Raw genomic sequence first — 57,017 nt, forward strand, 5'->3', positions numbered from 1 at the left:
CGGACGGGCCACGTCGGTGAGCGCGGCAACGCCGGACGCACGTGCGCGACGCCGTCGAGTGGCACGGCGCACGGGCTCCCCTCCGCAGCCACGTGGCCGGACGGGCCACGTCGGTGAGCGCGGCAACGCCGGACGCACGTGCGCGACGCCGTCGAGTGGCACGGCGCACGGGCTCCCCTCCGCAGCCACGTGGCCGCCACGTCGGTGAGCGCGGCAACGCCGGACGCACGTGCGCGACGCCGTCGAGTGGCACGGCGCGTCAGCTTCCCTCCGCAGCCACGTGGTCGGGCGGCACGGCGTGCGCGCGGCCCCCGCGGCCACCGGCCGGACGGGCGACGCCGGACGCACCCGCACGAGGTGACGCCGGGTCCGAAGGGCGCCGCTGCCCGGCGCCGAGGACCCCGGCAGCCCCGTTCCGCCCTCCGCGGCGGCCCCGTACCTTTGCAGGGGTGAGCACCCTCGAGCGCACCCGGTGCAGACTCCGAGCCCACCCCCTCGCCCTGGACGCGGCCCTGGCCACCGGCGTCCTGAGCTGCATGGTGGCGGGCTCCTTCGTCGACCCGCACGGCGCGCACGGCGCGACCTGGGGGGCCCGCTCCCCGGGCGCCCTCAGCCTCACGCTGATGGTGCTCGGCGCGGCCGCCCTGGTCTTCCGCCGCCGCGCCCCGATGACCGTCCTGGCCGCGACGGTCGCCGTCACCCTGGTGGAACTGGTCACCGGAGACCCCCGGGCGCCCGTGGCGATGTCCGCCGTGGTCGCGCTCTTCACCGTGGCGTCGGCGACCGACCGCCCCACCACCTGGCGCGTCGGGCTGCTCACCATGACCGTGCTCACCGCTGCGGCGATGCTCGCGGGCCCGCTGCCCTGGTACGCCCAGGAGAACCTCGGCGTCTTCGCCTGGACCGGGATGGCCGCCGCCGCGGGCGACGCCGTACGCAGCAGGCGGGCCTTCGTGCACGCCATCAGGGAGCGCGCCGAGCGTGCGGAGCGCACCCGTGAGGAGGAGGCGCGGCGGCGCGTCGCCGAGGAGCGGTTGCGCATCGCCCGCGACCTGCACGACGTCGTCGCGCACCACATCGCCCTCGTCAACGTGCAGGCGGGCGTCGCCGCGCACGTCATGGACAAGCGGCCCGACCAGGCCAAGGAGGCGCTCGCCCACGTCCGGGAGGCCAGCCGGTCGGCGCTCAACGAGCTGCGGGCCACCGTCGGGCTGCTGCGGCAGAGCGGTGACCCCGAGGCCCCCACCGAACCGGCTCCCGGCCTGAACCGGCTCGACGAGCTCGCCGACACCTTCCGCAACGCCGGACTGCCGGTGGAGGTCGCGCGCGCCGACCACGGCACCAGCCTGCCCGCCGCCGTCGACCTGGCGGCGTACCGGGTCGTCCAGGAAGCGCTGACCAATGTGCAGAAGCACGCGGGCACCTCGGCGAAGGCCGAGGTCAGCGTCGTACGCGTGGGACCGAACGTCGAGGTCACGGTGCTCGACGACGGGCCCGGGCAGGACGGACCGGCGGACGGCGGCGGCCACGGCCTCCTCGGCATGCGCGAGCGGGTCACCGCGCTGGGCGGCACCTGCACCGCCGGTCCCCGCTACGGCGGCGGATTCCGGGTGCATGCGATCCTTCCGGTCAAGAACCGCACGTCCGTCACGGGGGACCCCGCATGACCATCCGCGTCCTGCTCGCCGACGACCAGGCCCTGCTGCGCAGCGCCTTCCGTGTCCTGGTCGACTCCGAGCCCGACATGGAGGTGGTGGGAGAGGCGTCCGACGGCGCCGAGGCGGTGCGGCTGGCCCGCGAGGAGCGCGCCGACGTGGTGCTCATGGACATCCGCATGCCGGGCACCGACGGACTGGCCGCCACCCGGCTGATCAGCGCCGACCCGGGTCTCGCCCACGTCCGCGTGGTGATGCTGACGACGTTCGAGGTCGACGAGTACGTGGTGCAGTCGCTGCGGGCGGGCGCGTCCGGGTTCCTCGGCAAGGGCTCCGAGCCCGAGGAACTGCTCAACGCCATCCGGATCGCCGCGGGCGGGGAGGCGCTGCTCTCTCCGACCGCGACCAAGGGGCTGATCGCCCAGTTCCTCGCGCAGGGCGACCCGTCGGACGACGGACGCGACCCGGCCCGCTCCGAGCGGCTCGGCACGCTCACCGGGCGCGAGCGCGAGGTCCTGGTCCAGGTGGCCGGCGGGCACTCCAACGACGAGATCGCCGAGCGGCTGACGGTGAGCCCGCTCACCGTGAAGACGCACGTCAACCGCGCCATGGCGAAACTGGGCGCCCGCGACCGGGCACAGCTCGTCGTGATCGCGTACGAGTCCGGGCTGGTACGTCCGAGGGTGGACTGAGCCGCGCCGCGGTGTACTGCGCCCGCAGTAGGCGCGGGATAAGGAAATGGACCTGGGGGCTACGGATCGGTCTCCCGCGATGGCTCAGGGTGTGAGGTGGAGCGCTCACACGTGCCCCTCCTGCCGCTCACACCACAGAAGAGAGACCTGCCACCCATGTCCTGGCTGTCCAGATTCAGCCTCGCGCAACGGGCCCTGATCGGGCTGATGTCGATCATCGCGATCGTCTTCGGAGCGATCGCGATCCCGCAGCTCAAGCAGCAGCTGCTGCCCACCATCGAACTGCCCATGGTGTCCGTCCTGGCGCCGTACCAGGGCGCGTCCCCGGACGTGGTCGAGAAGCAGGTCGTCGAACCCATCGAGGACAACCTCGAAGCCGTCGACGGGATAACGGGCGTCACCTCCACGGCGAGCGAGGGCAACGCCGTGATCATGGCGTCCTTCGACTACGGCAACGACACCAAGCAGCTCGTCGCCGACGTGCAGCAGGCCGTCAACCGCGCCCGCGTCCGGCTTCCTGACGAGGTCGACCCGCAGGTCGTCGCCGGTTCGACCGACGACATGCCGACCGTGGTCCTCGCCGTCACCTCCGGCCGGGACCAGCAGGCGCTCGCCGACCAGCTCGACCGGACCGTCGTACCGGCGCTGAAGGACATCGACGGCGTCGGCCAGGTCACCGTGGACGGCGTCCGCGACGTCCAGGTCACGGTCACACCCGACGACCGGAAGCTCGCGAAGGCCGGGCTCACCCCGGCCGCGCTCGGCCAGGCGCTGCGGGCGGGCGGCGCGACCGTCCCCGCGGGCTCCTTCGACGAGGGCGGCGCCAACCGCACCGTCCAGGTCGGCGGAGGCTACACGTCGCTGCAGCAGATCAAGGACCTGAGGGTGACCGGCGAGGGCGTCCGGAAGCCGGTCCGTCTCGCCGACGTCGCCACCGTCGGGCAGGAGCAGGCGAAGGCCGACTCCATCACACGGACGGACGGCCGGCCCAGCCTCGCGGTGATGGTCACCATGGACCACGACGGCAGCGCCGTCGCCATCTCCGACGCGGTCCGGGACAAGCTGCCGGACCTCCGCGCCGACCTGGGCTCGGGCGCGACGGTCACCGTCGTCAGCGACCAGGGCCCGGCGGTCTCCAAGTCCATCAAGGGCCTGACCACCGAGGGTGCGCTGGGTCTGCTCTTCGCGGTCCTCGTCATCCTGGTCTTCCTGGCCTCGGTCCGCTCGACGCTGGTCACCGCGGTCTCCATCCCGCTGTCGGTGGTCCTGGCGCTGATCGTCCTGTGGACCCGCGACCTGTCGCTGAACATGCTCACGCTGGGCGCGCTCACGATCGCCATCGGCCGGGTCGTCGACGACTCGATCGTGGTCCTGGAGAACATCAAGCGCCATCTCGGCTACGGCGAGGAGCGCGAGGCGGCGATCCTCGCGGCGGTGCGCGAGGTCGCGGGCGCGGTCACGTCGTCCACCCTCACCACGGTCGCCGTCTTCCTGCCCATCGGTCTGACCGGCGGCATGGTGGGCGAGCTGTTCGGGTCCTTCAGCCTGACGGTCACGGCGGCCCTGCTCGCGTCGCTGCTCGTCTCCCTGACGGTGGTCCCGGTCCTGTCGTACTGGTTCCTGCGGGCACCCAAGGGCACCCCGGCGGACGCCGAGGAGGCGCGGCGCGCGGCGGAGGAGAAGGAGGCGCGCAGCCGTCTCCAGCGTTTCTACGTCCCCGTCCTGCGCTTCGCGACCCGTCGCCGGCTGACGAGCGTGGCGATCGCGGTCGTCGTCCTCGTCGGCACGTTCGGCATGGCCCCGCTGCTGAAGACGAACTTCTTCGACCAGGGCGAGCAGGAAGTCCTCACGATCAAGCAGGAGTTGAAGCCGGGCGCCAGCCTGGCGGCGACCGACGCCGCGGCGCGGAAGGTCGAGAAGATGCTCGACGGCGTCGAGGGCGTCAAGGACTACCAGGTCACCATCGGCTCCTCCGGGTTCATGGCGGCCTTCGGCGGCGGCACGGACACCAACCAGGCCTCCTACCAGGTCATGCTGAAGGACTCGGCGTCGTACGAGGACGTCCAGGACCGCATCGAGAAGGGGCTCGGCGAGCTCTCCGGGACCGGTACGACCACCGTCGCGGCCGGTGACGGCTTCGGCAACCAGGACCTCAGCGTGGTCGTGAAGGCGGCCGACGGCGACGTCCTGCGCAAGGCGGCCGAGCAGGTCCGCGCCGAGGTGGCGGAGCTGGACCATGTCACGGACGTCACCAGCGACCTGTCGCAGAGCGTGCCGCGGATCTCGGTGAAGGCCAACTCCAAGGCGGCCGCGGCCGGATTCGACGACAGCACCCTCGGTGCCGCCGTCGCCCAGGCGGTCCGGGGCACCACCAGCGGCAAGGCGATCCTGGACGACACCGAGCGGGACGTCGTCATCAGGTCGGCGAAGCCCGCCGACACACTCGACGAGCTGAAGGACCTGCGGCTCGGTGCCGTGAAGCTCGGCGACATCGCGACCGTGAAGCTGGTCGACGGGCCGGTCTCGATGACCCGGATCGACGGTCGGCGGGCGGCCACCATCACGGCGAAGCCGACCGGTGACAACACGGGTGCGGTCAGCGCGGACCTGACGGCGAAGCTCGACAAGCTGAAGCTGCCGGCCGGCGCGACGGCGGAGATCGGCGGGGTCTCCCAGGACCAGGACGACGCGTTCGCCTCCCTGGGGCTCGCCATGCTGGCGGCGATCGCGATCGTCTTCATGCTGCTGGTGGCGACGTTCCGCTCACTGGTCCAGCCGCTGATCCTGCTCGTCTCCATCCCGTTCGCGGCGACCGGTGCGATCGGTCTGCTGGTCGCCACCGGTACCCCGATGGGCGTTCCGGCGATGATCGGCATGCTGATGCTCATCGGCATCGTGGTGACCAACGCGATCGTGCTGATCGACCTGATCAACCAGTACCGCAGGCAGGGGCACGGCGTCGTCGAGGCCGTGGTGGAAGGCGGCCGGCACCGCCTCCGTCCCATCCTGATGACGGCCCTGGCGACGATCTTCGCCCTGCTCCCGATGGCGCTCGGCGTCACCGGCGAGGGCGGCTTCATCGCCCAGCCGCTGGCCGTGGTCGTCATCGGCGGCCTGATCACGTCGACCCTGCTGACCCTCCTCCTCGTCCCGACGCTCTACGCGATGATCGAACTCCGCAAGGAGCGCCGGGCCGCGAAGAAGGCGGCGAAGCGCGAGAGGAAGGGCGGCGTCCCGCCGCAGTCCGGGGCGCCGGCCGGCGCCGAGGAACCGGAACCCGCGCAGGTCTGACCGCCGCCGGGCACGCGACCGGCCACCGCACGGGAACGGGGTGCCCCTCCAGCAGGGGGGGCACCCCGTCGGCGTAGGTGCTGCGGGCGCTACGGCAGAGCCAGCATCCGCTCCAGCGCCAGCTTCGCGAAGGCCTCCGTCTCCTTGTCCACCTCGATGCGGTTGACCAGGTTGCCCTCGGCCAGCGACTCCAGGGCCCAGACCAGGTGGGGGAGGTCGATGCGGTTCATGGTCGAGCAGAAGCAGACCGTCTTGTCGAGGAAGACGATCTCCTTGCCCTCGGGGGCGAACCGGTTGGCGAGCCGGCGGACCAGGTTCAGCTCGGTGCCGATGGCCCACTTCGAGCCGGCCGGGGCCGCCTCCAGCGCCTTGATGATGTACTCCGTGGAGCCCACGTAGTCCGCGGCGGCCACCACCTCGTGCCGGCACTCCGGGTGCACCAGGACGTTCACGCCGGGGATCCGGGCCCGTACGTCCTCCACCGACTCCAGCGAGAAGCGGCCGTGCACGGAGCAGTGCCCGCGCCACAGGATCATCTTCGCGTCGCGCAGCTGCTCGGGGGTCAGCCCGCCGTTCGGCTTGTGCGGGTTGTAGAGGACGCAGTCGTCGAGGGACATCCCCATGTCGCGGACGGCCGTGTTGCGGCCCAGGTGCTGGTCCGGCAGGAACAGCACCTTCTCGCCCTGCTCGAACGCCCAGTCCAGCGCCTTCTTGGCGTTCGACGACGTGCAGATCGTGCCGCCGTGCTTGCCGGTGAACGCCTTGATGTCGGCCGAGGAGTTCATGTACGAGACGGGCACGACCTGCTCGGCTATGCCGGCCTCGGTCAGCACGTCCCAGCACTCGGCGACCTGTTCGGCGGTCGCCATGTCGGCCATGGAGCAGCCGGCGGCGAGATCGGGCAGGACCACCTTCTGGTCGTCGGAGGTGAGGATGTCCGCGGACTCGGCCATGAAGTGCACACCGCAGAAGACGATGTACTCGGCCTCGGGGCGCGCGGCCGCGTCCCGGGCCAGCTTGAAGGAGTCGCCCGTGACATCCGCGAACTGGATGACCTCGTCGCGCTGGTAGTGGTGGCCGAGCACGAAGACCTTGTCCCCGAGCTTCTCCTTGGCCGCGCGGGCGCGCTCCACCAGGTCCGGGTCGGACGGGGAGGGCAGGTCGCCGGGGCACTCGACGCCGCGCTCGCTGCGCGGGTCGGCCTCGCGGCCGAGCAGCAGCAGGGCGAGAGGCGTCGGCTGTACGTCGAGCTCCTGGGGCTGGGCGGTGGTCACCACACGCACCCTTTCTGTTCTGCGGCTCGCCGGACCGTGCGTAGCGTCCCGGCGGGACATGTGGGACAAGCCTTCTCGTCGAAATGACGCTATCTATGATAACCGCTTCACGTCATATTGACGATGCCCATAGCGTCGATGTGACGTGAATCCCGGCGGGGGTTGTCCACAGCCGCTGTCCGTGCCCTGGCGCATGTGCGAGCATGAAGAGGAGAGAAGCGAAAAGACACGCATCGGCCCGGAATGAATCCGCGGCCCCGCCGGTTGCAACCGTCGGCAAGCAGTCTCCGTACAACCCGGGAGAGAAGCAGATGTCCGTATCGGACGAGACCACCACCGTGAGCGACGGCATCATCCTGTCCGACGCCGCCGCGGCCAAGGTCAAGGCCCTGCTCGACCAGGAAGGCCGTGAGGACCTGGCGCTGCGCGTCGCCGTTCAGCCCGGCGGCTGCTCCGGCCTGCGCTACCAGCTCTTCTTCGACGAGCGCTCCCTCGACGGCGACGTCGTCAAGGACTTCGACGGCGTCAAGGTCGTCACCGACCGCATGAGCGCGCCGTACCTGGGCGGTGCCTCGATCGACTTCGTGGACACCATCGAGAAGCAGGGCTTCACGATCGACAACCCGAACGCGACGGGCTCCTGCGCCTGCGGCGACTCCTTCAGCTGAACGGCCCTCCGGCCGGGCACAGCCGGCGGTGCGGCTCGTTCGTACGCCAGGACACATGACGAAGGCGGCGTCCCCCTCGGGGAGGGACGCCGCCTTCGTGTGTCCGCGGCATGCTCCCGCGGCCCGCGGGCGTCAGCGGGGAGCGGCGGCGCAGCCGGGCGTCACCGGGGTTCCGCGCTGCCCTCGGGGGTGGTCACCCTGCCCTGGTGGATCGCCTTGCCGTCGGTCCCCACGACCTTCCGGCCGTCGAGGGGTTCGTCCAGGTGCACCGTCTGCCGGAAGACCTTCGCGATCAGGATGCAGGCCTTGCCCGGGTGCGGCTTCTCGGTCACGGTGACGGTCACCTTCCCCGACGTCTCCTTCGCGTCGGCCGAGTAGTCGGCGCACACCCCGCCCGTGAAGCTCACGGTCAGGTCCTTGCCGTCGGCGGTGTAGCCCTGGACGTGGACATCACGCGGGGCCGGCGTCGAGGTCGGCTCGTCGCTCGGGGCGCTCGGCCGCGGACTCGGCTGCTCGGTCGGGCTTCCCGCGGGGTCCGGCGAGGTCAGGAAGCGCGGGTCGACGGCCGGATGCGTCACGGTGAACCCGTCCTCGGCCCCCTTGGTCCGCACCTCGAACAGCCAGGACGGCACCAGCGTCTGACGTCCGTCCACGAAGTGCGAGGCGAGCCCGAAGACGGCCTTCTCGACGGCCACGGACTGCCGCCGCGGCGTCGCGGTCGCGCCCTCGCACGGCGCCTCGTCCCGGTCCTTCAGCGGTACGGGGCTCGCGCAGCCGCCGATGCCCTTGCGGCCGGCGCCCTGCGTCGACCCGTTCATCAGCTCCAATGTCCGCTCGGCCCCGATCACGGGATACGTGTCGCCCTTCACCGGCGCTTTCAGCTGGCCGCTGCCGCCCACCACCTGGCTGTCCCGGCCCACCTGGATGCCGGTGGTCCAGCCATAGGTCGGCAGGTCACCGACCCGCGGATCCGCGTTCACCACCCGGACGGCGCCCATGAGCTGACGCGCGTCCAGCTTCGCGTCGTCCTGGCCGACGGCCTTCAGGACCGGCGCGGCGGCCTTCCGGGCGGCGGTCTCGCTCACGGCGTCCCCGTCGGAGGCGCCGGAGCCGCTCCCGCACACCGTGGCGCTCTTGCAGTCGTCGGTGCCGGGTGCGTACCGGCTGAACGTCCAGGTCCCCGGGGCCCGCTTGTTCACCTGCAGACTCGGCCCCGAGCCGTCCTTGCCGGACCCCGCCTTCCACGTCTCGCCCGTGAGCCGCGGAGTGTCCCGCAGACCGAGGGCCTTTGCCAGCCGCGCCACCTCGCCCTCGGTGACCTCGCCCGTCGCCCGGTAGACGGGGGCGGAGTCGGGGCCGTCGGGAAGCTCGCCGTCCGCCCGGTAGGTCACGCCGTAGGGGTCGGGCTCACCGGGCGCGATGCCGTTCGTGTCCCCGCCGTCACCCGAGCCGCCCTCGGTGTAGCCGTCGAGAGCCAGTGGCGGGGGAGCGCCGTCGCCTCCGGGGGTGGCGGAACCGGTGCGGTCGGTCCCGCCGTCGGAGGCGGTCGTGGCGACGTACGCCCCGCCGCCCCCGACCAGCAGCACGGCGGCCGCGACCGAGACGACGGCCACCGGGGAGTGCCGGCGGCGCGGTCCGGCCGTTCCGGCGGCGCCCTCGGTGGGTTCGGTCGCGTCGTTGTCGGGTCGCTCGGTGCTCACCGCATCGCTCCTTCGGCTCCGCTGCTGTCCCTGATGACCCGGCCCTGTCAAAATCCGGGTGCTCAGGGGTCGTATACCCCGTCCCCTCCACGGGGGACGGCGATGAGACGCAGCGGGGGAGCGCGCGGTTCCCCTGTGGGCGCCGGGGCCGCGCTCCGGCCCGGAACCGGCCGGTCCCGTCAGTCGCCGTAGTCGGACATCGCGTCCAGGAGCCGGGCGGAGGCGGAGGGGACGGTCACGCCGTGGATGAGGGACGGGGAGACGGGGAGGGGGGTGGCGTGGTCGGGCGCCGCCCAGTGCCGGACCATGCGGGCGCAGTCGCCGCGCAGCGACGCGAGGTCGCCTTCGAGGTCGAGCGGAGCGGAACCGTGGACCTTGAGGTTCGTCATACCGGCACCGTATGCACCGGGAGGTCACGAAGAAAGATCTACTATCGGGTAGTTTTGCCCGCTTCAGGGTCGCCGGTCCACCGGGTAGCGTGAACCGTCATCCCCTCCCTCCCGCAGGAGCGTGTCCTCGCCGTGCGTATCGCAGTCACCGGCTCCATCGCCACCGACCACCTCATGACCTTCCCCGGCCGTTTCGCCGACCAACTCGTCGCGGACCAGCTGCACACGGTCTCCCTCTCCTTCCTGGTCGACAACCTCGACGTGCGCCGGGGCGGAGTGGGCGCGAACATCGCCTTCGGCATGGGTCAGCTCGGTACCGGGCCGATCCTGGTCGGCGCCGCCGGCTCCGACTTCCACGAGTACCGCGCCTGGCTGGACCGCCACGGCGTCGACACCGGTTCCGTCCGTATCTCCGAAGTGCTGCACACCGCGCGCTTCGTCTGCACCACCGACGCCGACCACAACCAGATCGGCTCCTTCTACACCGGCGCGATGAGCGAAGCCCGCCTCATCGAACTCAAGGCCGTGGCGGACCGGGTCGGCGGCCTCGACCTCGTCCTGATCGGCGCGGACGACCCCGAGGGGATGCTGCGCCACACCGAGGAGTGCCGTTCCCGCGGCATCCCCTTCGCCGCCGACTTCTCGCAGCAGATCGCCCGGATGAACGGGGACGAGATCCGGATACTGCTGGACGGCGCCACCTACCTGTTCTCGAACGAGTACGAGAAGGGGCTCATCGAGTCCAAGACCGGCTGGACGGACGAGGAGATCCTCGGCAGGGTCGGCCACCGGGTGACGACCCTCGGCTCGCGCGGCGTGCGCGTCGAGCGGACCGGCGAGGACCCGATCGAGGTCGGCTGCCCCGAGGAGGAGCGCAAGGCCGACCCCACGGGCGTCGGCGACGCGTTCCGGGCGGGCTTCCTCTCCGGTCTCGCCTGGGGCGTCTCGCTGGAGCGCGCCGCGCAGGTCGGCTGCATGCTCGCCACGCTGGTCATCGAGACCGTCGGCACGCAGGAGTACCAGCTCCGCCGCGGCCACTTCATGGAGCGCTTCACCAAGGCGTACGGCGACGAAGCGGCCGCCGACGTCCAGGTGCACCTCGTCTAGTACGGGCGGACGCGGCCCCGCCGGGTGACGGCGGAGCCGCGCCGGACGCCCCGGTCCCGGCCCGCGCCTCCGGCGGCCGGGCGGGGTCGCCCACGCGTCACGTCAGCCGGCGGACCACGTAGGCCGAGCCCACGTCCGCCGGCTCCTCGCCGACGAACTCCTGGCCCCGCATCTCGCACCACGCCGGGATGTCGAGCCGCGCCGCCTCGTCGTCCGCCAGGACCCGGACCGTGCCCCCGACGGGGACGTCGCCGATGACCTTGGCCAGTTCGATGACGGGCACCGGGCAGCGCCGGCCCAGCGCGTCCACGACGACCGCGTCGGACGCCGACGGCGTCTTCGTCGGCTCCGCGGGCGCCCCCAGCTTCTCCCGGACCGCGGAGACGGTGCCCGGCAGCACGGACAGGAAGCGCTCGACCTCCTCGGACGAGGTGCCCGGCGGCAGCGACACCCGGACGTTGCCCTCGCTGAGGACGCCCATCGCCTTCAGCACATGGCTCGGGGTCAGCGTGCTGCTGGTGCACGAGGAACCCGACGAGACGGAGAAGTCGGCCCGGTCCAGTTCGTGCAGCAGCGTCTCTCCGTCGACATAGAGACAGGAGAAGGTGACGATGCCGGGCAGCCGGCGCACCGGGTCGCCGACCACCTCCACGTCCGGGACCAGAGCGGGCACCCGGACCCGGATCCGTTCCGTCAGCTCCCGCAGCCGGACCGCCTCGGCGGCGGCCTCGGCGCGCACGGCGCGCAGCGCGGCCGCCGCGGCCACGATCCCGGGGATGTTCTCGAACCCCGCCGCCCGGCCCGACTCGCGCTCGTCGGCGGGGCCTTGGGGCGCGAACCTGACCCCTTTGCGCACGGCGAGCAGGCCGACCCCCGAGGGACCGCCCCACTTGTGGGCACTGGCGGCCAGCAGGGACCAGGGGCCCTCCACCGGTCCCCAGCCCAGCGACTGCGCCGCGTCCACCAGCAGCGGCACACCCGCCTCCCGGCACGCCTGTGCGACCGCGGCCACCGGCTGCTCCGTGCCCACCTCGTGGTTGGCGGACTGCAGACACGCGAGCGCCGTGTCGGGACGCAGCCCGGCCGCGTACTCCTCGGCGAGGACGGCCCCGGTGCGCCGGACCGCGACCCGGGTCACCGTCCCCCCGTCCGACTCGTGGAGCTCCGCCGAATGGAGTACCGAAGAATGTTCGACCGCTGACACGATCAGGTGGCGTCCGACGCGCCGCCGCCCCGCGAGGGACCCCGCGATCCCGGAGTGCACGGCGCGGGTCCCGGACGAGGTGAAGACCAGTTCGTCCGGACGGCAGCCCACCGCGTCGGCGGTCGCCTCGCGGGCCGCGTCGAGCAGCAACCGGGCGCGCCGCCCCTCGCGGTAGAGCCGGGCGGGGTCGGCCCACCCCTCGTCGAGGGAGGCCTGCAGGGCCTGCCGGGCGACGGGATGCAAGGGTGCGGACGACGCGGCGTCGAAGTAGGACACGCTCACACGCTAACCCCTCCGGCCCGGCCCCGGAGAGGGCGTCAGAAACGGCCGGAGCGGGGCATTCCGGAGGTCCGCGGGGCGCTCTCCACGGCCGACGGCACCCCTTCGGGGTGCCCGACGGCGCGTTGGGCACCCTCCCCGCGCGACCCCAAATAGCGTCCAGTAGGGTTTGGTCCGCATAAACATCCAAACCCCTGCCCGACGCAGGGCGGCGACCGACCAGCGAGAAGGCCGCAGCCGACCGCGCGGGCGAGACTCTCGGGAAGGCGCTACGTGAGTCCCAACGGCTCCGACCGCTCGCCGCGGCGCCCGATGCGGCGGAAGCTGCTGCAGGCACTGACTGCGGGCCTGGTCCTGGCGACCGCCACCGGTTGCACATACAAGGACTTCCCCCGCCTTGGTATGCCCACCCCGACCACGGAAGAGGCTCCGCGGATCCTCTCCCTGTGGCAGGGGTCGTGGGCGGCCGCGCTCGCCGTTGGCGTGCTGGTGTGGGGCCTGATCCTGTGGAGCGCCATGTTCCACCGGCGCAGCCGCACCAAGGTCGAAGTTCCCCCGCAGACCCGGTACAACATGCCCATCGAGGCGCTGTACACGGTGGTCCCGCTCATCATCGTCTCGGTGCTGTTCTACTTCACAGCCCGCGACGAGTCGAAGCTCCTCAGCCTCGACAAGAAGCCCGACGTGACGGTCAATGTCGTCGGCTTCCAGTGGAGCTGGGGCTTCAACTACATCGAGGACGTCGACGGTTCCACCGGTGACGCGAAGACCAACAAGAACCTGGCCGCCATTCCGGACCGGTTCAAGGAGGACTTCCCGGCGAACGCCGGCGGTGTCTACGACGTCGGCACCCCCGGTTCGAAGAACCCGCAGACCCACAACCCCGGCCCGACCCTCTGGCTCCCCAAGGGCAAGACGGTTCGGTTCGTCCTCACTTCGCGTGACGTCATCCACTCCTTCTGGGTGGTGCCGTTCCTCATGAAGCAGGACGTCATCCCGGGCCACACCAACGCCTTCCAGGTGACTCCCAACAAGGAGGGCACCTTCATGGGCAAGTGCGCCGAACTCTGCGGCGTCGACCACTCCCGGATGCTCTTCAACGTGAAGGTCGTCTCTCCCGAGCGCTACGAGGCCCACCTCAAGGAGCTCGCCAAGAAGGGGCAGACCGGTTACGTCCCGGCCGGCATTGAGCAGACGGGCCACGAGAAGAACCGGGAGACGAACAACCTGTGAGCATCCTCAACGAACCCCAGGGTGCCGCCGAGGCAGGCGACTCGTATCAGAACGAGCTGCCGGTACGGCGCAAGCAGCCGGGCAACGTCGTGGTGAAGTGGCTGACGACCACCGACCACAAGACGATCGGCTCGCTGTATCTGATCACGTCGTTCGCGTTCTTCTGCATCGGTGGCGTCATGGCGCTGCTGATGCGCGCCGAGCTGGCGCGCCCGGGTCTGCAGATCATGTCGAACGAGCAGTTCAACCAGGCGTTCACGATGCACGGCACGATCATGCTGCTGATGTTCGCGACGCCGCTGTTCGCCGGTTTCACGAACTGGATCATGCCGCTGCAGATCGGTGCGCCCGACGTGGCGTTCCCGCGGCTGAACATGTTCGCCTACTGGCTGTACCTGTTCGGCTCGCTCATCGCGGTCGGTGGCTTCCTCACCCCGCAGGGCGCGGCGGACTTCGGCTGGTTCGCCTACAGCCCGCTCTCGGACGCGGTCCGCTCGCCGGGCATCGGCGCCGACATGTGGATCATGGGCCTGGCGTTCTCCGGCTTCGGCACCATCCTGGGCGCGGTCAACTTCATCACCACGATCATCTGCATGCGCGCGCCCGGCATGACGATGTTCCGCATGCCGATCTTCGTGTGGAACGTGCTGCTCACCGCGGTGCTGGTGCTGCTGGCCTTCCCCGTCCTGGCGGCGGCGCTGTTCGCCCTGGAGGCGGACCGTAAATTCGGTGCGCACGTCTTCGACGCGGCGAACGGCGGAGCCCTGCTCTGGCAACACCTCTTCTGGTTCTTCGGCCATCCAGAGGTGTACATCATCGCCCTGCCGTTCTTCGGGATCATCTCCGAAGTCATCCCGGTGTTCTCCCGCAAGCCGATGTTCGGCTACATGGGCCTGATCGGCGCGACCATCGCGATTGCCGGCCTGTCCGTGACCGTGTGGGCGCACCACATGTACGTCACCGGCGGTGTGCTCCTGCCGTTCTTCTCCTTCATGACGTTCCTCATCGCCGTACCGACCGGTGTGAAGTTCTTCAACTGGATCGGCACGATGTGGAAGGGCTCGCTGTCCTTCGAGACACCGATGCTGTGGGCGGTCGGCTTCCTGATCACCTTCACCTTCGGTGGTCTGACCGGCGTCATCCTGGCCTCGCCGCCGATGGACTTCCACGTGTCCGACTCCTACTTCGTGGTGGCGCACTTCCACTACGTGGTGTTCGGCACCGTGGTGTTCGCGATGTTCTCCGGCTTCCACTTCTGGTGGCCGAAGATGACCGGCAAGATGCTCGACGAGCGCCTCGGCAAGATCACCTTCTGGACGCTGTTCATCGGCTTCCACGGCACCTTCCTGGTCCAGCACTGGCTGGGCGCCGAGGGCATGCCCCGCCGGTACGCGGACTACCTCGCGGCCGACGGGTTCACCGCCCTGAACACGATCTCGACGATCAGCTCGTTCCTGCTGGGCCTGTCGATCCTGCCGTTCTTCTACAACGTCTGGAAGACGGCCAAGTACGGCAAGAAGATCGAGGTCGACGACCCGTGGGGCTACGGCCGTTCGCTCGAGTGGGCGACCTCCTGCCCGCCCCCGCGGCACAACTTCCTCACCCTGCCGCGGATCCGCTCCGAATCCCCGGCGTTCGACCTGCACCACCCGGAGATCGCCGCGCTGGAGCAGCTCGGTCACGGCGGCCACGGTGCCAGCGCCCTCGCGGGTAGCAAGGAGGCCGGCAAGTGAAGATCCAGGGCAAGATGTTCATCTGGCTCGCCGTCTTCATCCTCGTCATGGCGATCGTCTATGGCGTGTGGTCGAAGGAGCCGGCCGGTACCACGGCACTGTTCCTCGGCTTCGGCCTGAGCATCATGATCGGCTACTACCTGGCCTTCACGGCCCGGCGTGTCGACCAGCTCGCGCAGGACAACAAGGAGGCCGACGTCGCGGACGAGGCCGGCGAGGTGGGCTTCTTCAGCCCGCACAGCTGGCAGCCCCTCGCCCTCGGCATCGGTGGCGCCTTCGCCTTCCTCGGCGTCGTCTTCGGCTGGTGGCTGCTCTACTTCTCGGCCCCGATCATCTTCATCGGTCTGTGGGGCTGGGTCTTCGAGTACTACCGCGGTGAGAACCGCACCCAGTAGCACGCGCCAAGCGCCCGGGAGCCCGGACACTCCGTCAGGAGGGTCCGGGCTCCCTCGTTTGCCGTACGCGATGTCCCCCGCACGGCTCACTCGCCGCGCCGGAGCGGACGGCGGTTCATAGCGTGAGGCCATGAACCACACAGTGTTCTTCCGAGGCGCAAGAGCCGGTGTCGAGAGGCCGACCGTGCTCGATCCTGCGGGTCCGCGCGCCCTCGGCCTCTCCACACCGCCACGCCGGCGCGTCCGCACGGTCGTGAGCTGCACCCTGCTGGTGGCCACCCTCTGCGCGGGCGCCGTCGCGTGCAGCGCCGACGACCGGTCGCTCACCGCCGAGCCCTACGACGCGGCCGGCCAGATAGCCTTCAACGGCCCCGCCGGGGGCAGCAGGAAGGCCGACCCGGACAAGCCCCTGGAGATCACCACCAGGGACTCCGACGGGCGCATCACGGACGTCACGGCCGTGGACGCGACCGGCAGGTACGTGGCCGGTGAACTGGCCGCCGACGGCCGCCGCTGGCACAGCACCTCGCCCCTCGCCGCGGACGCCCACTACACGGTCCGGGTGAGCACCGAGGACGAGGACGGCGCGCCCGGCCGCAAGGTGCTCGCCTTCGACACCAGCAAGCCCACCGCGAAGAAGCGCCTGGACGTCACCTTCGGGCCGAAGGCGGGCGAGTACGGCGTCGGTCAGCCCGTCACCGCGGAACTGAGCGCGCCCATCAAGGACAAGGCCTCCCGGGCCGTCGTCGAACGCGCGCTGAAGGTCGACTCGACGCCCGCCGTCGAGGGCGCCTGGCACTGGGTCGACGACAAGGAACTGCACTACCGGCCCAAGGAGTACTGGCCCACGCACACCGTCATACAGGCTCATGCCAACCTGTCCGGCATCAAGATCGGGGACCGGCTCTGGGGCGGGAAGGCCAAGCCCCTCAGCCTCACCACGGGCGACCGGGTGGTGGCCGTGACCGACGCCGCCGCGCACTCGATGCGGGTCTACCGCAACGACGAGGAGATCAACGAGATCCCCGTCACCACCGGCAAGCCCGGCTTCGAGACCCGCAACGGCGTCAAGGTGGTGCTGGGCAAGGAGTACTTCGTACGTATGCGCGGTACCAGCATCGGCATCTCCGAGGGCAGCGCCGACTCGTACGACCTGCCCGTCTACTACGCCACGCGGGTGACCTGGAGCGGCGAGTACGTGCACGCGGCCCCCTGGTCCACCGGCTCCCAGGGATCCGCGAACGTCAGCCACGGCTGCACCGGCATGAGCACCGCCAACGCCGCCTGGTTCTTCAAGACATTCCGCCCCGGCGACATCGTCAAGGTCGAGAACTCCAACGGCGACACGATGGCCCCGTTCGGCAACGGGTTCGGCGACTGGAACCTCGACTGGGACAAGTGGCGGACCGGAAGCGCGCTGCTCGGCGGCACACCCGACGGACCCCGGCCCGCGGACCGGGCGCGGCTGCGTCCGGAGAGTGCCTGAGGCCGCGCCCCGCCCGGGGCGCGGTGCCGTGCCCGGCACGGCACCGCCGCGCGGACACACCCGGCCGAGGACGGCGCGCAGCCGCCGACACGCCCGGCCGGGCGAGGGATCAGGTGCCCTGCAGGGCCTTGCGGCGCAGCAGCGAGGCCAGCGTGGCCGCGAACTCCACCGGGTCGACCGGATGGGTCACCGCGGCCTCCGCGCGGCTCCAGGTGGCCAGCCAGGCGTCCTGGGGACGGCCGATGAGCACCAGCACCGGCGGGCAGTTGAAGATCTCGTCCTTGATCTGGCGGCACACGCCCATGCCGCCCATCGGCACCGCCTCGCCGTCCAGCACGCAGACGTCGATCCCGCCCTTGTCCAGCTCCATCAGGACGGCGGCGGGGGTGGCGCACTCGACGAACTCGACCTGGGGGACGTCGGAGGCCGGCCGGCGGCCGGTCGCGAGCCGTACCTGTTCGCGGGTGTTGGAGTCGTCGCTGTAGACCAGCACCGTGGCGGTCGGCTGCATTGTTCCTCCGTGACTTCGGCGACGTCGGCGTCGTACGGGTGTGAACCGATGCGCGGATGCTACTCCCTCGCGCACCCCGTCAACACCGGTTCGGACAGGGCTTCGATGGGCCATACGGGCTGGACACACCCCCCGGACACTCCGAACGGCACCCCCCGGGGTGAGGGCGGGATAAGCGACCGACATAATGTCGGTCGTGGCGACAGCAACGACAGTAGAAACCGGGCACGCGCACCCGTCGGTCAATCGGCCGAACCTCACCAGCGTCGGAACCATCATCTGGCTGAGTTCCGAGCTGATGTTCTTCGCGGCCCTCTTCGCGATGTACTTCACCCTGCGATCGGTGACCGGGCCGGAGCACTGGAAGGAAATGGCGTCGAGCCTGAACTTCCCGTTCTCGGCGACGAACACCACGATCCTGGTGCTCTCCTCCCTGACCTGCCAGCTCGGCGTCTTCGCCGCCGAGCGCGGGGACGTGAAGAAGCTCCGGATGTGGTTCATCGTCACCTTCATCATGGGTGCGATCTTCATCGGCGGTCAGGTCTTCGAGTACACGGAGCTGGTCAAGAAGGACGGGCTCTCGCTCTCCTCCGACCCGTACGGCTCGGTGTTCTACCTGACCACCGGCTTCCACGGCCTGCACGTGACAGGCGGTCTCATCGCCTTCCTGCTGGTCCTCGGCCGCACGTACGCGGCCAGAAGGTTCACTCACGAGCAGGCAACCGCCGCCATTGTCGTGTCCTACTACTGGCACTTCGTCGATGTCGTCTGGATCGGCCTCTTCGCCACGATCTACATGATCAAGTAGTCGGCGCGCCGCACAGGCGGTCCGATCCATTCCCGAAGCATCGACGCAGAAGATCCTGACACCGGGGTAATCCGTGAAAAAGCTCTCCGCACGACGACGCCATCCGCTGGCGGCGGTCGTCGTCCTACTCCTCGCGCTGGCGGCCACCGGGGGGCTGTACGCCGCGTTCGCACCCGCGAGCAAGGCGCAGGCCGACGAAACCGCCCAGTCCCTCGCCATCGACGAGGGCAAGAAGCTCTACGCCGTCGGCTGCGCCAGCTGCCACGGCGCCGGCGGTGAGGGCACCACCGACGGGCCGTCCCTGGTCGGCGTGGGCGCCGCCGCCGTCGACTTCCAGGTCGGCACGGGCCGGATGCCGGCCCAGCAGCCCGGTGCTCAGATCCCGAAGAAGAAGAACATCTACTCGCAGGCCGAGATCGACCAGCTCGCGGCGTTCATCGCCTCGCTCGGTGCCGGTCCCTCGGTGCCGACGAAGAGCCAGTACAGCCCCGAGGGTGCGGACATCGCCAAGGGTGGCGAGCTCTTCCGCACCAACTGCGCGCAGTGCCACAACTTCATCGGCAAGGGTGGTGCGCTCTCCGAGGGCAAGTACGCGCCGGCTCTGGAAGGCGTCGACCCGAAGCACATCTACGAGGCCATGCAGACCGGCCCGCAGAACATGCCGTCCTTCCCCGACACGACCATGTCGGAGAAGAACAAGAAGGACATCATCGCGTACCTCCACGCGGTCAACGGAGACGACACCGAGAGCCCCGGCGGCCTTGACCTGGGCGGCCTCGGGCCGGTCAGCGAAGGTCTGTTCGGCTGGATCTTCGGACTCGGCGCGCTCATCGCCGTCGCCGTCTGGGTCGCCGCTCGGACCGCAAAGGCCAAGAAGTCATGAGTAGCCAAGACATTCCTGAAGAGAACCTGCCTGCTGAGCGGGCCACCGACGAGCACCACGGTGCGGTCGGCGTCGCGGACGAGCAGAACCCGTTCGCGGACCCCGGGCTGCCGCCCCACGAGCACCGCGTCCAGGACATCGACGAGCGGGCCGCCAGGCGCTCCGAGCGCGTGGTCGCCATGCTGTTCACGCTGTCGATGCTGGCCACGGTCGGCTTCATCGCCGCGTTCGTGACGATCCCGGCCGACAAGTCGGTCTTCATCTGGCCGCTCGGGCACATCAGCGGACTCAACTTCGCGCTGGGCACCACGCTCGGCGTCGCGCTCTTCGCCATCGGCGCGGGCGCGGTCCACTGGGCCCGCACGCTGATGTCCGACGTGGAGATCGCCGACGACCGTCACCCGATCGAGGCGCCGCCGGAGGTGCGGGCCAAGGTCCTGGCCGACTTCCAGCAGGGTGCCAAGGAGTCCGCGCTCGGCCGCCGCAAGCTGATCCGGAACACGATGCTCGGGGCGCTGACCCTGGTCCCGCTGTCCGGCATCGTGCTGCTGCGCGACCTGGGTCCGCTCCCCGAGGACAAGCTGCGCCACACGATCTGGTCCAAGGGCAAGCTGCTCGTCAACATGAACACGAACGAGCCGCTGCGTCCCTCGGACGTCGCCGTCGGTTCGCTCACCTTCGTCAAGCCCGAGGGCCTGGAGGAGCACGACGAGGATTTCCAGACCGAGATCGCCAAGGCGGCCCTGATGATCATCCGGCTCCAGCCGGACAACATCAAGGACAAGCGCGAGCTCGAATGGTCGCACGAGGGCATCGTGGCGTACTCGAAGATCTGCACCCACGTGGGCTGCCCGATCTCCCTGTACGAGCAGCAGACGCACCACGCCCTGTGCCCGTGCCACCAGTCCACCTTCGACCTCTCCGACGGTGCCCGAGTGATCTTCGGCCCGGCCGGTCACCCGCTGCCGCAGCTGCGCATCGGTGTGAACGATGAGGGCTACCTTCAGGCGCTCGGCGACTTCGAAGAGCCCGTCGGTCCTGCTTTCTGGGAGCGCGGATGAGTACTTCAAGCACAGAGACGCGTTCGCGCGAGAAGGCACCCGCCGGTGAGCGGGTGGCGGACTGGGCGGACGGGCGGCTGGGGATCTACTCCCTCGCCAAGTCCAACATGCGCAAGATCTTCCCGGACCACTGGTCCTTCATGCTGGGCGAGATCTGCCTCTACAGCTTCATCATCATCATCCTCACGGGTGTGTACCTGACGCTGTTCTTCCACCCGTCGATGAACGAGGTGGAGTACCACGGCAGCTACGTCCCGCTGCAGGGACAGCTGATGTCCGAGGCGTTCAACTCGACCATGCACATCTCGTTCGACGTGCGCGGTGGCCTGCTGATCCGGCAGATCCACCACTGGTCGGCGCTGGTCTTCCTCGCCGGCATGTTCGTGCACATGATGCGTGTGTTCTTCACGGGCGCGTTCCGCAAGCCGCGTGAGGTCAACTGGCTGTTCGGCTTCCTGCTGTTCGTCCTCGGCATGTTCACCGGTTTCACCGGTTACTCGCTCCCGGACGACCTGCTCTCCGGCACCGGTGTCCGCTTCATGGAGGGCGCGGTCCTGTCCGTGCCGATCGTCGGCACGTACCTGTCGTTCTTCCTCTTCGGCGGAGAGTTCCCGGGCGGCGACTTCGTCGCGCGGTTCTACTCGATCCACGTCCTGCTGCTGCCGGGCATCATGCTCGGCCTGGTGGTCGCCCACCTGATCCTGGTCTTCTACCACAAGCACACGCAGTGGGCGGGTCCGGGCAAGACGGAGAAGAACGTCGTCGGCATGCCGCTGCTGCCGGTGTACATGGCCAAGGCGGGCGGCTTCTTCTTCCTGGTCTTCGGCGTCATCGCGATCATCGCGGCCATCGCCTCGATCAACCCGATCTGGTCCATGGGCCCCTACCGCCCGGACCAGGTGTCGACCGGCGCCCAGCCCGACTGGTACATGGGCTTCTCCGAGGGCCTGATCCGCACCATGCCCGGCTGGGAGATCAACCTCTGGGGCCACACCCTCGTCCTGGGTGTCTTCGTCCCGCTGGTCATCTTCCCGCTGGTGCTGGTCGTGATCGCGGTCTACCCGTTCATCGAGTCCTGGGTCACCGGCGACAAGCGCGAGCACCACATCCTGGACCGCCCGCGCAACGCCCCGACCCGTACGGCCGTGGGCGTCGCCTGGATCACCTGGTACGTCGTCATGCTGATCGGTGGTGGCAACGACCTCTTCGCCACCCACTTCCACATGTCGATCAACTCGATCACCTGGTTCGTCCGCATCGCGTTCTTCGTGGCGCCGGTCCTGGCGTTCATCGTGACCAAGCGGATCTGCCTCGGCCTCCAGCGCCGGGACCGGGACAAGGTCCTGCACGGCCGCGAGTCGGGCATCATCAAGCGCCTGCCGCACGGTGAGTTCGTCGAGGTGCACGAGCCGCTCAGCCAGGAGGCCCTGCACACGCTCACCGCGCACGACCAGTACGAGCCGGCCGCGATCGGCCCCGCGGTCGACGAGAACGGTGTCGAGCGCAAGGTCAAGGGCTCGCAGAAGCTGCGCGCGAAGCTCAGCAACGCGTACTACGGGGAAGAGAACCAGATCCCCAAGCCCACGGTCGACGAGTACAAGGAGATCACGAGCGGCCACGGCCACCACTGATTCTCCGACCCCGTCGGTACTGATCGCCACGGCTGGAGCCCCGTCCATTGCATGGACGGGGCTCTTTGCCGTCCCCGGGCCTGGATAGGGTGGACCCAGCCCGTCACACGTCGTGCACGTGTCTTCTCGTCCCCGTCTACGAACCCAGGAGCGGCATATGAGTGCTGTGACCCCCGCTGGAGGCGACATCGCGGCGGGCCGTTCCTGGCCCCAGGTGCTGAACGGCCTGCTCGACGGACGCGACCAGAGCGCGGACGAGACGGCCTGGGCGATGGACCGCATCATGCGCGGCGAGGCGACGGACGCGCAGATCGCCGGGTTCGCGGTGGCGCTGCGGGCGAAGGGCGAGACCGTGGAGGAGATCTCCGGGCTCGTCCGCACGATGTACGCGCACGCCAACGTGATCGAGGTGCCCGGCGAGACCGTGGACATCGTCGGCACCGGCGGCGACGGGGCGAAGACGGTCAACATCTCCACCATGTCGGCGATCGTCGTGGCCGGCACCGGCGCCAAGGTGGTCAAGCACGGCAACCGGGCCGCGTCGAGCGCGTCCGGTGCCTCGGACGTCCTGGAGAAGCTCGGAGTCAATCTGGAGCTGACGCCGAAGCGGGTGGCCGAGGTGGCCGAGGAGGCCGGGATCACCTTCTGCTTCGCCGTGAAGTTCCATCCGGCGCTGCGCCATGTGGCCGCCGCGCGCGGGCAGTTGGGGATCCGGACGACCTTCAACTTCCTCGGTCCGCTCACCAACCCGGCCCGCGTCAAGGCGCAGGCGGTCGGCGTGGCCGACCTCAGGATGGCGCCGATCGTCGCCGGTGTCTTCGCCGAGCGCGGCAACTCCTCGCTGGTCTTCCGCGGCGACGACGGCCTCGACGAGCTGACCACCACGTCCACGTCGCGGGTGTGGATCGTCCGCGACGGCACCGTGCACGAGGACCGCTTCGACCCCCGTGACGTCGGCCTCGAACTGGTCCCCGTGGAAGCCCTGCGGGGCGCCGACGCGTCGTACAACGCGGATGTCGCCCGGCGGCTGCTGAACGGCGAGACGGGGCCCGTACGGGACGCCGTGCTGCTGAACTCGGCGGCGGCCCTGGTCGCCCTGGAGCCCGGCGGCGGGCCGCTCGCGGAGCGCATCCGCACCGGGATGGCCAGGGCGGCGGAGGCCATCGACTCGGGTGCCGCGAAGCGGACGCTCGACCGGTGGATCGCGGCCAGCAACGCCTGAGCCGTACCCGGCGTGACGCAAGGCGCAGTCCGGATTCTGGACTGCGCCTTGCGCCCCGAAGATCTTCTGGCAAGATGCTGTACCAGGTCATGAGCGACAGCCATGAGGCCCCGGCCGGCTGTCCGGCAACCCTCCGTCCGTGGCGGGGTGCCCCGGGTGAAGACCAGGCCGTAGGCAGCGAGGTCTACGGCAAGCGCGGACCCCTCACACGCTCGGAGTGAGCGCAGTACCAGGGGTCCTGGTCGTTCGAGGGAGCCTTCTGTGAGCAAGCGAATGCGATAGGGCGCCGAGCCCCGCCTCCGCACACCCCTTTCACCCTTTCCTGTGCCGTCGACGCCCTTTCGCGGGCTGTCCGCACAGCGATCCCGCCTGCCTCACAGGAGTTCGCCATGTCCGTCCCCACCGCTGCCGCCGACCGCTCCGTCTGTGCCCCGCTGCCCGTTCTGGGCCGGGACGTCACCGTCCCGCTCGTCACCGGCGGCGAGGTCACCTACGCCGCGCTGGACTACGCCGCCAGTGCCCCCGCCCTGCAGCGGGTGTGGGACGACGTCGCCGCGTACGCCCCGTACTACGGCAGCGTGCACCGGGGCGCCGGGTACCTGTCCCAGCTGTCCACCGACCTGTTCGAGAACTCCCGCCGCACCGTCGCCGAGTTCCTCGACTGCCGCACGGACGACCAGGTCGTCTTCACCCGGTCGACCACCGACTCGCTCAACCTGCTCGCCGCCGCCCTGCCGGCCGGCTGCCAGGTCTTCGTCTTCGAGACCGAGCACCACGCCTCGCTGCTGCCCTGGCGGGACGCCCGTGTCACATACCTGAACGCCCCGCGCACCCCGGACGAGGCCGTCGCCACCCTGGAGCGCGCGCTGGCCGCCCGCGACCCGCACGGACCCGCCCTGGTCTGCGTCACCGGCGCCTCGAACGTCACGGGCGAGCTGTGGCCGGTGCGCGAGCTCGCCGCCGCCGCACACGCCCACGGCGCCCGCATCGTCCTGGACGCCGCCCAGCTCGCCCCGCACCACCCGGTGTCCGTGCAGGAGCTGGACGTCGACTGGGTCGCCTTCTCCGGGCACAAGCTCTACGCGCCCTTCGGCTCGGGCGTCCTCGCCGGCCGCGCCGACTGGCTGACCGCGGCCGACTCCTATCTGGCGGGCGGCGGCGCCAGCCGCAAGGTCTCGCGGCGCACGGACGGCGGGGTCGACGTGGAGTGGCACGAGAACGCCGCCCGGCACGAGGCGGGCTCGCCCAACGTGATCGGCGTCTACTCCATCGCGTCGGCCTGCAAGGCGCTGACGGAGGCCGGCTTCGACACCCTGGTCGCCCGCGAGCAGCACCTGATCGACACCGTCCGCGCGGGACTGGCCGAGGTGCCCGAGGTGCGGGTCCTGTCCCTGTTCGGGGACGACGCCCCGCGGGTGGGCGTCATCTCGTTCGTCGTCGACGGCTGGAACAGCTCGCACTTCGCGGCGGCGCTGTCCGCCGAGTACGGCATCGGGGTGCGCGACGGCCTCTTCTGCGCCCACCCCCTGGTGCGCACCCTGCTCGGCAGCGACCCGCACAGCCAGGGGGAGTGCGGCGCCCCCGAGGCCGCGCCGGGCGAGAAGTCCCTGAACGCCATCCGGGTCAGCTTCGGGGCGGGCACCCCGGACGAGCACGTGGAGCGCTTCGTCCGGGCGGTGCGGGAACTGGTCCGGGACGGCGCCCGCTGGCAGTACCGGACCGAGGACGGTCGTTGCGTGCCGGCGGTCTGAGGCCGTAGAAACGGCTCAGCACCCGGAGGCGGCGCGCGCGGTACGGAACCGGCAGGTCAGGAGTCGAGGCCGATCGCGAACGCCGCCTCCAGGTCGTGCTGGGAGTAGGTGCGGAACGCGACGTGGGTGTCGGTGCCCTCGACGCCCGGGATCTTGCTGATCCGGCCGGGGATGACGTCCGCCAGGTCGTCGTGCGCCGCGACGCGGACCATGGCGATCAGGTCGTAGGTGCCGGTGACGGAGAAGACCTCGCTGACGCTGTCGAGGGCCGCGATCGACTCCGCGATCTCGGGGATCCGGTCCACGCTGGTCTTGATGAGCACGATCGCGGTGATCACGGCTGGTTTTCTCCCTCGGGGGCCGTCGCTGGGGTTTTCACTCTAGTCGCACGGCCGAAGCGCACCCAGGCGTAGAGGAACCCGGCGGAGAAGCCCAGCAGGTGGGCCAGGTAGGCGACGCCGGGGCCCTGGTCGTCGCGGCCCGCCGCCAGCCACTGCAGCGCCGCCCAGAAGGGCAGCACCACCCAGGCCGGGAAGCGCAGCGGCAGGAAGAAGAGGAACGGGAAGAGACTGGTCACGCGGGCACCGGGGAACAGGTACAGGAACGCGCCGAGGACCGCGGAGATCGCCCCCGAGGCACCGACCAGGGTCTGCGTGGACTCGGCGTTGGCGATCGCGTAGCCGAGCAGGGCCAGGTAGCCGCAGCCCAGGTAGAAGAGGGCGAAGCCGACCCGGCCCAGGCGCTCCTCCGCCATCGCCCCGAAGACGTAGAGGAAGAGCATGTTGCCCAGGAGGTGGAGCCAGCTGCCGTGGATGAACAGTGCCGTCGCGGGAGTCAGCACCGCGCGCGGCTGCCCGTCGAGGAGTTCGGCGGGGATCACGCCCCACCGGCGGAAATACGCCTGCTGGGCGGCGAACAGCGCGTCCCCGGTGCCGTACGCGGGATTGAGTCCCGCCGCCGGGCCGATCACGAAGATCAGGCAGCAGACGGCGATCAGTCCGTACGTCACCGGCGCCGACTGTCTCCGGACCGTCCGGCCGACCGCCGCGTTCCACTTTCCGATCATGCGACAGAGCATGACGTAACCGGACCGAACCGCGCAGACCGCCTCGCCGCATGGACGGCCGAGCGTCGAGGTCCCGCCAGGCCGTAGGGTACGAGCCACACGCACCAGGGAAGCTGGCGCATCACGGACACTAGAAGGAAAGCGAACAGCCACGATGACGGTTCCCCTGCCGACCGCCGAGACCCGGTGGCGCTGCACGCTCTGCGGCAACCTCACGCGTTTCGACGTGACCCGCTCCTCGAAGGTCGTCGAGTACATCCACCTCGACCTGGCCGGTGAGCCGAAGGTCGAGGAGCGGGAGGTGGTCAGTGAGACCATCGACTCGGTGCGGTGCCGCTGGTGCAACGCCGTGGACCAGGTGGAACTCGTCGACAGGCCGGGTGCCGGCTCCTGACGGAGCGGGCCCCGCACAGGTATTGGGGTGACGGATGGTGGAGACCACAGGCGGGGAGCCGGACGACGGCACCGCTGAGGTGCTCGACCGTCCGCTGCCCGACGGCGTGCGGCGCCGGGTCGTGCAGATCGTCTCCGACGGCTTCGGCGGGCTGACCGTCGCCGAACTGCCCGCCCAGCTGCGGCAGTATGCGCGGTTCGCCCCCAATCGCCGGGCGAAGTTCGCGGGCAACGCCATGGCCGCGGCCCTGGAGACGGACCCCCTCTTCAGACAGCGCATCGCCGAGAAGCTGAGGGAGGCCCAGCCGGAACTGGCCGGCGCCCTCGACGCGGGCTCACCGCCCCCGGCCGCGGACCCGCTGGACGTGGCGGCCGCGGCCTACGTGTTGCGCCCCACGGGCTGGGTGAAGCTGGTGACCGCCGCGGGCGAGGAGGCCCAGCGCGCGGACGCCGAGCGCGCCGACGAGGAGAGCCGGGCCGAACTGGAGCGGCTGCGCGAGGAACTCGCGGCGGCCCGCGGCCAGACCAGGACCGAGACCGAGCGGCTGCGCGCGGAGCTGGAGTCGGCCAGGAAGGAAGCGGAATCGCTTCACCGCAAGCTGCGCAGCGCCCTGAGCGACGTCAAGCGCGGCGAGGCGGCACTGCGCAGGATCCAGGGCGAGATGGAGAGCGCCCGCGCCGAGGGGCAGGCCCAGGTGTCCGCCGCCGAGAGCGAGAGCCGGCGCCTCAAGGCGCGGCTCGGAGAGGCCGAGGCGGCCCTGGAGGCCACCCGCAGGGCCGCGCGCGAGGGCCGCAGCATGGAGGACATGCGGGTGCGGCTGCTGCTCGACACGGTGCTGGACGCCGCCCAGGGGCTGCGGCGCGAACTCGCCCTGCCGCCGGTGTCCCAGCGGCCCGCCGAGACCGTGGACGCCGTGGAGCCGGGGCGGATGACTCCGAAGGACATCGCCGCCCGTGCGCTGTCCGAGAACGACCCCGCGATCCTGGACCAGTTGCTGGCGCTGCCGCAGGCGCACCTGGTCGTGGACGGCTACAACGTCACCAAGACCGGCTATCCCCAGATGCCGCTGGAGAAGCAGCGGTTGCGGCTCCTCGGGCAGCTCTCGCAGCTCGCCGCGCAGACCGGCGCCGAGGTGACCTGTGTCTTCGACGGGGCCGAGCTGGCCGCACCGGTCCTGCTCGCGCCGCCGCGCGGGGTGCGGGTGCTGTTCTCCAAACCCGGGGTCACGGCGGACGAGTTGATCCGTCAGCTGGTGCGCGCGGAGCCTCCGGGGCGGCCCGTCATCGTCGTCTCGACCGACCGCGAGGTGGCCGACGGGATCGCCAAGGCGGGGGCGCGGCCGGTGGCGTCCGTCGTGCTGCTCAAGCGCCTCTCGCGCGGCTGAGGCCGGGCCGGATCCACCGCGGCCCGTGTGCGCTCCCCTCGGCAGGCCCGTACGCCGTTTCCCGGAGGCGAATCCGCCGCTTTACGGAGCCGAGTACCGCGGTGGCGTCTTTCCGCTCTTAGCGGCCCATAGGAAACGTACGCACCATGCGTAACGTCTGGGCCTGATGCCCGAATTGGCGAAACCTTCACGCAACGTAGCGTCAAACGCGTATTACTGCATGTGAGTTGCCGGTAAAGAATGCGCTCGGTGACCGAGATTTTTCCGGTGAGGATTTGAACTGATCACAAGAAGGTCACTAGGGTCAGGCCTCGAACCTCCGCTCGGGTGATCACTCATTGGGAGTGACGGTGGAGGGACACCGCCCGTCGGCGCATCGGCAGGCGGCTGGAGGAAGAAGGAGCTCGCCTTCGTGGCGTCCCACCGTCGACCCAAGCAGCCGAGCCGCACCCGCGTGACCGTGCTCACCACCGCTGCTGCCGCCGCAGTCGCCCTCAGCTCGCAGGCCGCCAACGCCGCGCCGAGCGAGAAGCCGAGCAAGGACGAGGTCAAGTCCAAGGTCGACAAGCTCTACGAAGACGCCGAGAAGGCCACCGAGAAGTACAACGGGGCCAAGGAGAAGCAGGACAAGCTCGAGAAGCAGATCGGCACCCTGCAGGACAACGTCGCCCGCGGCCAGGAAGAGCTCAACGACCTCCGCGACGGCCTCGGTTCCCTGGCCACCGCCCAGTACCGGTCCGGCGGCATCGACCCCTCGGTGCAGCTCTTCCTCTCCTCGGACCCGGACGACTACCTCGACAAGGCGTCCACGCTCGACCAGTTGAGCGGTCAGCAGGTCGAGTCCCTGAAGAAGATCCAGGAGAAGCAGCGCTCGCTCGCCCAGCAGCGCCAGGAAGCCTCCGCCAAGCTGAAGGACCTCGGTGAGACCCGCACCGAACTCGGCAAGAAGAAGAAGGAAGTCCAGGGCAAGCTCGCCGAGGCGCAGAAGCTCCTCAACACCCTGACGGCCAAGGAGAAGGCGGCACTCGACGCGGAGCAGGCGCGCGCCACCCGCGCCAGCGAGCGCAGCGCGCTCGACTCCGGCGGCAAGGCAGCCTCCGGCCGGGCCGGCGCCGCGTTCTCCGCCGCGCAGAGCAAGATCGGCTCGCCCTACGTCTACGGCGCCACCGGCCCCAGCTCCTTCGACTGCTCGGGCCTCACCTCCTGGGCCTACGCCCAGGCCGGCGTCTCGATACCCCGGACCTCGCAGGCGCAGGCGAACGCCGGCACGCGCATCTACTCGCAGAGCGACCTGCAGATCGGCGACCTGGTCATCTTCTACGGCGACCAGCACCACGTGGGTCTCTACGCCGGCAACGGCCAGGTGCTCCACGCCCCGCGCACCGGCACCGTCGTGCGCTACGAGGCGATCGGCAACATGCCCTTCCAGTTCGGTGTCCGCATCTGACCCGTCCTGAACGGTCCGGCCCCGCCGTCCGCTCTCCGCGCGCCGCCACCACACCGCCCAAACGGGCGAATTGCGGTGGCTCCCGCTGACCCCACGCCCCGCCGATGACCTGCGTCTGAGGCGGGGCGTCACGTTGTGTGGCCGCCGAGGTCTTTGGCCGGTGCGTAGTCGCACGGCTACTGTCTGGCGCGTTTCCCCCAACGCAGGGGGTCCGTCAGCGGAGGGAGAGCGGCTACCCGTGGGGTCCCATCGTCGCCTTGCACCATCCGGGTTCGACCGGGGCGCGACCAGCGCCGCCGTCTGCGTGCTGTCCGCCGCCGCCGCGGCCCTCGGTGCCGTCCCGGCCCTCGCCGAGCCCGCGGACGACACCCGCTCCACGGTGGACCGGCTGTACGAGCAGGCGGAGCAGGCCACCGAGGCGTACAACAAGGCCGACGAGCGCGCCGACACCCTGCGCGAGCAGGTGTCCACCGCCCAGGACGAGATCGCCCGCCAGCAGGAGCGCATCAACACCATGCGGGACGCGCTCGGTTCCCTGGCCGGGGCCCAGTACCGCTCCGGCGGCATGGACCCCTCGCTCGCCCTGCTCTTCTCGGACGACCCGGACGACTACCTCGACAAGGCCGCCGTGCTCGATCGGATCGGCGTCCATCAGGCGGGCGAGCTCAAGGAGCTCCAGACGGCCATGCGCGATCTCGCCCAGCGGCGCGACGAGGCGAGCGGCAAACTCGCCGAACTGGAGCGGAGCCGCAAGGCCGTCGCGCGGCACAAGAAGACCGTCGAGCAGAAGCTGGCGAAGGCACGGCGCCTGCTCAACTCGCTGCCGTACGCGGAGCGCGCGGCGTACGACCGGGCCTCGCGCTCCGGCCGCTCCGGCATGCCGGACCTCGGCGACGGGGCACCGGCCTCCGGCCGCGCGGCAGCCGCCGTCGCCGCCGCGCGCTCCGCGCTCGGGCGCCCGTACGTGTGGGGCGCCAACGGGCCCACCGGTTTCGACTGTTCGGGCCTGATGCAGTGGTCGTACGCGCAGGCGGGCGTCGGTCTGCCGCGCACCTCGCAGGCGCAGCGGTACGCCGGACGCCAGGTGCCGCTCTCCCAGGCGCAGCCCGGCGACCTGGTCGCCTACCGGTCCGACGCGAGTCATATCGGGATGTACGTCGGCAACGGCCAGGTCATCCACGCCCCCTATCCGGGGGCGCCGGTGCGTTACGACCCGGTGGGCATGATGCCGGTCTCGTCGGTGACCCGGGTCTGAGGCCGCGGCCCGCCGCGACGGTCCGGATCCGGACGCGTCCGCGACGGCGGTCCGACGGTCCGGCGGGGCCGCCGTACGATCGGGAACGTGGCTGGTCGTGGGCGCGTCTCGGGGATCGTGGCGAGCTGTGTGCTGCTGCTCGCCGCCCTGGTGGGCTGTTCGGGCCGCCCGGCGCACGACACCGCGGCCGACGCCGTCCAGCGGGTGCTGGACCGGCGTGCCGCGGCCGTCCTGCACCGGGACGCGGCGGCCTACCGGGCGACCGGGGCACAGGGTGGCGGGACCACCGGGCTCGGGAACCTGCGCGACGTCCCGCTGGCCGCCTGGTCCTACCGGCTGACCGGCTTCCGGCGCACCGGCGACCGGGCCACCGCCGACGCGGACCTGAGCTACCGGGTCGCGGGCTACGACCGGGCGCCCGTGACCACCGGCCGCACCCTGCGCCTGACCCGCGACGCGGGCCGCTGGCACGTCGTCTCCGACCGGCCCGCGACGAAGGCGGCCGAGCAGTTGTGGGAGCAGGGCGCCGTGCGCACCGTCCGGGGTGAGCACAGCCTGGTCCTCGGCGTGGGGCAGTCGCGCGAGACGCTCCGCGGGTACGCGGAGCTCGCGGACCGGGCGGTGCCCGCGGTGTCGCGGACCTGGGGGGTGGACTGGACGGGGCACGTGGTCGTGCTCGTACCGAAGACGCTGGAGGGGATGGCCGGCCTGCTCGGCGCCTCGGCGTCCGGGTACCGCGGGATCGCGGCCGTCACCACCGGCGAGGCGGGCGGCTCGGCTCCGACGCCGGCGGACCGGATCATCGTCAACCCCGAGGCGTACGGCGTCCTCGGGGGGCTCGGCCGGCAGGTCGTGCTCACCCACGAGACGACCCATGTCGCGACCCGCGCCCACACCACGGCGGCCACGCCCCTGTGGCTGTCGGAGGGCTACGCCGACTGGGCCGGCTACCTCGGCAGCGGACGGACCGCCTCCGAGGTCGCCCCGGAGCTGGAGCGGGCCGTGGTGGACGGGCAGGTGCCCGCGGGGCTCCCCGAGGACGCGGACTTCGGCTTCACCGGGGACGCGGCGAAGCTCGCGCGGGCGTACGAGGGCGGCTGGATGGCCTGCCGGCTGATCGCCGACCGCTGGGGCGAGGTCCGGCTGAACGAGTTCTACCGCGCCGTCGGCGCCCACGGCCGGCGTGCCGGGGCCGTCGAGGGCGCGCTCCAGGACGTCCTGCACACGACACCGGAGGCCTTCACGGCGCAGTGGCGGGCGTACCTGCGCTCGCAGCTCGGCTGACGGGCGCCCGTCGCCCCGGGCGGTCGGCGGCCCGGCCCCGGTGAGCCGGGCCCGCTCCGCCGCGCCGGGGCCGCCCGCGACCAGTACCTGCGACGGTGCTCCGGTGCGCGGTGCTGCTCGTGTGCGTACGCCGTCAGGAGGACGCCAGGCTCTCCTTGGTGCGCGTGGCCTGACCCGGCACCGTGGGGGCCGGCTGGGAGACGGTGCCCCGCCACAGCTCCAGGGCGGCGGTGAGGGCGGCGGCCACCAGCAGCCCGTTGCGCACGAGGAGGAGGGCGATCCCGAGGAGGTCGCTCGCCACCACGTGCGAGAACCAGACCGGGAACTCCAGGACGGTCACCAGGGTCGCGGCGAGGACCAGCCCGGCCGGCCGGGTCATCCGGGTGCCGCGGAAGCACAGGCAGACCGCCGCGAGCCCCACCAGCCACACCATGTACTGCGGGCTGATCACCCGGCTGGTGGCCGTGAACATCAGCCCCGCCACGAACGCGGCCTCGGCGAGCGTGTGCGCCAGGAACCGCTTCGCGCACAGCCGCCACAGCAGCATCCAGCCGAACGCCACAGCGGTGAGGAGGAGTGCCGCCCCGCTCACCACGTCGACGTGCGGCCCGAGGAACTCCACCGAGCCGTAGTTGAGCAGCACCTCGCCCTCCCAGCCGAAGTGCCGGGCCACGTGGAAGACGAGCGAGCCGAGCGACTCCACCTCCGTGCCGCGGCTGCGCTGGAAGGCGAGGAACGAGAACGCGCCGGGCATCGCCGCCCCGAACAGCAGGGCGAGCCCGCCGACCGTCGCCGCCGCCGACGCCCAGGCCCGCTTGGCGCTTCCCCGGGCCGCTCCCACCAGCACCAGCACCGGCCACACCTTCAGCATCGCGCCGAGGCCCGCGAGCGCCCCCATCGTGCGGGGGTGGCGCACCCCGGCGAGCAGGGCGGCCACGGCGACCGCCGTCACCATCACGTCGTAGCGGGCGTACACCGTCGGACCGAGCAGGGCGACGCCCGCCACCCACACCCAGGCGCCGCGCGAGGACTTGCCCGGCCGCAGCCCCGCGTACCGGAGCAGGGCGAACGCCAGGAGATCGGCGAGGAAGGCCAGGACGAAGAAGGCCGAGGGGTAGTCGAGGAAGGGCAGCAGCGCGGGGGAGAGGACCGCCAGCGCGGCGGCGGGCGGGTACTGCCAGGTGACGTCGTCCAGCGGGAAGGTCCCGGTGCGCAGCACCTCGTACCAGCCCTGGTAGATCACCGAGACGTCGCTCGTCACGTCGGGACCCGGGAAGACGAACACCCTGAACACGAGGAGCAGCAGCACCAGCCTGGTCAGGACCCAGGCCCCGAGCAGTGCGTACGGGAACCGTTCACCCGTTGTGCCCGTCATGCCCACCTGGCCCTTGTTCGTCCGGATCGTGCGCGGGTCCGCGGGGTCATGATGGCGTGCGGGGCTGTGCCACGGCCATGAAGCGCGGCCGTACGGAGCTGCGAGTACGGCCGGGAGGGCGGTTGGGTAGGGTCGGGCGCGATGGACAAGACCCTGATCGTGACCAACGACTTCCCGCCCCGCCCCGGTGGCATCCAGGCGTTCCTGCACAACATGGCGCTGCGGCTGGACCCCGGGCGGCTCGTGGTCTACGCGTCCACCTGGAAGCGGGGTCGCGAGGGTGCCGAGGCGACGGCCGCCTTCGACGCCGAGCAGCCCTTCACCGTCGTACGGGACCGCACGACGATGCTGCTGCCGACGCCCGCGGTCACCCGGCGGGCGGTCGGTCTGCTGCGGGAACACAGATGTACGTCGGTCTGGTTCGGGGCGGCGGCACCGCTCGGGCTGATGGCGCCGGCGTTGCGCAGGGCGGGCGCCGAGCGGCTCGTGGCCACCACGCACGGCCACGAGGCCGGCTGGGCCCAGCTGCCCGCCGCGCGGCAACTCCTGCGCCGGATCGGCGAGTCCACGGACACGATCACCTACCTCGGCGAGTACACGCGCTCGCGGATCGCCTCGGCGCTGACCCCCGAGGCCGCCTCCCGGATGGTCCAACTGCCGCCCGGCGTCGACGAGAAGACCTTCCACCCCGCCTCGGGCGGCGACGAGGTCCGCGCCCGGCTCGGCCTCACCGACCGGCCGGTCGTCGTCTGCGTCTCCCGGCTCGTACCGCGCAAGGGCCAGGACACCCTGATCCTCGCGATGCCGCGCATCCTGGCCGCGGAGCCCGAGGCGGTGCTGCTCGTGGTGGGCGGCGGTCCGTACGAGAAGGACCTGCGCAGGCTCGCCCGCGACACCGGCGTCGCCGACTCGGTCCGCTTCACCGGCGCGGTGCCCTGGGCCGAACTGCCCGCGCACTACGGCGCCGGGGACGTCTTCGCCATGCCGTGCCGTACGCGGCGGGGCGGACTCGACGTCGAGGGGCTCGGCATCGTCTACCTGGAGGCGTCCGCGACGGGGCTCCCCGTCGTCGCCGGGGACTCCGGCGGTGCGCCGGACGCCGTCCTCGACGGCGAGACCGGCTGGGTCGTCCGCGGCGGCTCCCCGGCCGAGGCGGCCGACCGCATCGTCACCCTCCTCGGCGACGCCGACCTACGCCGTCGGATGGGCGAGCGGGGCCGCGAGTGGGTCGAGCAGAAATGGCGCTGGGACCTCCTGGCCGAACACCTGAAAGCCCTCCTGTAACCCAACGCCGGAAGCGCCCCGTCAGGGGCGCGGGGAACGGCGCGAGCAACCACGAAGGTGGCGAGCCGGCGTTGGAACCCTGGCCTCCGCGGCGGGGGCGCCCCGTCAGGGGCGCGGGGAACGGCGCGAGCAACCACGGAGGCGGCGGGCCGGCGTTGGAACCCTGGCCTCCGCGGCGGGGGCGCCCCGTCAGGGGCGCGGGGAACGGCGCGAGCAACCACAACGACGGCGAGCCGGCATTCGAACCCTCGCCCCCACGGCGACGGGGCGCCCCCACGGCAAGGACAACGCCCCGCCGCAGAACACGCCCCGCACCAGCCCCGCCCAGGGGCATCAGCCCCGATAAATCGCCTCGATCTCGTCCGCGTAGTCCTTCGCCACCACGTTCCGCTTGAGCTTCAGGGACGGCGTGAGATGCCCCGACTCCTCGGTGAACTGGTACGGCAGCAGCCGGAACTTCCGCACCGACTCCGCCTTGGACACCGCCGCGTTCCCGTCGTCGACGGCGTCCTGGATCGCCCGCAGCAGATCCGGGTCCTCCCGCAGCGACGCCGCCGTGGACCCCGCCGGCTTCCCGTGCTCGTCGGCCCAGCGGCCGAGGAACTCCTCGTCCACCGTGACCAGCGCCCCCACGAAGGGACGCCCGTCGCCGACCACCATGCACTCGGCGACCAGCGCGTGCGCCCGGATGCGGTCCTCGATCACCGCGGGGGCGACGTTCTTGCCGCCCGCAGTGACGATGATCTCCTTCTTGCGGCCGGTGATCCGGAGGTAGCCGTCCTCGTCGAGGGTGCCGATGTCACCGGTGTGGAACCAGCCGTCGGCCAGCGCTTCGGCGGTCGCGCCCTCGTTGTTCCAGTACTCCTTGAACAGGTGCTCGCCGTGCAGCAGCACCTCGCCGTCGTCCGCGATGCGCACCACGGACCCCGGCAGCGGCTGCCCGACCGTGCCGATCTTGGTGCGGTCCCACGGGTTGAACGCGGTGGCCGCACAGGACTCGGTGAGGCCGTAGCCCTCCAGGACCGTGAAGCCGATGCCGCGGAAGAAGTGCCCGAGCCGCTCGCCCAGCGGGGCGCCGCCCGAGATCGCGTACTCGCCGCGCCCGCCCAGCACCGCACGCAGCTTGCTGTAGACGAGCTTGTCGAAGGTCTTGTACTTGATCTTCAGGCCGAGGGAAGGACCCGAAGGGGTGTCCAGCGCGCGACTGTACGCGATCGCCGTGTCCGCCGCCTTGTCGAAGATCTTGCCCTTGCCGTCGGCCTGCGCCTTGGCCCGCGCCGAGTTGTAGACCTTCTCGAAGACGCGCGGCACACCGAGGATCAGCGTCGGCCGGAAGGCCGCCAGCTCGTCGGTGAGGTTCTTGATGTCCGGGACGCAGCCGAGCTTGATCGGCGCCATCATCGGCGCCACCTGCACCAGGCGTCCGAAGACGTGCGCGAGCGGCAGGAAGAGCAGGACCGAGCACTCGCCCGTGCGGAACAGCGGGCGCAGCCGCTCCACGATGTTGCCGCACTCCGCGAAGAAGCTGCGGTGGGTGAGGACGCACCCCTTGGGGCGGCCGGTCGTCCCGCTCGTGTAGACGATGGTCGCCGGGTCGTCGGCCTTGGCGGCCGAGCTGCGCTCCTCGACGGTCTCGTCCGAGACGTCCTTGCCCGCGCGCCCCAGCTCCTCGACGCCGCCGGCCTCGATCTGCCAGACGTGCTTCAGGGCGGGCAGCCGGTCACGCACCGACTCGACGGAGGCGGCGTGCGTCTCCAGTTCGACGATGCAGGCGGTCGCGCCCGAGTCGCCCAGGATCCACTGCACCTGCTCCGCCGAGCTGGTCTCGTACACGGGCACGGTGACCGCGCCCGCACTCCAGATGGCGAAGTCGAGCAGGGTCCACTCGTAGCGGGTGCGGGACATCAGGCCCACCCGGTCGCCGGGCTGCACGCCCGACGCGATCAGGCCCTTGGCCGCGGCCCGCACCTCGGTGAGGAAGGTGGTGGCGGTGACGTCCGTCCACGTACCGCCCACCTTGCGGGCGATGACGGCGACATCGGGATGCTGCGCGGCGTTTCTGCGGACGATGTCGGTCAGATTGCCGTCCGCAGGGACCTCGTACAAAGCCGGAAGGCTGAACTCGCGCAAGACTGCTGCTCCTCATAGGGCGCCGACGCCACGACTCTGTGTGATGCGACGGTGCGGTCCAAGGCTCGGGCAGGTGCTCGAAGACGTCATGGTTGAAATCCTGAGCACGACTGGACGGCCCGGACGTTACCCGCCGGTATGGCTTCTTCGACAGGGGGTCCCGGCGAGATGTTCTATGCGTCACACGTGTTGGCGTTCCTTCGCGCACAGTAGTCCACCCCGTTCAGGACTAGCCAGTAACCGCAGGTCCGACCGCCTCTGTTCACGTTTGCCGCACACGCCTACGCTTGATCGTCATGGCACCCACACGAGCCGGTAACCGAAGGACGCGCGTTCACGTGGTCAGTGACGTGCACGGCAACGCGCGCGACCTGGCCACGGCCGGAGACGGCGCGGACGCCCTGATCTGCCTCGGTGACCTGGTGCTCTTCCTGGACTACGCCGACCACTCGCGCGGCATCTTCCCCGACCTCTTCGGCGCGGAGAACGCCGACCGCATCGTCGAGCTGCGCACGGCCCGCCGCTTCGAGGAGGCGCGCGAGTTCGGAGCCCGGCTGTGGGGCGGGATCGGCGCCGACCGGGCCGCGGCCATCGAGAAGGCGGTGCGCAAGCAGTACGCCGAAATGTTCGCCGCCTTCCCGACACCGACGTACGCCACCTACGGCAATGTCGACATGCCGATGCTGTGGCCGGAATACGCCGGACCCGGCACGACCGTGCTCGACGGCGAACGGGTGGAGATCGGCGGCTGGGTCTTCGGGTTCGTGGGCGGCGGCCTGCCGACCCCGATGCGGACGCCCTACGAGATCAGCGACGAGGAATACGCGGCGAAGATCGAGGCGGTCGGCGAGGTCGACGTGCTGTGCACCCACATCCCGCCCGAGGTCCCGGAGCTGGTCTACGACACGGTGGCGCGCCGCTTCGAACGCGGCAGCCGGGCCCTGCTGGACGCCATCCACCGCACCCGCCCGCGCTACGCGCTCTTCGGCCACGTCCACCAGCCGCTGGTACGGCGGATGCGCGTCGGGGCGACGGAGTGCGTCAACGTGGGCCACTTCGCGGGGTCGGGCCGGCCGTGGGCGCTGGAGTGGTGAAGGGCGCGTCCGGCCCGCCCGGGACGCGGGGACCGACGGGCGGCGGGCGGCCGCGGACGCGGTGACGGCGGCCCGGCCGGCGCGCGGTAGCCTTCACGCTGCACACACGTGCGCAGCAGCCTCCCTCACCGGACCGCATCTGGAGGAGCCACCGCGATGGCGGAACACACCAGCTCGAGCATCACGATCGAGGCGGCACCGGCCGACGTCATGGCGGTGATCGCGGACTTCGCCCGCTACCCGGACTGGACCGGCGAGGTGAAGGAGGCGGAGGTTCTCGCCACCGACGCGCAGGGCCGGGCCGAGCAGGTGCGTCTCGTCATGGACGCCGGGGCCATCAAGGACGACCAGACGCTGGGCTACACGTGGACCGGCGACCACGAGGTGTCCTGGACCCTGGTGAAGTCGCAGATGCTCCGGTCCCTGGACGGTTCCTACCTGCTGAAGCCGGCCGGCGCCGGTGCCACCGAGGTCACCTACCGGCTGACGGTCGACGTCAAGATCCCCATGCTCGGCATGATCAAGCGCAAGGCCGAGAAGGTCATCATCGACCGCGCGCTGGCGGGCCTGAAGAAGCGCGTGGAGTCCGAGGGGAAGTAGCCCCGCCGGGGGCAGCGGTACTTTCCGGCCAGGCGGGCAGCAGTCGTCCCGTCCGGCGTGTGAGGACGAGCGCATCGGGCGACCGACGTCCGGTGCCCTCGGGGCCGACCCGCGACGAGCGGCCGGGCCTCGCCGACGAGGCCACCCGGTCACCCCGGGGCCCCGGCCGGGGAACCACCCGGGTGAGCCAGGCCCTCGCCGGCGAGGCACCGCCCAGGTGAGCCAGGCCCCCGCCGGTAAGGGACCGCCCAGGTGAGCCCGGTCCCCCCGCCGGCAAGGCGCAGGTACCGTTCACCACCATGCGCACCATCCTGATCACCGGCCAGGGCGGCACCGGCCGCACCACCGTCGCCGCGGCCACCGCGCTGAAGGCGGCCCGCGAGGGCGCCCGCACCCTGGTCCTGAGCGCCGACCGCACCGACACCCTCGGCGCCGTCCTCGACGTCCGCACCGGCGCGGAGCCCCGGGAGGCCGCGCCCCGCCTCACCACCTGGCGCCCCGACGCGACGGCACGCTTCCGCGAGGACCTCACCGCCTTCCAGGAACGCGCCACCAGCGCCCTGGACCTGCTCGGCGCCACCCGCCTCGACGCCGAGGAGGTCACCCCCCTGCCCGGCGCCGAGGAGCTCGCCCTGCTCCGCGCCCTGCGCGACGCGGCGACCTCGGGACCGTACGACCTGCTGGTCGTGGACCTCCCGCCGACCCCGCAGGCGCTCGCCCTGCTCTCCCTCCCCGAGGAGCTGCGCCGCTACCTGCGGCGGCTGATCCCCGCGGAGCGCCAGGCGGCCCGGGCGCTGCGCCCGATGCTCGGCCGGCTGGCCGGTGTGCCGATGCCCGCGGAGTGGCTGTACGAGACGGCGGCCCGCTGGGACGTCGAGCTGGCCGCGGCGGAGGCGGTCGTCGCCGACCGCGCCACGACCGTACGTCTGGTCGCCGAGCCCGGCCCGGCCGGAGCCGACGCCGTGCGCACCGCTGCCACCGCCCTCGCCCTGCGCGGCCTGCGCGTCGACTCCCTGGTCGCCAACCGGGTGCTGCCCGACGACACGGAGGACCAGTGGCTCGCCGCGCTGGCGGCCCAGCAGTCCAAGGCGCTCGACGAGTGGCGCGGCACGTACGCCCTCCACGAGGTCCCGCATCTCGGGCGGGACCCGCGCGGCGGCGACGACCTCGCGGCACTCGGCGTCCCCGGTCCGGGTGAGTCCGGCGGGCCGGTCGAGTGGCCGGTCACCGACCACCTCGCCGACGACGGCGTGCTCGTCTGGCACATCCCGCTGCCCGGCGCGATACGGGAGGAACTGGACCTGGTCCGCCGCGGTGACGAACTCGTCGTCGCCGCCGGGCAGTTCCGCCGGATCGTGCCGCTGCCGTCCGTCCTGCGCCGGTGCACGGTCGCCGGCGCGGCCCTGCGCGAGGGCGAGCTGCGCGTCCGCTTCACCCCTGATCCCGGGCTGTGGCCGCAGGGCGGGTGACCGGATCCCGGGCCCTGCCGCGGGACCCGGCCCCGAAGACGGTGAACCGGTTACCCCCGTTCGGGTAACGTCGGAGGGACGAAACGTAGTCAGGAGTCCGCCATGAGCGAAGAGCGCCCCACGTCCGACGCCGCTCAGGAGAGGGCCGACGAGGTGCGAGCGGCCGATGCCGACGCCGACGCCTGGGCGAAGGCGTGCGCCGAGGATCTCGCGGCGGAGAAGGCGCGCCGCCGGGCCGAGCACGGCACCCCGCCCGGCTCCGCCGCCGAGGAACTGCGCAAGCTCGTCGACGCCGTCGCCGACAAGCTGTCCGGACTGCAGTCGCCCCTGTTCGGCGCCGTCGCCTCGGGCACGGCCCAGCAGATGGTCAGCCAGGTCGTGCAGCAGGCCAAGGCGGCGGTGGAACCCGTCATCGAGCGCAACCCGGACGTCTTCGACCACCTGGCCACCGCCGGCTCCGAGCTGCTCGCCGCCTACCGCTCGGCCGTCGCCGCCCAGGAGCGCCGCTGGACGGCCCGGGACGCGCGCCCCCGCGACGAGGGCACCGGTCCCGGGGAACACATCGACCTGGACTGAGAGCCCCTCGGGTACGGTTGGCCGTAGCGGGGCTCGACCGAAACTGAGGGATTCATGGGACTCACCATCGGCGTCGACATCGGCGGCACGAAGATCGCGGCCGGCGTGGTCGACGAGGAAGGCAACATCCTCTCGACCTTCAAGGTGCCGACCCCCACCACACCGCAGGCGATCGTGGACGCCATCGCCGCGGCCGTGGAGGGTGCCCGCGCGGGGCACGACATCGTGGGCGTGGGCATCGGTGCCGCCGGTTACGTCAACCGTCAGCGCTCGACCGTGTACTTCGCGCCGAACATCGACTGGCGGCAGGAGCCGCTCAAGGACGAGGTCGAGGCCCGCGTCGGCCTGCCGGTCGTCGTCGAGAACGACGCGAACGCGGCCGCCTGGGGGGAGTACAAGTTCGGTGCAGGCAAGGGGCACCGCAACGTCATCTGCATCACCCTCGGCACCGGCCTCGGCGGCGGCATCATCATCGGCAACAAGCTGCGCCGCGGGCACTTCGGCGTGGCAGCCGAGTTCGGCCACATCCGGATGGTGCCGGACGGTCTGCTGTGCGGCTGCGGCAGCCAGGGCTGCTGGGAGCAGTACGCGTCCGGGCGCGCCCTCGTCCGGTACGCCAAGCAGCGGGCCAACGCCACCCCCGAGAACGCGGAGACCCTGCTCGCGCTGGGCGACGGCACCCCCGACGGCATCGAGGGCAAGCACATCTCGATGGCCGCGCGGCAGGGCGACCCGGTGGCGGTGGACTCCTACCGCGAGCTGGCCCGCTGGGCGGGCGCCGGGCTGGCCGACCTGGCCTCCCTCTTCGACCCCTCCGCCTTCATCGTCGGCGGCGGTCTCTCGGACGAGGGTGAGCTGGTCCTCGACCCCATCCGCAAGTCGTACAAGCGGTGGCTGGTCGGCGGCAACTGGCGTCCGGTCGCCGACGTCATCGCCGCGCAGCTGGGCAACAAGGCCGGTCTGGTCGGTGCGGCCGACCTGGCCCGGGAGCCCGACCCCGTCATGTGACGTCCCCCGCCTTCACGGCAGCGCCCGCCGCACCCCGGAAGGGGCACGGCGGGCGCTGCCGTGTCCGGGCCGGTACGGAGCCGACCGAGCCGCCACTGCCGTGTCCGGACCGGTACGGACGCCGACCGAGCCGCCGCACCCACGCCCGACCGAGCCGCCACGCCGGCGAGCGGCCGGGCGCGGCTTGCCGCGACGGTGACGGCGACGGGTCCGCCGTACCCACGAGCGGGTGGGCGTCGAGCCGGCCACGACGGGTCCGGCGCACCGCGAGTGGCCGGAGCGGCGCCTCGGCCGGCGTACCGACGGCGCCCCGGACGTCGCGCCGGGGGCGCCCGGTCCGGTGCACCGGCGGTGGTCGTCCCCGCGGTCGCCGGACCGGGCGGGTCGGTGGCGGACGGCCGGTGTCGTCGCCGCACCGGGCCGGGCCCCGCTGTCGTATCTTGATCGGCATGTCTGCGAGCACGCCGAGCGCGACCCGTCCCCTGCCCAACTCCCGCACCGAAGCAGACGGTTCGGCCGTCGTCCGGGTGCTCAGCTACAACATCCGCTCGATGCGCGACGACACCGACGCGCTCGCGCGGGTGATCGGCGCCTGCGCACCCGACCTGGTCCTCGTCCAGGAGGCGCCGCGCTTCTTCCGCTGGCGCAAGAAGCTGGCCCGGCTCGCCGCGTCCTCCGGGCTGGTGGTCCTGTCGGGCGGGGCCCCCGCCGCCGGTCCGGCCGTCCTGTGCAGCCTGCGTGCGACGGTCGAGCGCACCGAGGACGTCCTCCTCCCGCTCACGCCGGGCCTGCACCGGCGGGGCTTCGCGACCGCGGTGGTCCGCTTCGGCGGTGCCCGTCTCGGTGTCCTGAGCTGCCATCTCTCGCTGCAGAAGGACGAGCGGTACGACCAGGCGGGTCTGCTCCTCGACCGCCTCGCGGACCTGGGCACCCCGCACGCCGTGGCGGGCGGCGACCTCAACGAACGTCCCGGTGGCCGGGCCTTCCAGCGTCTGGGCAAGGACCTGAGGGACTGCTGGGCGGCCGCACCCTGGGGCGCCGAGCACACCTCGACCCCCGCCGACCCCCACCAGCGCATCGACGCGATCTTCGCCACCCCCGGTGTCGAGATCCTGGGCTGCGGGGTGCCGCTCGGCCATCCGGGGGTGACGGAGCAGGATCTGCGGGCGGCCACGGACCACCTCCCGGTCCTCGCGGCCCTGCGGATCCCGGCCGCCTAGGGGGTGTCGGCCCCGGAGGCCTCGGCCCCCGGGGTCCGGGTGTGCGCAGGGCCCGTCCGATGCGTCCGGACGGGCCCTGGAGGTCACGCGGGATCAGACGACCGCGCCCCGGCCGGGGTCGTCCTCGTCCTCGTCGTCGCCCCGCATGCGCATCACCAGCGTCGCGAAACCGCCGAGGAAGCCGCCGATGCCGAGGGTGGCGAGCCACCAGGTCATGTCCCAGCCGAGCAGCACGGCGAGGAGGAGCAGGACGGGTCCGCCGAGGACGGCCAGCCAGGCGAACTTGGCCGTGGTGTCGGCCGCGGGCAGCGGGGGCGGCTCCGGCGGGACGAAGTGGCCCTCGTCGTCGTCGCCGAAGTCGTCCTCGGAGGCGTCCGGGGCCGTGTGGTCGCGCGGGCCGCCGGCGACGCCCGGGGCGAAGGCGATCGAGCTGCCGAGCGGCCTCGCCGAAGCGGGCGGATCGGCCGCGCGGCGGCCCGGGTCCTCGGTGTCCGCGTCGTTCGTCTCCGGTTCGAGCAGGGCCAGGTCCTCCACGGACTTGAACGGCTTCGAGCCGGGCGGGTCCGGCGGCTCGTCACCGTACCCGGCGACGATCGCCGCCCATGCGGCCGCCTCGTCGAAGGGCACGCTCTGCTCGTCCCCGAGCGGCGGGTCCTTCTCGTCGGGCTCGCCGCGGTCCGCGTCGTACTCAGCCACCGGTGGCCGTCCCTTCCTGCTGACTCACCCGACCCGCTTCCGACTCCTTGCCGACGGCGGGCGCGAGCCGGCCGATGAACGCGTGGCTCTCCTCGAAGATCCGGTCCGCGTCATGGTCCAACGTCGCGACGTGGTAGCTCTGTTCCAGCAGGATCTCGGTCACGTCCGTGGACGACACCCGGCTGAGGATGCGCGCCGAGTCCGCGGGCGGCACGACGTGGTCCTGAGGGCTGTGCAGCAGCAGCATCGGCTGCGTGACCTGCGGCAGCTCCGCATCGACCACCCGGAAGAAGTTCCGCAGGGAGTGGGCGGCGTGCAGCGGCACCTTGTCGTAGCCGACCTCGATGCCGCCCTCCTTGGCGATGTCGCTGGTGAGCCCCTTCGTGGTGCGCACGAGGTGCCGCAGCACCGGAAGGGCGTACGCGGAGAGTCCGTGCACCTTGTTCGCCGGGTTGACGACGACGATGCCACTGATGTCGTCCCCGTGCCGGGCGGCCAGCCGCAGGGTCAGGGCGCCGCCCATGGAGAGACCGCAGACGAACACCTGCGAGCACCGCTCCCGCAGGGCGCGCAGCTCCCGGTCCACCTCCGCGTACCAGTCCTGCCAGCCGGTGAGCTGCATGTCCTCCCAGCGCGTGCCGTGCCCGGGGAGCAACGGCAGCGCGACCGTCAGGCCGCGCTCGGCCAGGAACTCCGCCCAGGGGCGCAGCGACTGGGGGGAACCGGTGAAGCCGTGGCAGAGGAGGACGCCGATCTCTCCGCCTTCATGGCGGTACGGCTCGGCTCCGGGAAGGACCGGCACCTTCGGTCTCCTTGTTCATGAGGGGGCGGAACGGTCATGGGGCGGGCGCGCAGGACGACGGCACGACGAGTGGGGCGGAACGGCGCCCGAGGGTTCGGGGCGTACTTCACCGTACGCGACCGCACTGACACCGACCAGGGTCGTCGGAGCCTTTGGCAGTGCTCCGGGTTAAGGTCTCACCGACGACACAGGAGGCACTCGGTTGATCTACGGCGCAATGAAGTTTTCCATCGGAGGGCCACTGAAGCTCGCCTTCAGGCCCTGGGTGGAAGGCCTCGAGAACATCCCCGCCGAGGGCCCCGCCATCCTGGCGAGCAATCACCTGTCGTTCTCGGACTCCTTCTTCCTGCCCGCGGTCCTGGACCGCAAGGTGACCTTCATCGCGAAGGCCGAGTACTTCACGACACCCGGCATCAAGGGCCGGATGACCGCGGCCTTCTTCAAGGGCGTGGGCCAGCTCCCGGTGGACCGCTCCGGCGGGCGCGGCGCGGGGGAGGCGGCCATCAAGAGCGGGGTCGACGTCATCGAGCGCGGTGAGCTGTTCGGGATCTATCCCGAGGGCACCCGCTCGCCCGACGGGCGGCTGTACCGGGGCAAGCCCGGCGGCCTCGCGCGCGTGGCGCTCGCCACCGGCGCCCCCGTCATCCCCGTCGCCATGATCGACACGGAGAAGATCCAGCCGCCCGGCCAGGTGATGCCCAAGCTGATGCGGCCCGGCATCCGGATCGGCAAGCCGCTCGACTTCGGCCGGTACAGCGGCATGGAGCACGACAGGTTCGTGCTGCGCGCGGTGACCGACGAGGTCATGTACGAGATCATGAAGCTCTCCGGCCAGGAGTACGTCGACATGTACGCGACGGCCGCCAAGCGGCAGATCGCGGAGGCGGCGAAGGCCGGCAAGGACGCCGAGAAGGCGGCCAGGGCCGCGCACGCGCAGGCCGAGAAGGAACGGGCCCAGGCCGCGAAGGACCGGGCGCAGCAGGACCAGGACCGGAAGGAACGGGCGGAGCGGGAACGGTCCGGCTCGTAGCCGCGTCCGTCAGGGGTGGGGCTGGGTGGGGTGGGGGACATGGCCAGGCGCGAGAGAGTCATGAGGATGTCGGTCGAGCAGCCGCTGTGGCGTGCGCTGACCGCGTACCGCGTCCTCACCCTGTTCTACGCGATCGGACTCTTCGCCACCGCCTACGACAGGTTCCCCCGTCCCTGGGTCGCGATCGCCTACTACGTGGTGCTGTCCGTGTGGACCTTCGCGACGCTGCCCCGGGTCGCGGGCGCCGCCGCCTGCACCAAGCCCTTCCTGGCCGCCGACCTCACCATCGCGCTGGCCGGCGTCCTGCTCACCCGCGTCGCCGACGACGTCACCCGGATCGAGGCCGGCGGCCCGACCCTGCCGTCGATATGGACCGCGGGTGCCGTCCTCGCCTTCGCGATCAAGGGCGGCTGGCGCTGGGCGGCCTTCGCCTCCACGCTCGTCGCGGTCGTCAACATCGCCGAGCGCGGTGCCCCGACCCGCGACACCGTCCACAACGTGATCCTCGTCTGGGTCGCCTCCATCGCCATCGGCTACGTCGTCGAGGTGGCCCGCGCCTCCGAGCGCACGCTGGCCCGCGCCCTGGAGATCGAGGCCGCGACCCGCGAGCGCGAGCGGCTGGCCCGCGACATCCACGACGGCGTCCTCCAGGTCCTCGCCATGGTGCAGCGGCGCGGTGCGGTGATCGGCGGTGAGGCGGCCGAGCTGGGCCGGATGGCGGGCGAGCAGGAGGTGGCCCTGCGCTCCCTGGTCTCCGGCGGTCTCGTGCCGGTCTCCCGCGTCTCGGAGGACGCCGCCCTCGGGGCGGTCGTCCGCGCGGTCGACGAGCCGGACGACGACGCGGACGGCGACCCCGTCGACCTGCGCCCGCTGCTCGCCCGCTACGCCCGCGCCCACGTCACGCTCTCCGAGCCCGGTGCGCCCGTGCAGCTGGCGCCGGCCGCCGCCCGCGAGCTGGCCGGCGCCGTCGGGGCCGCCCTGGACAACGTCCGCCGGCACGTGGGCGAGAGCGCCCGCGCCTGGATCCTGGTCGAGGACGAGCCGGACGCGGTGATCGTGACCGTGCGCGACGAGGGCCCCGGCATCCCGGAGGGGCGGCTCGCCCAGGCCGAGGGGGAGGGGCGCCTCGGTGTCGCGCTGTCGATCCGCGGGCGGCTCCGCGACATCGGCGGGACGGCCGAGCTGATCTCGGTCCCGGGGCAGGGCACGGAGGTCGAGCTGAAGGTGCCGAAGGCGGCAGCGGAACAGGCCCGGGCACGATGACCCGGAGGGCGGGCCGGCGGCGGTGACGGGGCGACGGGGACGACCGCGGCGGCCCGACGAGGGCGGGACCGGCAGACACACGACGACGAGAACGACGGGGCAGTGATGACGGAGACGACGCAGACGGCGGAGGCGGCACAGCAGGTGGGCAAGGACCCGATCAAGGTGATGGTGGTCGACGACCACCCCATGTGGCGCGACGCCGTCGCCCGCGACCTCGCCGAGGCCGGCTTCGACGTGGTCGCCACCGCCGGCGACGGCGAACAGGCCGTGCGCCGGGCCCGGGCCGCCTCGCCCGAGGTGCTCGTCCTGGACCTGAACCTGCCCGCCAAGCCCGGCGTGCAGGTCTGCAAGGAACTGGTCGGCGCCGATCCCGCGCTGCGCGTCCTGGTCCTGTCGGCCAGTGGTGAGCACGCCGACGTGCTGGAGGCGGTCAAGTCCGGCGCCACGGGTTACCTGCTGAAGTCCGCCTCCACCGAGGAACTGATCGACGCCGTACGGCGTACCGCGGTCGGCGACCCTGTGTTCACCCCGGGCCTCGCGGGTCTGGTCCTCGGCGAGTACCGCCGGCTCGCCTCCGAGCCGGCCCCCGCGGCGGGCGCCGACGAGCCCAAGGCCCCCCAGCTCACCGACCGGGAGACCGAGGTCCTGCGCCTGGTCGCCAAGGGCCTGAGCTACAAGCAGATCGCCGAGCGCCTGGTCATCTCGCACCGCACGGTGCAGAACCACGTGCAGAACACCCTGGGCAAGCTGCAGCTGCACAACCGCGTGGAGCTGGTGCGCTACGCGATAGAGCGCGGCCTCGACGACGCCTGACGCGCCGTCGCGTAAACCGCCCGCTGCCCACCAACGAGTGAAGGCGAGTGATCAACTCCCGGACATTGCACCGGAATTGACCTTACGCCCCATGCCGAAGTGACCTGGATCACTATTAGCGTGAGTGCCCTCAGGCAACCGTGGCGAAGGGACTTTTCCATGCGGGTCGGAGTACTGACCGGAGGCGGCGACTGCCCCGGGCTCAACGCCGTCATCCGGGCCATCGTCCGCAAGGGCGTGCAGGAGTACGGCTACGACTTCGTCGGCTTCCGGGACGGCTGGCGAGGCCCCCTGGAGAACGACAGCGTACGGCTCGACATCCCGGCCGTGCGGGGCATCCTGCCCCGCGGCGGCACCATCCTCGGCTCCTCGCGCACCAACCCCCTCAAGCAGGAGGACGGTATCCGCCGGATCAAGGACAACCTGGTGAAGCAGGAGGTCGAGGCGCTCGTCGCCATCGGCGGCGAGGACACCCTGGGGGTCGCCGCGCGGCTCAACGACGAGTACGGCATCAGCGTCATCGGCGTCCCGAAGACCATCGACAACGACCTCTCGGCCACCGACTACACCTTCGGCTTCGACACCGCGGTCGGTATCGCCACCGAGGCCATCGACCGGCTGCACACCACCGCCGAGTCGCACATGCGGGTCCTGGTCTGCGAGGTGATGGGGCGGCACGCGGGCTGGATCGCCCTGCACTCGGGCCTCGCGGGTGGCGCCAACGTGATCCTGATCCCCGAGCAGCGCTTCGACGTGGAACAGGTCTGCGCCTGGGTGACCTCGCGCTTCAAGGCCTCGTACGCCCCGATCGTGGTCGTCGCGGAGGGAGCCATGCCGAAGGACGGCGACATGGTCCTCAAGGACGGCACGCTCGACTCCTTCGGGCACGTCCGGCTCTCCGGCGTCGGCGAATGGCTGGCCAAGGAGATCGAACGGCGTACCGGCAAGGAGGCCAGGACCACGGTCCTCGGGCACATCCAGCGCGGCGGCACCCCGAGCGCCTTCGACCGCTGGCTCGCCACCCGGTTCGGACTGCACGCCATCGAGGCGGTCCGCGACGGCGACTTCGGCAAAATGGTCGCCCTGCGGGGCACGGACATCGTCCGCGTGCCGATCGCGGAGGCCACGGCCAGGCTGAAGACCGTCGATCCGAAGCTGTACGAGGAGGTCGGCGTCTTCTTCGGCTGACCGGGCCGGAGTCGGGGCGCGGGGGCCCGGCGCCCCCGCGGACCCCGGCTGCCGACCGGCGCCCCGGTGGTTGCCGCCCTATATTCGGCGGTAACCACCTCAGCCCGGGAGGAATCCGTGGAGATCCTGGCCTTCGGCGTCCAGTCCGACGAGAAGCCGCTGATCGAGAGGGCCTTCGACGGGTACTACGACGTCCGCTGCCTCGACGTCTTCCTGAACGCGGACACCGCCCCCATCGCGACCGGCCACGAGATCATCTCCACCAGCGTCAACGCCGAACTCGACCGCCGCGTGCTGGAGACCCTGGCGGCCGGCGGCACCCGGATGATCGCCCAGCGCTCCACCGGGTTCAACAACATCGACCTCAAGGTCGCCGAGCACCTCGGCATGACGGTCGCCCGGGTCTCGTACTACTCCCCGTACTCGGTCGCAGAGTTCGCCTGGACCCTCGGCATGGCGGTCAACCGCCGTGTCGTGCGCGCCGGGAACCGCACCCGCGACTTCGACTTCCGGCTCGACGGCCTGATGGGCCGCGACCTGCACGGCCGCACCGCGGGCATCCTCGGCACCGGCAAGATCGGTGAGGCGTTCACCCGGATCGCCCACGGCTTCGGCATGCGGCTGCTCGGCTGGGACGTCGCCGAGAACCCCGCCTGCATGCAACTGGGCATGAAGTACGTCCCCAAGGAGCAGCTCCTCGCCGAGGCCGACCTGGTCACCCTGCACCTGCCGCTGATGCCGGAGACCCAGCACCTCATCGACGCGACCGCGCTCCGCTCGATGAAGGACGACGCCATCCTGGTGAACACCAGCCGCGGCGGCCTGGTCGACACCCGCGCCCTCGTCACCGAACTGCGCGAGGGCCGCTTCACGGGCGTCGGCCTCGACGTGTACGAGGCCGAGGCGGGCCTGTTCTTCGTCGACCGGTCCCTGGAGGCCGTGGAGGACGACACCCTGGCCCGCCTCGTCACCTTCCCGAACGTCCTGGTCACCTCCCACCAGGCGTACTACACCGCGGAAGCCGTCTCCCAGATCGTCGACACCACCGTGCGCAACGTCCTCGACTACGAGGCGGGCCGCCGCTCGGAGAACGTGCTGGTGCCGGCGGTCGCGCGCAGCTGAGCCGTCAGCTCCCGCACGACGTCCGTCCCGCGCAGCGTCAGCACCGACTCCGGATGGAACTGCACCCCCGCGAACCCCGGCCCGCGCAGCGCGTGCACCTCCCCGGTCCCGCCGCGGCTGACCTCGACGTCGTGGGCGAGCAGCTCGGCCCGCGCCGCCTCGTCGCAGCGGGCCACGAAGCTGTTGTAGAAGCCCACGGTCTCGGTGCGCCCGAAGAGGTCGATGTCCGTCTGCGCGCCCTGGCAGGGGACGTCCTTGCGCACGATGTCCAGGCCCAGTTCGGCGGCGATCAGCTCGTGCCCGAGGCAGACGCCCAGCACCCCGTGCCGGTGCCCGCGGATCACCTCGGCGGTCAGCGAGCGCAGGAACCGCATCTTGGGGTCGGCCGTGTCCGAGGGGTCGCCGGGCCCAGGGCCGAGGACCACCACTCCCGTGTGCGCGTGGACGGCCTCCCGCAGCCCGGGCTCGTCGTACCGGCGCACCGTCACCTCCAGCCCGGAGGACCGCAGCAGGTGCGCGAGCATCGCCGTGAAGGTGTCCTCGCCGTCCACGACCAGCGCGTGCCCGGTCGGTTCGGGAGCCCGCTCCTGCATCCGCAGCCAGAACGGCGCCAGCGCCGCCCGCCGCCCGTCGAGCGCCGCCCGCACCCGCGGATCGTCGGCCAGCCGCGGCCGTACGTCCTCCGTCCCGGGCCTGCCGGGACGCACGCCCAGCGCGGCCAGCACCCCCGCGGCCTTCGCGTGCGTCTCGGCGACCTCGCCCGCCGGGTCCGAGCCGCGGACCAGCGTGGCGCCCACCGGCACCCGCAGCCGTCCGTCCGCGTCGATGTCGGCGGTCCGGATCAGGATGGGGGAGTCCAGGGTCTGCGCACCGCCAGCGTCCCGCGCGACGAGGGCCAGCGCTCCGGCGTAGTAGCCCCGACCGCCCACCTCGTGCCGCTCGATCACCCGGCACGCGTTCTGCACCGGTGACCCGGTGACGGTGGCCGCGAACATCGTCTCCCGCAGCACCTCGCGGACGTCCAGCGAGGACCGCCCCCGCAACTCGTACTCGGTGTGGGCGAGATGGGCCATCTCCTTCAGCCGCGGCCCGATCACCACGCCGCCCCGGTCGCCGACGGTGCACATCATCTTCAGTTCCTCGTCGACGACCATCGAGAGCTCCTCGATCTCCTTGCCGTCGGCCAGGAAGTCCAGCAGGTCCTCGGGCGTCGGCCCCTCGGCCGGATAGCGGTAGGTCCCGCTGATCGGGTTCATGACCACCGTGCCGCCGGACATCCGGACGTGCACCTCCGGGCTCGCCCCGACCAGCGTCCGCTCCCCGGTGTGCACGACGTACGTCCAGTAGGCGCCCCGCTCGCCGACGAGCAGCCGGCGGAAGAGGGCGAGAGCGTCGGCCCTGCCGAACCCCGGGATCGAGCCCTCGTAGGTACGCCGGACGACGAAGTTCGCGCCCTCGCCCCGGCCGATCTCCTCGTCCAGCACCCGGCCGACGATCCCGGCGTACTCCTCGTCGTCGACGTCGAAGGCGCCGCCCTCGACCCGCACGTCGTGCGCCGGGAGCTGCGAGAGCGCCTCGCCGAGCGGGATCCGGTGCGTCTCCTCGGCGGTCAGCACCGCCAGCGGGGTGCCGTCGTCCCGCACGTCGAAACCGCGCTCCCGGATCTGCCGGAAGGGCACCAGGGCCAGCGACGGGCTCTCGCCCACGGGGATGTCGGCGAGGCGGTCCACCTCCCGCACCGGTCCGAGCAGCAGCTCCACGGTGTCGTGGTCGTGGCCGGGGGTGCGACGGCGCAGCAGCGCGAACGGACGGGCATCGTCCAGCAGGTCGGGCAGGTTCATCGGTCCTGTTCCTTCTCTCGGGAGGGCGGAGAGCTCCGCGGAGAGGAACGGCCGGGCCGGAAAACACCGAAGGCCGCCCCTCGGGCGGCCTTCGCGACGTCTGGTGTACGCGCAGTCAGTGGGCCGCCGGATGAGCGGTCCACCACCAGGTGCGGGTCGAATGCGCGAACATGCGCCGCACCCTACCCGACGGCCGGGGCCCGGCAACAGCGTGAAACGGGGCGGCAAGAGGTTCGCGGGGCACTCCGTGCGGCCATTCATGGCCAGGAAGCCCGACCTAGGAGAGAGCCATCCAGTCAGCGCGTTCACCTCAGCTCCGCCGCGGCGGCGCCCGTGTCCTCACCGTGCTCGCCGCGGCCACGGCGCTCGCCGCCGGCCCCCTCGGCACCGCCCCGGCCGCCCCCGCGACGACCGACGAGACCGTAGAGATCGCCTACCGGGGCCATGTGTTCACCGTCCCCGCCTCCTGGCGGATCGTCGACCTGGAGAAGGACCCGGACGCCTGTGTCCGGTTCGACCGGCACGTCGTGTACCTCGGGACGCCGGGCGACCGGCAGAACTGCTCCGCGGACCCGGCGGGACGCACCGAGGCACTCCTCGTGCAGCCCGCCCGGAGCGCCCCGACGGAGGTCACCGAGAACCGCACGGCGGGCACGTACCGCGCCACCGCGGACCGGATCACCGTCACCGCCGCCTACGGCCGGGACCGCTCGCGGATCCGGGAGATCCTGCGCACCGCGGGCCTGCCCGTCGCCTCCGCCCGGTCCGAGACGCTCTCCGGCGCCCCCACCCCGCTTCCCGCCGACGCGACGTCCTTCCGGGGCAGGGGCTTCGACGCCTGCACCGCCCCGAGCACGTCGGCCATGGCCGCCTGGAAGGGCACCTCCGGCTACGGCGCCGTCGGTGTCTACATCGGCGGGATCAACCGCGCCTGCGCCCAGCCCAACCTCACCGCGGACTGGGTGCGGGCGCAGTACACCGCCGGCTGGCGGTTCTTCCCGCTGTACGTCGGCCGGCAGCCCTCGGCCGACGGCGGCAGCTGCGGCAGCGGCTGCGCGGCGATCACCGACCCGGCACCGCAGGGCACCGCGGCGGCCGACGACGCGGCCCGGCAGGCGGGGGCCCTCGGCTTCGGCCGCGGAACGGTGATCTACAACGACCTGGAGCACTACACCCGCGGCGCCGCGGTGACCAAGCGGGTGCTCACGTACCTGGAGGCCTACACCCTGCGCCTGCACGAGCTGGGCTACCGCTCGGGGGCGTACGGGAACGCCGCCTCCCTCGTCCCCGACCTCGTCGCGAACGCGGCCGGCACCACGCTCCCCGACGTGCTCCACTTCGCGCGCTGGAACGACTCCGCCACCACCTCCGACCCGGCGGTCCCCGCGGCGCTGTGGGCGGATCACCAGCGCATCCACCAGTACGCGGGCGACCGGTCCGAGACCCACGGCGGGGTGACGATCGGCATCGACCGCAACCAGCTCGACGTGGGGCCCTGACGAGGCGGTCCTCCCCGGGCGGGCCCCCTCCCTGCGGGCCCGCCCCGCCCCGCGACGCCGCTCCGGGTGCCGCCCCGTACGAGCGCTCGCCGTCTCACTTGATGAGCAGGTGGATGGACGCCCGACACGACCCCGTAATGTTGTCGAGGTGACCGTGAACGCTAAGTCCAGCGCGAGCGCTGGCAACACCTGGCGAGACCTTCCCGCGGCGCAGCAGCCCGAGTACCCCGATGCCGAGGCTCTGCGCGATGTGATCGCGGACCTCGAGTCGTATCCGCCGCTCGTCTTCGCGGGCGAGTGCGACCAGCTGCGCGCCCGGTTGGCGTCCGTCGCCAAGGGAGAGGCGTTCCTTCTCCAGGGCGGCGACTGCGCCGAGGCCTTCGACGCGGTGTCCGCGGACCAGATCCGCAACAAGCTCAAGACCCTGCTCCAGATGGGCGCCGTGCTCACGTACGCCGCCTCGGTGCCGGTCGTGAAGGTCGGCCGGATCGCCGGCCAGTACTCCAAGCCGCGCTCCAAGCCGACCGAGACCCGCGACGGTGTGACCCTCCCCACCTACCGGGGCGACTCCGTCAACGGCTTCGACTTCACCGAAGAGGCCCGGGTCCCGGACCCCGAGCGCCTGAAGCGGATGTACAACGCGTCCGCCTCCACGCTCAACCTGGTACGCGCCTTCACCACCGGCGGGTACGCCGACCTGCGCCAGGTGCACGCCTGGAACCAGGACTTCGTGAGGTCGTCCCCGTCGGGCCAGCGCTACGAGCAGCTCGCCCGGGAGATCGACCAGGCGCTCAACTTCATGCACGCCTGCGGCGCCGACCCGGAGGAGTTCAAGACCGTCGAGTTCTACGCCTCCCACGAGGCGCTGCTGCTCGACTACGAGTCGGCGCTCACCCGCGTGGACTCGCGCACGGGCCGTCTGTACGACGTCTCGGCGCACATGGTCTGGATCGGCGAGCGCACCCGCCAGCTGGACGGGGCGCACATCGAGTTCGCCTCGAAGATCCGCAACCCGATCGGCATCAAGCTTGGCCCGACGACGACGGCCGAGGAGGCGCTGCAGTACATCGAGCGTCTGGACCCGGACCGGGAGCCCGGCCGTCTCACCTTCATCGTGCGGATGGGCGCGGACAAGGTCCGCGACAAGCTGCCCGAGCTGGTCGAGAAGGTCACCGCCTCCGGCGCGACCGTCGCCTGGATCACCGACCCGATGCACGGCAACACCTACGAGGCGGCCTCCGGACACAAGACCCGGCGCTTCGACGACGTGCTCGACGAGGTCAAGGGCTTCTTCGAGGTCCACAAGGCGCTGGGCACCCATCCGGGCGGCATCCACGTCGAGCTCACCGGTGACGACGTCACCGAGTGCGTGGGCGGCGGCGACGAGATCTTCGTCGACGACCTGCACCAGCGCTACGAGACGGCCTGCGACCCGCGCCTGAACCGCAGCCAGTCCCTGGACCTGGCGTTCCTGGTCTCCGAGATGTACCGGGACCAGTAGCAGATCACCGGCTGGTCCGGTGGTTACATCGGGGTGAAATGGGGCGCGGATCACATACGATCCGCGCCCCTGCCCACTTTTGCGGCTCCCGAGCTATGGGTAAGGTTAGGTTTGCCTCACCGAGAAGTCGGGACGGCAAGACCAAGTGATCCCGTCGGGAGGTGAGCCGCGTGTTCGTCTGCAATTGCTTCGGTGTCACCGAGGCACAGGTGAAGCAGCACGCGGAGGCCGGTGCCTGCACCCCCCGCCAGATCGCCTCGGCCTGCAAGGCGGGCACGGACTGCGGTTCGTGCGTGCGCCGCATCCAGGCCCTGCTCGGCCGGGGCGCGTCCCCGCGGCCCGAGCTCATGGACCGGGGGCGGCCCGTCCTCGCCGAGGCCGCGGAGCCCGCCGTACTGCACGAGGCCGCCTAGCCCGCAGCGCCGGACGGGGCCGCGGCTCAGCTCTCCGGCTGCTCGATCAGCTGCGCGATGTAGAGCGCCTCACCGAGCTTCTCGACCAGCTCCAGCTGGGTGTCCAGATAGTCGATGTGGTGTTCCTCGTCCGCGAGGATCGACTCGAAGAGGTTCGCCGAGGTGATGTCGCCCTTCGCGCGCATCACCTCGATCCCGCGCCGGAGGCGGTCGATCGCCTCCACCTCGACCTGCCGGTCCGCCTGGAACATCTCGGTGACCGTCTGCCCCACCCGGACGTGGAAGAGCCGCTGGTAGTTCGGCAGGCCGTCCAGGAACAGGATCCGGTCGGTGAGCACCTCGGCGTGCTTCATCTCGTCGAACGACTCGCTCCGCGTGTACTTCGCGAGCTTCGTCCAGCCGAAGTTCTCCTGCATCTTCGCGTGCAGGAAGTACTGGTTGATCGCGGTGAGCTCGGCGGTCAGCTGCTCGTTGAGGAATTCGAGGACCTCGGGGTCGCCCTGCATCGCAGAGGCTCCTTCCAGGCGGGGGGAGTGGGCAGGTTGCGCCGCATCCTTGCACCGGCGTGAGGGGGCGTCCAGTAAGTGCACGCTTAGTACGAGTTGCCCGAATCGGGACAGGGCTGGTCATGTGCACCGCCCCAGGTCTGTCAGGATGGAGTCATGGGTCAGCCGGTGGAGCGTGAATCTGGAGAAGCGGCACAGTCGGACCTTCCGCCGGGACAGCGACTGCAGCGCGGCTGGCCGGTCACGCACTACGGCCCGGTGCCCAAGTTCCGCCCCGAGCGCTGGGAGTTCAGGGTCTTCGGTGCCACCGCCGATCAGGAGAAGCACTGCTGGACGCATGAGGAGTTCTCGGCCCTGCCGTACGCCACCGTGGTGGCCGATCTTCACTGTGTCACGAAGTTCAGCATGGTGGGGGCCGAATGGGGAGGCATCCCCGCACGCACGATCCTGGAGATCGCCCCGCCGGCGCCCTCGGTCACCCACGTGATGGTCTGGGCCGAGTACGGCTTCAGTTCCAACCTGCGCCTCGACGACTTCGCGTCCGAGCGCACGATCTTCGCCACCCACAAGGACGGCGAGCTCCTCACGGCGGAGCACGGCTTCCCGCTCCGCCTGGTCGTGCCCCACCTCTACGCCTGGAAGGGCCCCAAGTGGGTCCGCGGCGTCGAGTACATGACCGCCGACCGCCGCGGTTTCTGGGAGGAACGCGGCTATCACAACGTCGGCGACCCCTGGCGCGAGCAGCGCTACTCGTACCAGGAGGAGCCCGGGGACGGCCCCGAGCTCTGATTCCTGCCGCTGCGGCCGCTCAGTGGTGGTATGCGTGGACCACCGCGTGCCCCTTGCCGCGGCCGATCATCCACCGGTTCACCGGCGTCGTCACCACGAAGGCGATCACGAGCGAGACGGCCAGCGCGCCCCAGAACAGCAGGTCGTCGAGGTGGGCCTCCATGGCGTCCGGCCACAGGGCGATCACCGAGTTGTCGATCAGCTCCATGACGGCGATGGAGAGGGTGTCCGCGGCGAGGGCGACCCGGAACGCGGCGCGGAAGCCGACGCCCGCCGCGAGGACGCCGCGCAGCGTGAGCGCGTAGCCGAAGAAGAAGGCGAGGGCGATCGCCAGCACCATCGTCGGCACGTTGCCCCAGCCGAGTGCCGTGCCGATCACCATGCCGAGCACCTCGCCGATGGCGCAGCCCGTCAGGCAGTGGAGGGTGGCCCGGGCGGCCATGGCCCAGGTGACCTCGCCGTGGTCCGCGTGGCCCGGCTGCGCGTGCCCGGTGTGCGCGTGCCCGGTGTGTGCGTCGTGCTGCATGACAAGCCCCCAACGTCCGGTAGCGGTTCCTGCACCTGACAGGAACCGTATACCCCCCTGGGGTATTCCTCAACGAGGCCGGTCGTCGCCGTCGCGGAGTTTCCTCAGCCGCTCGACGTCCCCCGCGTGCCCCTCCTTGCCGCCCGGCGTCTCGATGATCAGCGGTACGCCCGCGGTGGCCGGGTGGGTCATCAGCTCGCGGAAGGGGTCCTCACCGATGTGACCGGAGCCGATGTTCGCGTGGCGGTCCTTGTGGGCGCCGACGACGTCCATCGAGTCGTTGGCATGGATCAGCCGGAGGCGGCCCGGGCCGACGGTGGAGACCAGCAGGTCCAGGGTCTGGTGCATGCCGCTCGGCCCGGTGAGGTCGTGGCCCGCCGCGAAGACGTGGCAGGTGTCGAGGCAGATCCCCAGCCTGGGGTGGGCGTCGAGCGCCTCGAAGTAGGGCCCGAAGTCCCAGGTGCGG

52 protein-coding genes and 1 riboswitch (1 of these 53 only partly in view) are annotated in these 57,017 nt (G+C 71.5%); of the genes, 36 read left to right on the plus strand and 16 right to left on the minus strand.

What is annotated here, in order from left to right; genetic code table 11:
- The first annotated feature begins 449 nt into the window (after positions 1–449).
- The 3 genes from ACZ4NT_RS17495 (at position 450) to ACZ4NT_RS17505 (ending at position 5,638) form a co-directional block, all read left to right on the plus strand.
- Positions 450–1,667, plus strand: a complete 1,218-nt coding sequence (locus ACZ4NT_RS17495) for a sensor histidine kinase (protein ID WP_121403452.1) — start codon at positions 450–452, stop codon at positions 1,665–1,667.
- A complete protein-coding gene (locus ACZ4NT_RS17500) occupies positions 1,664–2,347 on the plus strand; it encodes a response regulator transcription factor (RefSeq protein WP_121403453.1) in 684 nt (227 codons plus the stop codon). Before ACZ4NT_RS17495 ends, ACZ4NT_RS17500 begins: the two co-directional genes overlap by 4 nt.
- Positions 2,348–2,503: 156 nt before the next feature.
- A complete protein-coding gene (locus tag ACZ4NT_RS17505) occupies positions 2,504–5,638 on the plus strand; it encodes an efflux RND transporter permease subunit (protein WP_467726156.1) in 3,135 nt (1,044 codons plus the stop codon).
- An 89-nt stretch (positions 5,639–5,727) separates the two neighbouring features.
- Here the strand turns inward: ACZ4NT_RS17505 and nadA are convergent, their stop codons facing one another.
- Complete coding sequence (gene nadA, locus ACZ4NT_RS17510) at positions 5,728–6,912, minus strand: quinolinate synthase NadA (protein ID WP_121404766.1); 1,185 nt, start codon at positions 6,910–6,912, stop codon at positions 5,728–5,730.
- 311 nt (positions 6,913–7,223) lie between these two features.
- Between nadA and ACZ4NT_RS17515 the strand changes: the two genes are divergently transcribed.
- Complete coding sequence (locus ACZ4NT_RS17515) at positions 7,224–7,580, plus strand: iron-sulfur cluster assembly accessory protein (protein WP_010987443.1); 357 nt, start codon at positions 7,224–7,226, stop codon at positions 7,578–7,580.
- A 161-nt stretch (positions 7,581–7,741) separates the two neighbouring features.
- Here ACZ4NT_RS17515 and ACZ4NT_RS17520 read toward each other — a convergent pair whose 3' ends face one another.
- Complete coding sequence (locus ACZ4NT_RS17520) at positions 7,742–9,280, minus strand: hypothetical protein (protein WP_467726158.1); 1,539 nt, start codon at positions 9,278–9,280, stop codon at positions 7,742–7,744.
- A 179-nt stretch (positions 9,281–9,459) separates the two neighbouring features.
- On the minus strand, positions 9,460–9,669 hold the full coding sequence (locus ACZ4NT_RS17525; protein WP_121403456.1) for a hypothetical protein: 210 nt from the start codon (positions 9,667–9,669) through the stop codon (positions 9,460–9,462).
- Positions 9,670–9,801: 132 nt separating this feature from the next.
- Here ACZ4NT_RS17525 and ACZ4NT_RS17530 point away from each other — a divergent pair, with 132 nt between their 5' ends.
- Positions 9,802–10,776, plus strand: a complete 975-nt coding sequence (locus tag ACZ4NT_RS17530; protein WP_121403457.1) for a carbohydrate kinase family protein — start codon at positions 9,802–9,804, stop codon at positions 10,774–10,776.
- A gap of 97 nt (positions 10,777–10,873) precedes the next feature.
- On the opposite strand, the gene ACZ4NT_RS17535 is transcribed toward ACZ4NT_RS17530, so the two are convergent.
- Positions 10,874–12,256 (minus strand): aminotransferase class V-fold PLP-dependent enzyme, encoded by a 1,383-nt coding sequence (locus tag ACZ4NT_RS17535; RefSeq protein ID WP_467726160.1) that lies wholly within the window; start codon positions 12,254–12,256, stop codon positions 10,874–10,876.
- Between the two features lie 276 nt (positions 12,257–12,532).
- On the opposite strand from ACZ4NT_RS17535, the gene ctaC reads away from it, so the two are divergent.
- The 4 genes from ctaC to ACZ4NT_RS17555 all read left to right on the plus strand — a co-directional run bounded on the left by ctaC (position 12,533) and on the right by ACZ4NT_RS17555 (position 17,106).
- Positions 12,533–13,492: an aa3-type cytochrome oxidase subunit II gene (gene ctaC / locus ACZ4NT_RS17540; protein WP_121403458.1), complete on the plus strand. Its 960-nt coding sequence runs from the start codon at positions 12,533–12,535 to the stop codon at positions 13,490–13,492.
- Positions 13,489–15,225, plus strand: a complete 1,737-nt coding sequence (gene ctaD / locus ACZ4NT_RS17545; RefSeq protein ID WP_121403459.1) for an aa3-type cytochrome oxidase subunit I — start codon at positions 13,489–13,491, stop codon at positions 15,223–15,225. Before ctaC ends, ctaD begins: the two co-directional genes overlap by 4 nt.
- Positions 15,222–15,620, plus strand: a complete 399-nt coding sequence (locus ACZ4NT_RS17550; protein WP_121403460.1) for a cytochrome c oxidase subunit 4 — start codon at positions 15,222–15,224, stop codon at positions 15,618–15,620. The genes ctaD and ACZ4NT_RS17550 overlap by 4 nt, the downstream gene beginning before the upstream one ends.
- A 130-nt stretch (positions 15,621–15,750) precedes the next feature.
- Entirely contained in the window at positions 15,751–17,106 is a 1,356-nt protein-coding gene (locus tag ACZ4NT_RS17555) for an Ig-like domain-containing protein (protein ID WP_121403461.1), read from the plus strand.
- Between the two features lie 109 nt (positions 17,107–17,215).
- Here ACZ4NT_RS17555 and ACZ4NT_RS17560 read toward each other — a convergent pair whose 3' ends face one another.
- Complete coding sequence (locus tag ACZ4NT_RS17560) at positions 17,216–17,617, minus strand: response regulator transcription factor (RefSeq protein ID WP_121403462.1); 402 nt, start codon at positions 17,615–17,617, stop codon at positions 17,216–17,218.
- Between the two features lie 187 nt (positions 17,618–17,804).
- Here ACZ4NT_RS17560 and ctaE point away from each other — a divergent pair, with 187 nt between their 5' ends.
- From ctaE to ACZ4NT_RS17590, 6 genes are all read left to right on the plus strand, one after another.
- Positions 17,805–18,425, plus strand: coding sequence for an aa3-type cytochrome oxidase subunit III (gene ctaE, locus ACZ4NT_RS17565; protein ID WP_121403463.1), 621 nt, complete (start codon positions 17,805–17,807; stop codon positions 18,423–18,425).
- Positions 18,426–18,498: 73 nt separating this feature from the next.
- Positions 18,499–19,308, plus strand: coding sequence for a cytochrome bc1 complex diheme cytochrome c subunit (qcrC, locus tag ACZ4NT_RS17570; RefSeq protein ID WP_121403464.1), 810 nt, complete (start codon positions 18,499–18,501; stop codon positions 19,306–19,308).
- Positions 19,305–20,369, plus strand: coding sequence for a cytochrome bc1 complex Rieske iron-sulfur subunit (gene qcrA / locus ACZ4NT_RS17575; RefSeq protein ID WP_121403465.1), 1,065 nt, complete (start codon positions 19,305–19,307; stop codon positions 20,367–20,369). Before qcrC ends, qcrA begins: the two co-directional genes overlap by 4 nt.
- Entirely contained in the window at positions 20,366–22,000 is a 1,635-nt protein-coding gene (gene qcrB, locus ACZ4NT_RS17580; protein ID WP_121403466.1) for a cytochrome bc1 complex cytochrome b subunit, read from the plus strand. The genes qcrA and qcrB overlap by 4 nt, the downstream gene beginning before the upstream one ends.
- 157 nt (positions 22,001–22,157) lie before the next feature.
- A complete protein-coding gene (gene trpD / locus ACZ4NT_RS17585) occupies positions 22,158–23,222 on the plus strand; it encodes an anthranilate phosphoribosyltransferase (RefSeq protein ID WP_121403467.1) in 1,065 nt (354 codons plus the stop codon).
- 85 nt (positions 23,223–23,307) lie between these two features.
- A riboswitch (SAM riboswitch) is annotated at positions 23,308–23,424 on the plus strand.
- A gap of 187 nt (positions 23,425–23,611) precedes the next feature.
- Positions 23,612–24,973, plus strand: coding sequence for an aminotransferase class V-fold PLP-dependent enzyme (locus ACZ4NT_RS17590; protein WP_467726165.1), 1,362 nt, complete (start codon positions 23,612–23,614; stop codon positions 24,971–24,973).
- Between the two features lie 56 nt (positions 24,974–25,029).
- Here the strand turns inward: ACZ4NT_RS17590 and ACZ4NT_RS17595 are convergent, their stop codons facing one another.
- Together ACZ4NT_RS17595 and ACZ4NT_RS17600 are read right to left on the minus strand one after the other, a co-directional pair.
- Positions 25,030–25,311 (minus strand): Lrp/AsnC ligand binding domain-containing protein, encoded by a 282-nt coding sequence (locus tag ACZ4NT_RS17595; protein ID WP_121403469.1) that lies wholly within the window; start codon positions 25,309–25,311, stop codon positions 25,030–25,032.
- Positions 25,308–26,039, minus strand: coding sequence for a rhomboid family intramembrane serine protease (locus ACZ4NT_RS17600; protein WP_121404768.1), 732 nt, complete (start codon positions 26,037–26,039; stop codon positions 25,308–25,310). Before ACZ4NT_RS17600 ends, ACZ4NT_RS17595 begins: the two co-directional genes overlap by 4 nt.
- A 154-nt stretch (positions 26,040–26,193) precedes the next feature.
- Between ACZ4NT_RS17600 and ACZ4NT_RS17605 the strand changes: the two genes are divergently transcribed.
- The 5 genes from ACZ4NT_RS17605 (at position 26,194) to ACZ4NT_RS17625 (ending at position 31,803) form a co-directional block, all read left to right on the plus strand.
- A complete protein-coding gene (locus tag ACZ4NT_RS17605) occupies positions 26,194–26,433 on the plus strand; it encodes a hypothetical protein (RefSeq protein WP_121403470.1) in 240 nt (79 codons plus the stop codon).
- 34 nt (positions 26,434–26,467) lie between these two features.
- The gene (locus ACZ4NT_RS17610; RefSeq protein ID WP_121403471.1) at positions 26,468–27,817 is read left to right on the plus strand and encodes an NYN domain-containing protein; all 1,350 of its coding nucleotides are present in this window, start codon (positions 26,468–26,470) and stop codon (positions 27,815–27,817) included.
- 412 nt (positions 27,818–28,229) lie between these two features.
- Complete coding sequence (locus ACZ4NT_RS17615; protein WP_121403472.1) at positions 28,230–29,264, plus strand: NlpC/P60 family protein; 1,035 nt, start codon at positions 28,230–28,232, stop codon at positions 29,262–29,264.
- A 238-nt stretch (positions 29,265–29,502) separates the two neighbouring features.
- Complete coding sequence (locus ACZ4NT_RS17620) at positions 29,503–30,519, plus strand: NlpC/P60 family protein (RefSeq protein WP_121403473.1); 1,017 nt, start codon at positions 29,503–29,505, stop codon at positions 30,517–30,519.
- Positions 30,520–30,606: 87 nt separating this feature from the next.
- On the plus strand, positions 30,607–31,803 hold the full coding sequence (locus ACZ4NT_RS17625) for a hypothetical protein (RefSeq protein ID WP_121403474.1): 1,197 nt from the start codon (positions 30,607–30,609) through the stop codon (positions 31,801–31,803).
- Between the two features lie 133 nt (positions 31,804–31,936).
- Here the strand turns inward: ACZ4NT_RS17625 and ACZ4NT_RS17630 are convergent, their stop codons facing one another.
- Entirely contained in the window at positions 31,937–33,178 is a 1,242-nt protein-coding gene (locus ACZ4NT_RS17630) for a glycosyltransferase 87 family protein (RefSeq protein WP_121404769.1), read from the minus strand.
- Positions 33,179–33,319: 141 nt separating this feature from the next.
- Between ACZ4NT_RS17630 and ACZ4NT_RS17635 the strand changes: the two genes are divergently transcribed.
- A complete protein-coding gene (locus ACZ4NT_RS17635) occupies positions 33,320–34,462 on the plus strand; it encodes a glycosyltransferase family 4 protein (protein ID WP_467726169.1) in 1,143 nt (380 codons plus the stop codon).
- Positions 34,463–34,795: 333 nt separating this feature from the next.
- Here the strand turns inward: ACZ4NT_RS17635 and ACZ4NT_RS17640 are convergent, their stop codons facing one another.
- Positions 34,796–36,592 carry a long-chain fatty acid--CoA ligase gene (locus tag ACZ4NT_RS17640; RefSeq protein ID WP_121403476.1) on the minus strand — a complete coding sequence of 599 codons (1,797 nt, stop codon included), beginning with the start codon at positions 36,590–36,592 and terminating at the stop codon, positions 34,796–34,798.
- A gap of 338 nt (positions 36,593–36,930) precedes the next feature.
- Between ACZ4NT_RS17640 and ACZ4NT_RS17645 the strand changes: the two genes are divergently transcribed.
- The 6 genes from ACZ4NT_RS17645 (at position 36,931) to ACZ4NT_RS17670 (ending at position 42,559) form a co-directional block, all read left to right on the plus strand.
- Entirely contained in the window at positions 36,931–37,686 is a 756-nt protein-coding gene (locus tag ACZ4NT_RS17645) for a metallophosphoesterase family protein (RefSeq protein ID WP_467726171.1), read from the plus strand.
- A 156-nt stretch (positions 37,687–37,842) separates the two neighbouring features.
- A complete protein-coding gene (locus ACZ4NT_RS17650) occupies positions 37,843–38,286 on the plus strand; it encodes an SRPBCC family protein (protein ID WP_121403478.1) in 444 nt (147 codons plus the stop codon).
- A gap of 299 nt (positions 38,287–38,585) precedes the next feature.
- Positions 38,586–39,755, plus strand: coding sequence for an ArsA family ATPase (locus ACZ4NT_RS17655; protein WP_467726173.1), 1,170 nt, complete (start codon positions 38,586–38,588; stop codon positions 39,753–39,755).
- Between the two features lie 102 nt (positions 39,756–39,857).
- Entirely contained in the window at positions 39,858–40,331 is a 474-nt protein-coding gene (locus ACZ4NT_RS17660) for a DUF5304 domain-containing protein (protein WP_121403480.1), read from the plus strand.
- Positions 40,332–40,385: 54 nt separating this feature from the next.
- Positions 40,386–41,339: an ROK family glucokinase gene (locus ACZ4NT_RS17665; RefSeq protein WP_121403481.1), complete on the plus strand. Its 954-nt coding sequence runs from the start codon at positions 40,386–40,388 to the stop codon at positions 41,337–41,339.
- 449 nt (positions 41,340–41,788) lie between these two features.
- Entirely contained in the window at positions 41,789–42,559 is a 771-nt protein-coding gene (locus tag ACZ4NT_RS17670) for an endonuclease/exonuclease/phosphatase family protein (RefSeq protein WP_467726176.1), read from the plus strand.
- A gap of 93 nt (positions 42,560–42,652) precedes the next feature.
- Here the strand turns inward: ACZ4NT_RS17670 and ACZ4NT_RS17675 are convergent, their stop codons facing one another.
- Together ACZ4NT_RS17675 and ACZ4NT_RS17680 are read right to left on the minus strand one after the other, a co-directional pair.
- On the minus strand, positions 42,653–43,255 hold the full coding sequence (locus ACZ4NT_RS17675; RefSeq protein WP_121403483.1) for a hypothetical protein: 603 nt from the start codon (positions 43,253–43,255) through the stop codon (positions 42,653–42,655).
- Positions 43,248–44,057, minus strand: coding sequence for an alpha/beta hydrolase (locus tag ACZ4NT_RS17680; RefSeq protein WP_467726178.1), 810 nt, complete (start codon positions 44,055–44,057; stop codon positions 43,248–43,250). Before ACZ4NT_RS17680 ends, ACZ4NT_RS17675 begins: the two co-directional genes overlap by 8 nt.
- Positions 44,058–44,274: 217 nt before the next feature.
- Between ACZ4NT_RS17680 and ACZ4NT_RS17685 the strand changes: the two genes are divergently transcribed.
- From ACZ4NT_RS17685 to ACZ4NT_RS17705, 5 genes are all read left to right on the plus strand, one after another.
- Positions 44,275–45,087 (plus strand): lysophospholipid acyltransferase family protein, encoded by an 813-nt coding sequence (locus ACZ4NT_RS17685; RefSeq protein WP_121403485.1) that lies wholly within the window; start codon positions 44,275–44,277, stop codon positions 45,085–45,087.
- Positions 45,088–45,126: 39 nt separating this feature from the next.
- Positions 45,127–46,350 (plus strand): MacS family sensor histidine kinase, encoded by a 1,224-nt coding sequence (gene macS / locus ACZ4NT_RS17690; protein ID WP_467726181.1) that lies wholly within the window; start codon positions 45,127–45,129, stop codon positions 46,348–46,350.
- 168 nt (positions 46,351–46,518) lie between these two features.
- The gene (locus ACZ4NT_RS17695; protein WP_121404770.1) at positions 46,519–47,166 is read left to right on the plus strand and encodes a response regulator transcription factor; all 648 of its coding nucleotides are present in this window, start codon (positions 46,519–46,521) and stop codon (positions 47,164–47,166) included.
- Positions 47,167–47,325: 159 nt separating this feature from the next.
- Positions 47,326–48,354 carry a 6-phosphofructokinase gene (locus ACZ4NT_RS17700; RefSeq protein ID WP_121403487.1) on the plus strand — a complete coding sequence of 343 codons (1,029 nt, stop codon included), beginning with the start codon at positions 47,326–47,328 and terminating at the stop codon, positions 48,352–48,354.
- Between the two features lie 117 nt (positions 48,355–48,471).
- On the plus strand, positions 48,472–49,476 hold the full coding sequence (locus ACZ4NT_RS17705; protein ID WP_121403488.1) for a 2-hydroxyacid dehydrogenase: 1,005 nt from the start codon (positions 48,472–48,474) through the stop codon (positions 49,474–49,476).
- Here ACZ4NT_RS17705 and ACZ4NT_RS17710 read toward each other — a convergent pair.
- Both ACZ4NT_RS17710 and ACZ4NT_RS17715 read right to left on the minus strand, forming a co-directional pair.
- Complete coding sequence (locus ACZ4NT_RS17710) at positions 49,419–51,317, minus strand: anthranilate synthase family protein (protein ID WP_467726183.1); 1,899 nt, start codon at positions 51,315–51,317, stop codon at positions 49,419–49,421. The genes ACZ4NT_RS17705 and ACZ4NT_RS17710 overlap by 58 nt on opposite strands.
- A gap of 115 nt (positions 51,318–51,432) precedes the next feature.
- Positions 51,433–51,489, minus strand: coding sequence for a trp operon leader peptide (locus tag ACZ4NT_RS17715; RefSeq protein WP_078493144.1), 57 nt, complete (start codon positions 51,487–51,489; stop codon positions 51,433–51,435).
- 172 nt (positions 51,490–51,661) lie between these two features.
- On the opposite strand from ACZ4NT_RS17715, the gene ACZ4NT_RS17720 reads away from it, so the two are divergent.
- From ACZ4NT_RS17720 to ACZ4NT_RS17730, 3 genes are all read left to right on the plus strand, one after another.
- Entirely contained in the window at positions 51,662–52,816 is a 1,155-nt protein-coding gene (locus ACZ4NT_RS17720) for a glycoside hydrolase domain-containing protein (RefSeq protein WP_467726185.1), read from the plus strand.
- Between the two features lie 148 nt (positions 52,817–52,964).
- On the plus strand, positions 52,965–54,317 hold the full coding sequence (locus ACZ4NT_RS17725; protein WP_467726187.1) for a class II 3-deoxy-7-phosphoheptulonate synthase: 1,353 nt from the start codon (positions 52,965–52,967) through the stop codon (positions 54,315–54,317).
- 161 nt (positions 54,318–54,478) lie between these two features.
- Positions 54,479–54,730, plus strand: coding sequence for a (2Fe-2S)-binding protein (locus ACZ4NT_RS17730; RefSeq protein ID WP_121403493.1), 252 nt, complete (start codon positions 54,479–54,481; stop codon positions 54,728–54,730).
- A gap of 26 nt (positions 54,731–54,756) precedes the next feature.
- On the opposite strand, the gene bfr is transcribed toward ACZ4NT_RS17730, so the two are convergent.
- Positions 54,757–55,236, minus strand: a complete 480-nt coding sequence (gene bfr / locus ACZ4NT_RS17735; protein WP_467726190.1) for a bacterioferritin — start codon at positions 55,234–55,236, stop codon at positions 54,757–54,759.
- A 156-nt stretch (positions 55,237–55,392) separates the two neighbouring features.
- On the opposite strand from bfr, the gene ACZ4NT_RS17740 reads away from it, so the two are divergent.
- The gene (locus tag ACZ4NT_RS17740; RefSeq protein ID WP_121403495.1) at positions 55,393–56,025 is read left to right on the plus strand and encodes a sulfite oxidase-like oxidoreductase; all 633 of its coding nucleotides are present in this window, start codon (positions 55,393–55,395) and stop codon (positions 56,023–56,025) included.
- Positions 56,026–56,044: 19 nt separating this feature from the next.
- Here the strand turns inward: ACZ4NT_RS17740 and ACZ4NT_RS17745 are convergent, their stop codons facing one another.
- Both ACZ4NT_RS17745 and ACZ4NT_RS17750 read right to left on the minus strand, forming a co-directional pair.
- Complete coding sequence (locus tag ACZ4NT_RS17745; protein WP_121403496.1) at positions 56,045–56,551, minus strand: DUF4396 domain-containing protein; 507 nt, start codon at positions 56,549–56,551, stop codon at positions 56,045–56,047.
- A 69-nt stretch (positions 56,552–56,620) separates the two neighbouring features.
- A protein-coding gene (locus ACZ4NT_RS17750) for a deoxyribonuclease IV (RefSeq protein ID WP_467726191.1) crosses the window boundary here: on the minus strand, positions 56,621–57,017 show its 3' end. 488 nt of this gene lie beyond the right edge of the window; the window shows 397 of its 885 coding nt (coding positions 489–885); its start codon lies beyond the right edge, outside the window; it ends in the stop codon at positions 56,621–56,623.

The organism is Streptomyces sp. NPDC026417, from assembly GCF_055567695.1.

Bases quoted from the DNA above. Each gene is read 5' to 3' on its own strand.
- ACZ4NT_RS17500 (WP_121403453.1), top strand. From the start codon at position 1,664: ATGACCATCCGCGTCCTGCTCGCCGACGACCAGGCCCTGCTGCGCAGC.
- ACZ4NT_RS17505 (WP_467726156.1), top strand. From the start codon at position 2,504: ATGTCCTGGCTGTCCAGATTCAGCCTCGCGCAACGGGCCCTGATCGGG.
- ACZ4NT_RS17515 (WP_010987443.1), top strand. From the start codon at position 7,224: ATGTCCGTATCGGACGAGACCACCACCGTGAGCGACGGCATCATCCTG.
- ACZ4NT_RS17525 (WP_121403456.1), bottom strand. From the start codon at position 9,669: ATGACGAACCTCAAGGTCCACGGTTCCGCTCCGCTCGACCTCGAAGGC.
- ACZ4NT_RS17555 (WP_121403461.1), top strand. From the start codon at position 15,751: ATGAACCACACAGTGTTCTTCCGAGGCGCAAGAGCCGGTGTCGAGAGG.
- ACZ4NT_RS17560 (WP_121403462.1), bottom strand. From the start codon at position 17,617: ATGCAGCCGACCGCCACGGTGCTGGTCTACAGCGACGACTCCAACACC.
- ctaE (WP_121403463.1), top strand. From the start codon at position 17,805: ATGTCGGTCGTGGCGACAGCAACGACAGTAGAAACCGGGCACGCGCAC.
- qcrA (WP_121403465.1), top strand. From the start codon at position 19,305: ATGAGTAGCCAAGACATTCCTGAAGAGAACCTGCCTGCTGAGCGGGCC.
- qcrB (WP_121403466.1), top strand. From the start codon at position 20,366: ATGAGTACTTCAAGCACAGAGACGCGTTCGCGCGAGAAGGCACCCGCC.
- trpD (WP_121403467.1), top strand. From the start codon at position 22,158: ATGAGTGCTGTGACCCCCGCTGGAGGCGACATCGCGGCGGGCCGTTCC.
- ACZ4NT_RS17590 (WP_467726165.1), top strand. From the start codon at position 23,612: ATGTCCGTCCCCACCGCTGCCGCCGACCGCTCCGTCTGTGCCCCGCTG.
- ACZ4NT_RS17600 (WP_121404768.1), bottom strand. From the start codon at position 26,039: ATGATCGGAAAGTGGAACGCGGCGGTCGGCCGGACGGTCCGGAGACAG.
- ACZ4NT_RS17605 (WP_121403470.1), top strand. From the start codon at position 26,194: ATGACGGTTCCCCTGCCGACCGCCGAGACCCGGTGGCGCTGCACGCTC.
- ACZ4NT_RS17610 (WP_121403471.1), top strand. From the start codon at position 26,468: ATGGTGGAGACCACAGGCGGGGAGCCGGACGACGGCACCGCTGAGGTG.
- ACZ4NT_RS17630 (WP_121404769.1), bottom strand. From the start codon at position 33,178: ATGACGGGCACAACGGGTGAACGGTTCCCGTACGCACTGCTCGGGGCC.
- ACZ4NT_RS17635 (WP_467726169.1), top strand. From the start codon at position 33,320: ATGGACAAGACCCTGATCGTGACCAACGACTTCCCGCCCCGCCCCGGT.
- ACZ4NT_RS17650 (WP_121403478.1), top strand. From the start codon at position 37,843: ATGGCGGAACACACCAGCTCGAGCATCACGATCGAGGCGGCACCGGCC.
- ACZ4NT_RS17655 (WP_467726173.1), top strand. From the start codon at position 38,586: ATGCGCACCATCCTGATCACCGGCCAGGGCGGCACCGGCCGCACCACC.
- ACZ4NT_RS17660 (WP_121403480.1), top strand. From the start codon at position 39,858: ATGAGCGAAGAGCGCCCCACGTCCGACGCCGCTCAGGAGAGGGCCGAC.
- ACZ4NT_RS17665 (WP_121403481.1), top strand. From the start codon at position 40,386: ATGGGACTCACCATCGGCGTCGACATCGGCGGCACGAAGATCGCGGCC.
- ACZ4NT_RS17670 (WP_467726176.1), top strand. From the start codon at position 41,789: ATGTCTGCGAGCACGCCGAGCGCGACCCGTCCCCTGCCCAACTCCCGC.
- ACZ4NT_RS17685 (WP_121403485.1), top strand. From the start codon at position 44,275: ATGAAGTTTTCCATCGGAGGGCCACTGAAGCTCGCCTTCAGGCCCTGG.
- macS (WP_467726181.1), top strand. From the start codon at position 45,127: ATGGCCAGGCGCGAGAGAGTCATGAGGATGTCGGTCGAGCAGCCGCTG.
- ACZ4NT_RS17695 (WP_121404770.1), top strand. From the start codon at position 46,519: ATGGTGGTCGACGACCACCCCATGTGGCGCGACGCCGTCGCCCGCGAC.
- ACZ4NT_RS17700 (WP_121403487.1), top strand. From the start codon at position 47,326: ATGCGGGTCGGAGTACTGACCGGAGGCGGCGACTGCCCCGGGCTCAAC.
- ACZ4NT_RS17710 (WP_467726183.1), bottom strand. From the start codon at position 51,317: ATGAACCTGCCCGACCTGCTGGACGATGCCCGTCCGTTCGCGCTGCTG.
- bfr (WP_467726190.1), bottom strand. From the start codon at position 55,236: ATGCAGGGCGACCCCGAGGTCCTCGAATTCCTCAACGAGCAGCTGACC.
- ACZ4NT_RS17740 (WP_121403495.1), top strand. From the start codon at position 55,393: ATGGGTCAGCCGGTGGAGCGTGAATCTGGAGAAGCGGCACAGTCGGAC.
- ACZ4NT_RS17745 (WP_121403496.1), bottom strand. From the start codon at position 56,551: ATGCAGCACGACGCACACACCGGGCACGCGCACACCGGGCACGCGCAG.